46 protein-coding genes and 1 pseudogene (1 of these 47 running past the window's edge) are annotated in these 57,671 nt (G+C 73.0%); 26 read left to right on the top strand and 21 right to left on the bottom strand.

The annotated features are described in order from the left end of the window. Window positions 1-49 carry the start of a DUF397 domain-containing protein gene (locus KUM38_RS07420; protein WP_217128525.1) on the bottom strand. Its footprint begins 158 nt before the window's first position, so only the first 49 of its 207 coding nucleotides appear in the window; it begins with the start codon at window positions 47-49; its stop codon lies beyond the left edge, outside the window. Further along, window positions 49-876, bottom strand: coding sequence for a helix-turn-helix transcriptional regulator (locus KUM38_RS07415; RefSeq protein WP_217128472.1), 828 nt, complete (start codon window positions 874-876; stop codon window positions 49-51). Before KUM38_RS07415 ends, KUM38_RS07420 begins: the two co-directional genes overlap by 1 nt. Before the next feature lie 158 nt (window positions 877-1,034). Here KUM38_RS07415 and KUM38_RS07410 point away from each other — a divergent pair, with 158 nt between their 5' ends. Next, entirely contained in the window at window positions 1,035-1,457 is a 423-nt protein-coding gene (locus KUM38_RS07410) for an ATP-binding protein (protein ID WP_217128471.1), read from the top strand. A gap of 46 nt (window positions 1,458-1,503) precedes the next feature. On the opposite strand, the gene KUM38_RS07405 is transcribed toward KUM38_RS07410, so the two are convergent. Continuing rightward, a complete protein-coding gene (locus KUM38_RS07405) occupies window positions 1,504-2,397 on the bottom strand; it encodes an MBL fold metallo-hydrolase (RefSeq protein ID WP_217128524.1) in 894 nt (297 codons plus the stop codon). Window positions 2,398-2,677: 280 nt separating this feature from the next. On the opposite strand from KUM38_RS07405, the gene KUM38_RS07400 reads away from it, so the two are divergent. Continuing rightward, on the top strand, window positions 2,678-3,547 hold the full coding sequence (locus KUM38_RS07400; protein ID WP_217128470.1) for a helix-turn-helix domain-containing protein: 870 nt from the start codon (window positions 2,678-2,680) through the stop codon (window positions 3,545-3,547). A gap of 26 nt (window positions 3,548-3,573) precedes the next feature. On the opposite strand, the gene KUM38_RS07395 is transcribed toward KUM38_RS07400, so the two are convergent. After that, entirely contained in the window at window positions 3,574-7,095 is a 3,522-nt protein-coding gene (locus KUM38_RS07395; RefSeq protein ID WP_217128469.1) for a serine/threonine-protein kinase, read from the bottom strand. A gap of 46 nt (window positions 7,096-7,141) precedes the next feature. Continuing rightward, on the bottom strand, window positions 7,142-8,029 hold the full coding sequence (locus KUM38_RS07390) for a serine/threonine-protein kinase (RefSeq protein WP_217128468.1): 888 nt from the start codon (window positions 8,027-8,029) through the stop codon (window positions 7,142-7,144). A 158-nt stretch (window positions 8,030-8,187) separates the two neighbouring features. On the opposite strand from KUM38_RS07390, the gene KUM38_RS07385 reads away from it, so the two are divergent. Further along, window positions 8,188-8,514, top strand: coding sequence for a helix-turn-helix domain-containing protein (locus tag KUM38_RS07385; RefSeq protein WP_217128467.1), 327 nt, complete (start codon window positions 8,188-8,190; stop codon window positions 8,512-8,514). 44 nt (window positions 8,515-8,558) lie between these two features. Continuing rightward, a complete protein-coding gene (locus KUM38_RS07380; RefSeq protein WP_217128466.1) occupies window positions 8,559-9,260 on the top strand; it encodes a hypothetical protein in 702 nt (233 codons plus the stop codon). Between the two features lie 77 nt (window positions 9,261-9,337). On the opposite strand, the gene KUM38_RS07375 is transcribed toward KUM38_RS07380, so the two are convergent. Next, window positions 9,338-10,231, bottom strand: a complete 894-nt coding sequence (locus KUM38_RS07375; protein WP_217128465.1) for a helix-turn-helix transcriptional regulator — start codon at window positions 10,229-10,231, stop codon at window positions 9,338-9,340. Window positions 10,232-10,372: 141 nt separating this feature from the next. Between KUM38_RS07375 and KUM38_RS07370 the strand changes: the two genes are divergently transcribed. Next, the gene (locus KUM38_RS07370) at window positions 10,373-11,278 is read left to right on the top strand and encodes an oxidoreductase (protein ID WP_217128464.1); all 906 of its coding nucleotides are present in this window, start codon (window positions 10,373-10,375) and stop codon (window positions 11,276-11,278) included. An 85-nt stretch (window positions 11,279-11,363) separates the two neighbouring features. Here the strand turns inward: KUM38_RS07370 and KUM38_RS07365 are convergent. Both KUM38_RS07365 and KUM38_RS07360 read right to left on the bottom strand, forming a co-directional pair. Then, window positions 11,364-11,678 (bottom strand): annotated as a pseudogene (locus KUM38_RS07365) (hypothetical protein); the annotation flags it as partial. 43 nt (window positions 11,679-11,721) lie between these two features. Continuing rightward, complete coding sequence (locus KUM38_RS07360; protein WP_217128463.1) at window positions 11,722-12,930, bottom strand: pyridoxal phosphate-dependent aminotransferase; 1,209 nt, start codon at window positions 12,928-12,930, stop codon at window positions 11,722-11,724. A gap of 83 nt (window positions 12,931-13,013) precedes the next feature. On the opposite strand from KUM38_RS07360, the gene KUM38_RS07355 reads away from it, so the two are divergent. Beyond that, the gene (locus KUM38_RS07355) at window positions 13,014-13,640 is read left to right on the top strand and encodes a helix-turn-helix domain-containing protein (protein ID WP_217128462.1); all 627 of its coding nucleotides are present in this window, start codon (window positions 13,014-13,016) and stop codon (window positions 13,638-13,640) included. A 46-nt stretch (window positions 13,641-13,686) separates the two neighbouring features. Here the strand turns inward: KUM38_RS07355 and KUM38_RS07350 are convergent, their stop codons facing one another. From KUM38_RS07350 to KUM38_RS07340, 3 genes are read right to left on the bottom strand one after another with little or no spacing between them, the layout of a single operon-like run. Next, window positions 13,687-14,487 carry a hypothetical protein gene (locus KUM38_RS07350; RefSeq protein ID WP_217128461.1) on the bottom strand — a complete coding sequence of 267 codons (801 nt, stop codon included), beginning with the start codon at window positions 14,485-14,487 and terminating at the stop codon, window positions 13,687-13,689. Then, on the bottom strand, window positions 14,487-15,761 hold the full coding sequence (locus tag KUM38_RS07345; RefSeq protein WP_217128460.1) for a VWA domain-containing protein: 1,275 nt from the start codon (window positions 15,759-15,761) through the stop codon (window positions 14,487-14,489). Before KUM38_RS07345 ends, KUM38_RS07350 begins: the two co-directional genes overlap by 1 nt. Window positions 15,762-15,806: 45 nt before the next feature. Next, window positions 15,807-17,315, bottom strand: coding sequence for an IucA/IucC family protein (locus KUM38_RS07340; protein WP_217128459.1), 1,509 nt, complete (start codon window positions 17,313-17,315; stop codon window positions 15,807-15,809). Window positions 17,316-17,362: 47 nt separating this feature from the next. Between KUM38_RS07340 and KUM38_RS07335 the strand changes: the two genes are divergently transcribed. Further along, window positions 17,363-18,913 (top strand): IucA/IucC family protein, encoded by a 1,551-nt coding sequence (locus KUM38_RS07335; RefSeq protein WP_217128458.1) that lies wholly within the window; start codon window positions 17,363-17,365, stop codon window positions 18,911-18,913. A 1-nt stretch (window position 18,914) separates the two neighbouring features. Here KUM38_RS07335 and KUM38_RS07330 read toward each other — a convergent pair whose 3' ends face one another. After that, window positions 18,915-21,026, bottom strand: coding sequence for an MMPL family transporter (locus tag KUM38_RS07330; protein WP_217128457.1), 2,112 nt, complete (start codon window positions 21,024-21,026; stop codon window positions 18,915-18,917). Window positions 21,027-21,100: 74 nt separating this feature from the next. Between KUM38_RS07330 and KUM38_RS07325 the strand changes: the two genes are divergently transcribed. From KUM38_RS07325 to KUM38_RS07315, 3 genes are all read left to right on the top strand, one after another. After that, on the top strand, window positions 21,101-21,616 hold the full coding sequence (locus KUM38_RS07325; RefSeq protein WP_217128456.1) for a MarR family winged helix-turn-helix transcriptional regulator: 516 nt from the start codon (window positions 21,101-21,103) through the stop codon (window positions 21,614-21,616). A gap of 445 nt (window positions 21,617-22,061) precedes the next feature. Further along, on the top strand, window positions 22,062-22,802 hold the full coding sequence (locus KUM38_RS07320) for an SDR family oxidoreductase (protein WP_217128455.1): 741 nt from the start codon (window positions 22,062-22,064) through the stop codon (window positions 22,800-22,802). 321 nt (window positions 22,803-23,123) lie between these two features. After that, entirely contained in the window at window positions 23,124-24,050 is a 927-nt protein-coding gene (locus tag KUM38_RS07315) for a HipA family kinase (protein ID WP_217128454.1), read from the top strand. 4 nt (window positions 24,051-24,054) lie between these two features. Here KUM38_RS07315 and aceB read toward each other — a convergent pair whose 3' ends face one another. Beyond that, window positions 24,055-25,680, bottom strand: coding sequence for a malate synthase A (gene aceB, locus KUM38_RS07310; protein WP_217128453.1), 1,626 nt, complete (start codon window positions 25,678-25,680; stop codon window positions 24,055-24,057). 211 nt (window positions 25,681-25,891) lie between these two features. Then, the gene (locus tag KUM38_RS07305) at window positions 25,892-26,509 is read right to left on the bottom strand and encodes an NTP transferase domain-containing protein (RefSeq protein WP_217128452.1); all 618 of its coding nucleotides are present in this window, start codon (window positions 26,507-26,509) and stop codon (window positions 25,892-25,894) included. Window positions 26,510-26,726: 217 nt separating this feature from the next. On the opposite strand from KUM38_RS07305, the gene KUM38_RS07300 reads away from it, so the two are divergent. After that, complete coding sequence (locus KUM38_RS07300) at window positions 26,727-27,014, top strand: DUF5955 family protein (protein WP_308408918.1); 288 nt, start codon at window positions 26,727-26,729, stop codon at window positions 27,012-27,014. 12 nt (window positions 27,015-27,026) lie between these two features. Here the strand turns inward: KUM38_RS07300 and allR are convergent, their stop codons facing one another. Further along, the gene (gene allR, locus KUM38_RS07295) at window positions 27,027-27,833 is read right to left on the bottom strand and encodes an allantoin degradation transcriptional regulator AllR (RefSeq protein WP_217128450.1); all 807 of its coding nucleotides are present in this window, start codon (window positions 27,831-27,833) and stop codon (window positions 27,027-27,029) included. A 243-nt stretch (window positions 27,834-28,076) separates the two neighbouring features. On the opposite strand from allR, the gene allB reads away from it, so the two are divergent. Both allB and alc read left to right on the top strand, forming a co-directional pair. Further along, on the top strand, window positions 28,077-29,417 hold the full coding sequence (gene allB / locus KUM38_RS07290) for an allantoinase AllB (RefSeq protein ID WP_217128449.1): 1,341 nt from the start codon (window positions 28,077-28,079) through the stop codon (window positions 29,415-29,417). Window positions 29,418-29,449: 32 nt separating this feature from the next. Further along, window positions 29,450-30,541: an allantoicase gene (gene alc, locus KUM38_RS07285; RefSeq protein ID WP_217128448.1), complete on the top strand. Its 1,092-nt coding sequence runs from the start codon at window positions 29,450-29,452 to the stop codon at window positions 30,539-30,541. A gap of 118 nt (window positions 30,542-30,659) precedes the next feature. Here the strand turns inward: alc and KUM38_RS07280 are convergent, their stop codons facing one another. Next, window positions 30,660-31,424, bottom strand: coding sequence for an SDR family oxidoreductase (locus KUM38_RS07280; RefSeq protein ID WP_217128447.1), 765 nt, complete (start codon window positions 31,422-31,424; stop codon window positions 30,660-30,662). A gap of 146 nt (window positions 31,425-31,570) precedes the next feature. Here KUM38_RS07280 and KUM38_RS07275 point away from each other — a divergent pair, with 146 nt between their 5' ends. Next, a complete protein-coding gene (locus KUM38_RS07275) occupies window positions 31,571-32,197 on the top strand; it encodes a dihydrofolate reductase family protein (RefSeq protein ID WP_217128446.1) in 627 nt (208 codons plus the stop codon). 41 nt (window positions 32,198-32,238) lie between these two features. On the opposite strand, the gene KUM38_RS07270 is transcribed toward KUM38_RS07275, so the two are convergent. After that, window positions 32,239-32,439 carry a hypothetical protein gene (locus KUM38_RS07270; protein ID WP_217128445.1) on the bottom strand — a complete coding sequence of 67 codons (201 nt, stop codon included), beginning with the start codon at window positions 32,437-32,439 and terminating at the stop codon, window positions 32,239-32,241. A gap of 179 nt (window positions 32,440-32,618) precedes the next feature. Here KUM38_RS07270 and KUM38_RS07265 point away from each other — a divergent pair, with 179 nt between their 5' ends. Next, window positions 32,619-33,869, top strand: a complete 1,251-nt coding sequence (locus KUM38_RS07265) for a histidine kinase (RefSeq protein WP_217128444.1) — start codon at window positions 32,619-32,621, stop codon at window positions 33,867-33,869. Between the two features lie 58 nt (window positions 33,870-33,927). Continuing rightward, a complete protein-coding gene (locus tag KUM38_RS07260; protein ID WP_217128443.1) occupies window positions 33,928-34,602 on the top strand; it encodes a response regulator transcription factor in 675 nt (224 codons plus the stop codon). An 11-nt stretch (window positions 34,603-34,613) separates the two neighbouring features. Here the strand turns inward: KUM38_RS07260 and KUM38_RS07255 are convergent, their stop codons facing one another. Continuing rightward, window positions 34,614-35,636, bottom strand: coding sequence for a Gfo/Idh/MocA family oxidoreductase (locus KUM38_RS07255; protein WP_217128442.1), 1,023 nt, complete (start codon window positions 35,634-35,636; stop codon window positions 34,614-34,616). Window positions 35,637-35,752: 116 nt separating this feature from the next. Between KUM38_RS07255 and KUM38_RS07250 the strand changes: the two genes are divergently transcribed. From KUM38_RS07250 to KUM38_RS07205, 10 genes are all read left to right on the top strand, one after another. Next, window positions 35,753-36,502, top strand: coding sequence for a GntR family transcriptional regulator (locus KUM38_RS07250; RefSeq protein WP_217128523.1), 750 nt, complete (start codon window positions 35,753-35,755; stop codon window positions 36,500-36,502). Window positions 36,503-36,673: 171 nt separating this feature from the next. Next, window positions 36,674-37,678: a sugar ABC transporter substrate-binding protein gene (locus tag KUM38_RS07245; RefSeq protein ID WP_217128441.1), complete on the top strand. Its 1,005-nt coding sequence runs from the start codon at window positions 36,674-36,676 to the stop codon at window positions 37,676-37,678. Beyond that, window positions 37,675-38,730: an ABC transporter permease gene (locus KUM38_RS07240; RefSeq protein ID WP_217128440.1), complete on the top strand. Its 1,056-nt coding sequence runs from the start codon at window positions 37,675-37,677 to the stop codon at window positions 38,728-38,730. The genes KUM38_RS07245 and KUM38_RS07240 overlap by 4 nt, the downstream gene beginning before the upstream one ends. After that, entirely contained in the window at window positions 38,727-39,518 is a 792-nt protein-coding gene (locus KUM38_RS07235) for an ATP-binding cassette domain-containing protein (RefSeq protein ID WP_217128439.1), read from the top strand. The genes KUM38_RS07240 and KUM38_RS07235 overlap by 4 nt, the downstream gene beginning before the upstream one ends. Before the next feature lie 115 nt (window positions 39,519-39,633). Then, entirely contained in the window at window positions 39,634-40,782 is a 1,149-nt protein-coding gene (locus tag KUM38_RS07230; protein WP_217128438.1) for an ROK family glucokinase, read from the top strand. 65 nt (window positions 40,783-40,847) lie between these two features. After that, window positions 40,848-41,357: a sugar kinase gene (locus KUM38_RS07225; RefSeq protein WP_254396819.1), complete on the top strand. Its 510-nt coding sequence runs from the start codon at window positions 40,848-40,850 to the stop codon at window positions 41,355-41,357. Window positions 41,358-41,455: 98 nt separating this feature from the next. Beyond that, window positions 41,456-44,359: a DEAD/DEAH box helicase gene (locus KUM38_RS07220; RefSeq protein ID WP_217128436.1), complete on the top strand. Its 2,904-nt coding sequence runs from the start codon at window positions 41,456-41,458 to the stop codon at window positions 44,357-44,359. Then, on the top strand, window positions 44,356-46,452 hold the full coding sequence (locus tag KUM38_RS07215) for an SWIM zinc finger family protein (RefSeq protein WP_217128435.1): 2,097 nt from the start codon (window positions 44,356-44,358) through the stop codon (window positions 46,450-46,452). The genes KUM38_RS07220 and KUM38_RS07215 overlap by 4 nt, the downstream gene beginning before the upstream one ends. 335 nt (window positions 46,453-46,787) lie before the next feature. Continuing rightward, window positions 46,788-47,342, top strand: a complete 555-nt coding sequence (locus tag KUM38_RS07210) for a hypothetical protein (protein WP_217128434.1) — start codon at window positions 46,788-46,790, stop codon at window positions 47,340-47,342. A gap of 211 nt (window positions 47,343-47,553) precedes the next feature. Continuing rightward, the gene (locus KUM38_RS07205; protein WP_217128433.1) at window positions 47,554-49,230 is read left to right on the top strand and encodes a long-chain fatty acid--CoA ligase; all 1,677 of its coding nucleotides are present in this window, start codon (window positions 47,554-47,556) and stop codon (window positions 49,228-49,230) included. A gap of 49 nt (window positions 49,231-49,279) precedes the next feature. On the opposite strand, the gene KUM38_RS07200 is transcribed toward KUM38_RS07205, so the two are convergent. From KUM38_RS07200 to KUM38_RS07190, 3 genes are all read right to left on the bottom strand, one after another. Beyond that, entirely contained in the window at window positions 49,280-49,714 is a 435-nt protein-coding gene (locus KUM38_RS07200; RefSeq protein ID WP_217128432.1) for a hypothetical protein, read from the bottom strand. Further along, entirely contained in the window at window positions 49,711-50,793 is a 1,083-nt protein-coding gene (locus KUM38_RS07195; RefSeq protein WP_217128431.1) for an NAD(P)/FAD-dependent oxidoreductase, read from the bottom strand. Before KUM38_RS07195 ends, KUM38_RS07200 begins: the two co-directional genes overlap by 4 nt. Window positions 50,794-50,991: 198 nt before the next feature. Then, on the bottom strand, window positions 50,992-57,671 hold a 6,680-nt coding region (locus KUM38_RS07190), incomplete at its 5' end, for a non-ribosomal peptide synthetase (RefSeq protein WP_217128430.1).

Below are 57,671 nucleotides of genomic sequence, written 5' to 3'. Positions count from 1 at the left end.
TCTTGAACCACTCCAGTGGGCGGCCGTGCTCCGTGGAGGGGTTGGTCATCATGTCTCTCCCAACAGTTTCTCGATGAAGGCGAGCGACTCACGAGGGGTGAGAGCTTGGGCTCGGATAACGCCGTAGCGGACCTCGCAGATCTGAATCTCCTTGACGTGCGAGATCAACCGACTCGTGAGCTGCACTTCGTTGTGAGCCACCGTAACCCCCTCCTTGAGCCGTAGAAGTTGGAATGATCCGTCGATACCGGCGTGGTCCTCGCGGTCGGTGGGCATCACTTGGATCTCCACGTTCCGTCGGTGACCGACCTCCAACAGGTGTTCGAGCTGCTTGCGCATCACCATTCTGCCCCCGAGCGGACGGCGCAACGTCACCTCGTCCTGGACGAAGTTGAAGACCGGCGCGGGCTGCTGGTCGAAGATCTTCTGGCGTGCCAGGCGTCCCTCGACGAGCTCGTCCACCTGCTCCTCGGAGAACGGGGGTCGCCGCATGACGTAGAGAGCTCTCGCGTACTCCTCCGTCTGGAGCAGGCCGTGTACGACCGAGTTGGCGTAGGCGCACAGCTCGACCGCCTCCGACTCCAGTTTCGCGTGGTCCCGCACCTTCTTGGGGAACCGCGCCTTCGCCACATCGTTCTTCAGCCCCGAGATCAGCCCACCTGCCTCAAGCACCCGATCCGCCGCCTCGAGGAACTCCTCCATCGGTGCCCTGCGTCCGCGTTCCACGGAGGACACCTGCTCCTCGCTGTACCCGATGTGCGATCCGAGACCGGCCTGGGTCATGCCCTCCCGTTCCCGGCACATCTTGATGACCCGTCCCACGGTCCGCAGAACGGCCGCCGACTCCTCGTCCGCGCCGTAGGGTTCCACGCTCATGCCCCCACCACCTCCATGTGTCGCCCATGCTCAACCCGCCGTGGGTGCGGGGCGTCACGCGTCGCGACCCGGACAGAGCCGGACAACGGCCGTACGGTGACGCCGCGTACCGCTGACGCCGCTACCCGGAGTGCGTCCGACCGGCCACGCTCAGTGACATGAACGTCGATTTCACCATCCGGCTCTCGGCCACCCCCAGGGGCGCACGCCTCGCCCGTCACCTCGCGGCCGAACAACTCGCCACGTGGGGCTGGCCGTACGACACCGACGTCAACCGGACGGCGGCTCTGCTGGTGGCCGAACTGGCCGCGAACGCGGCGGTGCACGGACACGTGCGCGGCCGTGACTTCCAGCTCGGCCTGATCTTGCGCCCGGCGGACGCCACGCTCCGTATCGAGCTCACGGACGCCCGCCCGGACCGGCGGCCACCGGCACCCGGCACGCTCGACCCAGCCGCGCCCGAGCAGGAGTCCGGCCGCGGTCTGCTCCTCGTCGAGGCCCTGTCGACGCACTGGGGAACCACCGGTGGCGACCCGTACCGCAAAACGGTCTGGTGCGAAGTCGCCCTGGGCTCAGCGTGAGGACGTCGAGAGTCGTGCTGGACATGGGGTTCCGTCGAGCCGGTGGTCAGGTGCGGGAGAAGGGCGCCCAGCCGGAGATCTCGAACCCGGCGCCCTCGCGCCGGATCTCGAAGGCGCCGTGGCCGGGCAGGTGGGCGGGCAGCACGAGGGCGTTGTGGTCGGCCGCGTAGGCGTACATCCGTGCCCGACTGGCGCGGGCGGCGTCCTCGTCCTCCTCGAAGCAGCTGTTGAGGTGGGGCTCGTGGACCTGGATCGCGCCGTGCATCAGGTCGCCGGCGAAGACCGCGCGGTCGCCTCCGGACTCGAGGTGGATGATCGAGGAACCCGGAGTGTGCCCGGGGGCCGGTTCGAGCCGGAGGTTGGCGTCGATGACGTAGGAGTCGTCCCAGGTCCTGACGAGCCCGGCGTCGATCACCGGGTCGACGCTGTCCTCGTAGACGTTCTGGTTCCCCCGGCCGAACACGGTGTTGTGCAGGTTCTCCGGACGCCAGTACTCGACGTCGGGCCGCGGCATGAGGTACGTCGCGTTGGGGAAGGTGGGCACCCAGTCGCGTCCGTCGAGCCGGGTGTTCCAGCCGACGTGGTCGTCGTGCAGATGGGTGTTGACGACGAGGTCGACGTCCTCCGGCTCGATGCCGGCCGCGGCGAGGTTCTCCAGGTAGTTCGTGTTCAGGTACGACCAGATCGGCTGCAGCGGACGGTACTTGCCGTTGCCCGCACCGGTGTCGATCAGGATGACCCTGCCTTCGCTGCGCAGCGCCCAGGACTGGGTGGCGACGCGCGTCAGGTCGGTGCGGGCGTCCCAGTGGTCCGGGTCCAGCAGTGCGGCGTGGCGCTGCCATTCCTCCGGCTTGCTGCCGGGGAAGAACACGTCGGTCGTCATCGGCGAGATGTCCGAGAACTCGATGACGCGGGTGATCTCGACGTCCCCCAGTTTCATCGTGGTGACGTGGGACGCCGTGGAGACGGTCGCCTCCGTGGGCGAAAGCGGCGCGGGCGGGGTGGTGGGCATGTGTCTACCTCGTTCGGGTGTGACGCGCAGGGCCGGTCCGCGATGCGTTCGGCGGCGTCGTGGACGGCGGGTGGGACGGATGCGGAAGGCTTGCGCCGTGATCCGTGCGATCGACTCTGAAGGCCCCGGGCCCAGGTGACCAGACCCGCTCCTGCCTACCCCTGACAGGTTCAGGCGACGGACACGGCCGCCGCGCATACTTGCCGCCATGGACCGCAGATCACCGCTCGGTGAGTTCCTGATGGCGCGGCGGGCACGACTGGGCCCGGACGACGTCGGCCTGCCCCGGTACGGGGACCGGCGCCGGGTGCCCGGGCTGCGCCGGGAGGAACTCGCGATGCTCGCGGGGGTCAGCGCCGGCTACTACACCCGGCTCGAACAGGGCCAGTCGCTCAACGCCTCGGCCGAGGCCCTCGACGCGATCGCGACCGCCCTGCGACTGACCACGGCCGAGCGGGAACACCTGCACGTCCTGTCGACGACGGCGAGTCACCGGACCGGACCGGTGACGCCTCCCGAGGAGCACGCCTCCGCCGATCTGCGTACGCTGCTGGCCGCCATGGGCCACGTGCCCGCACTCGTCGTGGGCCGCCACAACGACGTGCTGGCCTGGAACAGGGCCGGGCACGCCCTGCTCGCCGGGCACCTGGAACCCGCCTCGCCCGACGACCCGGACACCCGGCCCAACCTGTCCCGGCTGGTCTTCCTGGACGCGCACACCCGCGCCCTCTACCGTGACTGGCCCGCCAAGGCCCGTGCCGTGGTCGGCAACCTGCGCGTCCTGACGGCCCGCAACCCCGATGACGGCTGCCTCGCCGCGCTGGTCGGCGAACTGGCGATCCACAGCACCGAGTTCGCCTCGCTGTGGGCCGAACACACCGTCGAGCCCTGCGGTCGCGACGTCTACGACCTGGCCCATCCGGTCGTCGGGGACCTGACCGTCACGCAACAGACGTTCCACGTCCCGCAGGAACCGCACCAGTCCCTCGTCACCTTCACCGTGGAGCCCGGATCCGCCTCCTCCGCGGCGCTGACGGTGCTGCAACAGGCATGCGGCATCGGCAAGGGGAGCGGGTGAGACGAACTCGGCGGGAGCCGCGCGACCTACCCGCGCCGGAACGCGGCGAGAGCCTGCCGGGCGCGCGCGGACCAGGCCGGCACCAGCGCCGGCACCAGGACGGCCAGATGGGCCTCCATCTCACGAATCGTGCGTTCGGCCCCATCGTCGTCGCCCCGGAACGTCTGCCAGGACGCCAGTGCCACATGCGCGTGGGACCAGCGCTCCAGATGTCCCGTCCGCCCCCGGTCCAGCACGAGGACCCGCCCATGGGCCACGGCCAGCCGGAACCCGCGCTCGGCCGCACCGTCACGGGCACACCGCATCGCGGTGACGCCCGACACGAGCGCCGTCTCCACGCACGTCTCGTACACCGCGTCCCGCGGATGCCTCTCCGCCAGCCACAGGAGACTGCCGCACAGGTCCTCCAGGGCCTGCGACACCTGGTCCGGCTCCATGAAGGCCGACGAGCCCGACGCCAGCTCGTCACGCTCCCGTGCCAGATCGGCGAGCAGCCGGTCCAGGTGCCGCGGCTTCACGTCCCGTACCCTCGCCAGGTCGGCGAGCCGGGCGTCCAGGCCCTCGAGCAGCATCGTGTGGGGGTCGGCGCCCAGCGAGGCCGCCGTGTCCGCGGCCTGCCGGGGGAGCAGCCGCAGCCACGGATACGTGGTCCGCTCGGCGAAGTGCCGGCGCATCGTCTCCATCTCGCGGACCGCGCCGTCCAGGTCCCCGGACCGCTGGAGCGCCACGGACAGGGCTCCCCGCAGCCGGGCCGCCTCGTCCACGAGGTCGGCGCGTCCGGCGTCGATCAGGCTCCGGTACTCCCGCAGCGCCTGGTGCGCGGGGGCCTGGGCCTCGGTGACACGGCCGAGCCGGAGCAGCGCGTTGACCCGGCGCTGACGGGCGTCCACGACATCGTGCAGGGACACCTCGCCGCGTTCGAACAGGGACTCCACCGCCGTGGTGATCTCGTCGACCGCCGCCAGCGCCTCCTCGTGCCGGTTCAGGTTGCCCAGCGCGGCGTTGAGGGTCTGCAGACACTGCACACGGACCTGCTCCTCCCGCGGCTCGGCCGGAGTGCCCAGCGCCTCGAGCGCGAGCCGTACTTCGCGGCACGCCGCCTCGGGCTCTCCCGACCTGCGCAGCAGCACGGCCCGCCCGTTGTGGATCAGCACCGTGACCAGCCGACTGTCCGAGCCCGTGGCGGACTTCGCCCCCAGCGCGCGCTCGGCCTCGTCGAACTCCCGGGCCGCGGCCGCCCCGTCACCCGCGTCGATGAGGGCTTCGGCGAGTTTGCGCCGGGCGTCGGCCCGTTCGGCGGCCCAGGCGCCCCGGCCGTCCGTGTCACCGAGCCGGTCCCACACCTCGACGGCCCGCCGGGCGAGGGTGACGGCGGTGGCCGGGTCCTCGAGCGCCCGTACGAGGGTCGACTCGTGGTCATGGGCCTGCGCCAGGTAACGGACGTACTCCAGCCGGCCGTCGCGCAGCACGGCGTCCTCCAGCAGGGAGCGGGCCGACCGGTACGCGGCGAGCGCCTCCTGCGGCCGTCCGGCGTGCTCGTCGCCCAGGGCGGACAGCAGCAGGGCCCGGCCCATGTCCCCGGCGACATCGTGCCGGCCCCGCTCGTTCACCAGTGGCTCGTACAGCTCGACCGCCGCGCGGGCGTGGGCGGCGGCGTCCCGTCTGCCGTGCGCGGTGACCGCCCGGTTGAGGCGCAGCCCGGCCCGGACGGCGTCGAGATCGGCGCGGCCCGGCGCGGCGGCGGCCTCGAGCAGTGCGTCGGCCCGCTCCCACGCGGCGGCGGCCTCGTCGGCCCGCCCCGTCTTCTCCAGCGCCGCGGCCCGGCCGGCCAGCGCCAGGGCCAGCCCTTCGTCCTTGCCGGCGACGGTCATGGCGTCGATGGTCTGTTCGAGGAGTGGGAGTCGCTCGTGCGGGTCGTCGATGGCGTTGGCCTTCGTCCCGAGAGCCATACCCCGGACGCGGGCCGCCTCGGCCGGGTCCGACAGCGCGGCCGCCTCGTCGAGGACCTGGTCGCAGATCACCACCGATTCGCCGGCGGAGCCCGACAGCCGCAGCACGATGGATAGCGAGTGCAGGACCGCGAGCCGCAGTGACAGACCGTACTCCTGGTCCGGTCCCGTCAGCCCCTCCAGCGCCCGGGCGCTCGACCGGTACGCGTCGACGGCTCCGGGCAGGTCGTTGAGGCTGTGCCGGACCCGTCCCGACTCGGCGGTGACCCGCGCCCGCAGCAGCCGCACCGACTCGTCGGGGTCCCGCACCGTGTCGAGGGTCCGGGCCGCCTCGGTGAGCGCCCGCAGGTCCTCCATGGCCTGCGAGGCCCGGCTGCCGTGGCCGCTCGGCCAGAACCGCACCGCTTCCCCCGGGTCCCGGCCGGCGGCCTCGTAGGCGGCGCCGAGAAGTTCCCGGGGGTCCTGCCACGCGGCCCCGCCGAGCAGCCGGCGCTCGAAACCACCCTTGAGGGAGGGCCGCGGCAGGGCGGGTGGCGGGTCACCGGGCAGCGGGATCCCGCACTCCCGGACGGCGGTCCGCACCAGGCTGTCCGCCGCCTCCCGCAGGGACTCGGGGCGCTCCCGCGGATCCGTCCGGAAGCAGGCCCGCAGCAGCGCCGCCACCCCGTCCGGCATGGCGACCGGCCCGGTCGCGCCGTCCCGCTGCTCCTCCAGATACGCCTCCAGCGCGGCACCGGCGAGCGTCCCCGAGGGCCAGGTGCGGCCGCCGGTGAACATCTCCAGCACGGTGACGGCCCAGCTCCACAGGTCGGCCGGCCGTCCCAGCGGGCGGCCCTCGGCCTGCTCCGGGGAGGCGTAACCGGGAGTGATCCCCTCCGCCACCGCGCTCGGCGGCGGCGCCTCCTCCGCCCGGGCCTCCGCCAGTGTCTGCCGCAGCACGGTCCTGAGCATCTCGCTGGTCTCGGCGTCGATGCCGTCGCCCTCCCGGGTCAGGAAGCCGAGGGCGAACTCCTGGCCGATGACGTCCTTGGCGTCCCGCTCACCGCCCGTCGCCAGCCCGAAGTCGGTGATGCGCGCGCCGCCGCCCTCGGTGAGCAGGACGTTGCCGGGTTTGATGTCGAGATGGAGCAGCCCGTGGGCATGCGCGGCGTCCAGCCCCCAGGCCGCCTCCACGGCGATGCGCAGCACGGTGTGCAGGCGTTCCCGAGCGGTGCCGGCGTACAGCCGTCCGTCCGCGATCCAGTCCGCCAGGGAACCTCCGGCGACGTACTCGCTGAACACCGCCAACTGGGTGCCGACGGTACGGGTGAAGTGGCAGGGGGTGATGTGCGGATGGGGCGGCAGTCCGATCCAGCGCTGCGCCTCGGTGAGGAACCGCCCCTGCTCCACGGGGTCGTCCCGGTGCACCCGCTTCACCGCGTACCGGTCTCCGGTGCGCCGGCTCACCGCGAGGACGACCTCGCCGAAACCGCCGTGACCGAGGGCGCGTTCGACGACGAACTCGCCCAGCACCGTCGATCCGGCCGGCCAGAAAGCGCCGTCCCCCGTCCGATCCGGATCTCCGGACGACGGCCAGGAGCGAGAGCTGTGCGCCGGCATGTGGGGGTCCTTCCGGGAGGAGAGCGGGGGAGGTGAGGGGAGCGCGTTACACCGCCTCCAGCGCCGACCGGAGTGCGGTCGCCGTGGGGAAGCGGATGCGCGGGGTGTCGGTCAGGGCCTCGTCGACCAGGCGGGCCAGGCGCGGCGGCACGTCCGGCGCCCGCTCGGACAGGGGCACGGGCGCGCTGTGCCAGGCGGTCAGCCAGGGGTCGCGGTCCGGCGGGAAGTCGCGCGGGGTGCGGCCGCCGCTCAGCACGAAGTACAGGGACGCCGCGACCGCCCAGACGTCCACGTCGGGCTGCGCGTACTTGAAGTTGACGACCTGCTGCCGGGGCATGAAGGCCGGTGTCCCCGCCGACGCGCCCGTACGGGTCAGTCCGCTCGCCCCGGCCAGCTCGTACGACTTGGCCAGACCGAAGTCCGCGATCTTCACCCGGGGTGCCGAGGGATCACCCGTCAGCAGCAGGTTGTGCGGCTTGATGTCACGGTGGACCACGCCCGTGACCCGGACCGGCCCGCCCCCGGCGTCCACGGTCTCCAGGGGTGCCGTGTGCGCGTGGTGCAGACCGTCGAGCACGTCGAGGAACAGGGCGACGGCCGCGTCCGGACCGAGCGGTCGCCCGTGACGCACCCGCTGCTCCAGGCTGCCGCCCTCGCACAGCTCCATCACCAGGAAGTACCGCCCGTCCGCGTATCCGCAGGCATGGGTGCGCACCACATGGGGGTGGACCAGGGCCTCGGCCGTGCGCAGTTCCCGCAGGACCCGCGGATCCCCGCCGGGATGCGAGGAGGCGTCCCCGCGCAGCACCTTCACGGCACACCGCTCGCCGCTCTCCCGGTCCACGGCGCCGTACACGGTGCCCATTCCGCCCCGGCCCAGCCGTGGGCCGATCACCCAACGGCCCAGGACCGGCGGTCGGCTTCGGGTGTCCATCGGCGCTCTCCCCGTGTCCGCGCGGATCGGAACCGGCAATGTGATCCACGTCGCTCTCGTATAGTAGGGGGACACACCTGAACCGGGACGGTTTGTGCGGAAGGCCGACCAACAGGGTGATGCGGTCGGGTAGTTGCACCGCTCCAAGGAGGATCGAAATGCCCAGTGACCACTCCGCGGATCCGTTCAGCACGTTCCTCAACGCGACGAACCGTCAGGTCTCCGTCGGGCACCGGTCGGCCGGACCCGGCCGCTCCACGGACGCCCTGCCGCCCCTCGCGACCCTGGTGCTCCGCGCCCTGCACGGCAGGCCGCGCACACCGGTCGGGGAGCTGCGGGCCGAACTCGGGCTCACCACGCTCCAGATCGCGGAGGCGGTGGCGGTGCTCCAGCGGCTGGAACTGGTCGAGGTGACTCCCACCGACGCCGACGAGGCGGTACAACTCAGCGATGCCGGGCGGGACTTCCTCGAAGGGGCTCGCTAGACCGGAACGGGTGTGCGGGGAAGCGACAGTCGGGAGGGCACCAGGTGCAGGGATTCGTCGCGGCGGGCGTGCTGGGAGCGCTGGTGGGCACGGCCGAACTGATGTCGCGCTACCGCGACCGTCCGTCGGCCCTGCTGGGCGTCGCCAGCGCGTGGTTCTACGTCCTGCTCAACGTGGCGGCGAGCACCGGCGTGCTGTGGCTCATCCGGGCGTTCGACTGGCGCTTCGGGTCCACGTCCCCCGACCAGACGGCGGCCCTCCAGGTGCTCGTCGCCGGACTGGCCGCGCTGGCCCTGTTCCGCAGCTCGCTCTTCAACGTCCGCATCGGTGACCAGGAGGTCGGCGTCGGTCCCAACCTCATCCTCGCGATGCTGCTGGGCGTGGCCGACCGGGGTGTGGACCGGGTGCGCGCCAAGGACCGCTCCCAGCAGGTCACCCGCATCATGCGCGGGGTGCGGTTCGAGCGCGCCCGGATCGCCCTGCCCGCCTTCTGCCTGGCCCTGCTGCAGAACCTGCCCGAGCAGGAACAGCGGGATCTCGCGACCGCCGTGGAGTCGCTGGCCGCGAGCGAGATGACGGACACGCAGAAGTCGTACGCGCTCGGCCTGCTGCTGATCAACATCGTCGGCCCGGATGTCCTGGAGGGCGCGGTGACGGCGCTGGGGGAGGAGATCGGGGCACCGGTCCCGTCCCCCGGACGGCAGCAGGCACCGGGCCGCCCCGACGCGGATCCGCTCACCGTCTGACGGCGCCGTTCAGCCGCCGGTGACGTACGGCGGAAAGGCGGCCCATCGCTTGGGGCCGAAGGCCGGACGGGAGCCGTTCATGTGCTTCGAGTCCCGTATGCGGACGGTGTCGCCCTCGCGTTCGCGCGGGTCGCGTGCAGCGACGCCAGGAGCCGCAGCCGGTCCGCGTCGGCGCTGCCCGGCTCGGCGGTGAAGACCAGCATGAACGGGCCGGGGCGGCCGGGCAGCGGATAGGTGTCCCAGTCCAGGACGACGTCGCCGACCTCGGGGAGCCGGAAGGTCTTGGTTCCGCTGACCGACGCGCGTACGTCGTGCCGGGCCCACAGCCGCCGGAACTCGGCGCTGCGGATGCTCAGCTCGCCGATGATCGCCGTGGCGCGCGGGTGGGTGGGGTCGGTGGCGACGGCGGCGCGCATCATGCCGATGTACTCCAGGGCCTGCCGCTCCCAGTCCGGGCAGGTCCGCTCGCCGGTCCGCGTGTCGTCGAACAGCAGCAGGAGCATGTTGAGCCGGTCGGGCGGGTAGCTGTCCGGGCTGCCGAGCAGCGCCTCCGCCATCGGGTTCCAGGCGAGCAGGTCGAGGTGCCGGCCGAGCACGACCGCCGGGGTGTCCATCACCCGCAGCAGCCGTCGGGTGCTGTCCGGCACCCTCTCCGGACCACGGTCCGCCCGGGCGGGCACCGGCCGGCGGGCGGCGCGGGCCAGGGTGAACAGGTGCCGGCGTTCCTCGTCGTCGAGGCCGAGCGCGCCGGCGAGCGCGTCCAGGACGTCGTCGGACGGGCGTACCTCCCGGCCCTGCTCCATCCGCTGGTAGTAGTCGGTGCTCAGCCCGGCCAGCAGGGCCAGCTCCTCGCGCCGCAGTCCGGTGACCTTGCGCCGGCCACCCGGCTCCAGGCCGACGTCACGGGGGTGCAGCCGGTCGCGCCGGGCGCGCAGGAAGTCACCGAGCTCACGGGCGTACGGATGGGTCATGCCCCAAGTGTGTCTCCTCGCCGTGCGCCCAAGGTAGGTCCCGCAGACCTAGGGAACCGGGAACGACCGAACCGCCCCGCACCGCTCCTAGCGTCGGCGGTCCACCCCACCGACACCCGTCGACACCCCCAGGAGCAGCAGATGGCCGGATGGACCGCCGACCGCATTCCCGACCAGACCGGCCGGACCGCCGTCGTGACCGGCGCGAACTCGGGCCTCGGCCTGGTCACCGCCACCGAGCTGGCCCGCCACGGCGCCCATGTCGTGCTCGCCGTCCGCAACACCGCCGCCGGTGAGGAGGCCGCCCGCCGCATCGGCGGTGATGTGGAGGTGCGCGAGCTGGACCTGGCCTCCCTCGACTCCGTCCGCGCGTTCGCCGCGAAGCTGGCCGCCGACCACCCGGCGCTCGACCTGCTGGTCAACAACGCCGGTCTGGTGCTGCTCGGCCCGCGCCGCACCACCGCCGACGGCTTCGAACTGCACCTCGGCACCAACCTGCTGGGGCACTTCGCGCTGACCGGCCTGCTGCTGGACCGGCTGGCAGCGGCGAGTGAACCCCGGGTGGTCAACCTCAGCTCGATCACCCACAAGAACGCGCACCTCGACTTCGACGACCTGATGTCCGAGCGTGACTACCGGGCCGCCTCCGCCTACGGCCGGTCCAAGCTCGCCACCACGGTCTTCGGCGTCGAGCTGGACCGCCGGCTGCGCGCCGCCGGATCACCGGTCGTCAGCGCGCTGGCCCACCCCGGCCTCACCCGCACCAACCTCACCCCGCGCGCCTGGGAGCACCGTGGCCGGTCCGGGCAGCTGATCGCGCGGCTCGGCCTGCTGGTCACCCAGTCGGTGGAGCAGGGCACGCTGCCGCAGTTGCGCGCCGCGACCGACCCCGGTGTGCGGGGCGGCCAGTTCTTCGGGCCGTCCGGGTTCTTCGAGACGCGTGGCCGGGTCACCGAGGCCCGGCTCAGCCGCGAGGCGGCCGATCCGGCCGTCGGCGAGCGGCTCTGGGCGGCGGCCGAAGAACTGACGGGCGTCAGCTACCTGTGAGCCGTTGCCGGCCGGGGAGGGCCGCGAGCCGGTGACCCGCCTCGACATCCGCCAGGTGTCCCGCGGACGACCCCACCGCGTACGGCTCCGGCGGCTCGTGGGGCGCCCACCAGCTGAGCAGGCCCCAGATGCCGAGCGCGAGCGCACCTGCCGCGATCAGGGCCGCGAGCCACGGGCGGCGCAGGGTGCGCAGGACGAGCAGCCAGGCGGCGAGCGGGACGAGCGCGCCGCCGGCGGCGATGAGCGGGAGGTCGACGTAGAGGACGCTCAGGTCCCGGTACATGCCCTCGAAGCCGCCGTGGATGCTGCCCCGCGCCTTCGGCGCCCAGGCGAGCACCGCCGCGACGGCCCCCACGGCCGCCAGGAGGATGCCCGCACAGCCCTGTTTCTCTTCTCGCATGCCTTGATCCGACGTGATCATCCCGTCGGTGGTTCCTGGTCCTTTACTGCCGGTATCCGCTCAGGAACCGCCCGATCCGTCCGATCGCCGTCTCCAGGACGTCCGCGTGGGGGAGGGTGAGGACACGGAAGTGGTCGGGGGACGGCCAGTTGAAGCCCGTGCCCTGGACCACCTGGATCTTCTCCCTCAGGAGCAGGTCCAGGACGAACTTCTCGTCGTCGTGGATCTTGTGCACGGACGGATCGATGCGCGGGAACGCGTACAGCGCGCCCTTCGGCTTCACGCAGCTCACGCCGGGGATCTCGTTCAGCTTCTCCCAGGCCACGTCCCGCTGTTCGCGCAGCCGTCCGCCCGGCGCGGTGAGCTCGCGGATGGACTGCCGGCCGCCGAGCGCGGCCTGGATGGCGTACTGGGCGGGCGCGTTGGCGCACAGCCGCATGGAGGCCAGCATGGTCAGGCCTTCCAGGTAGTTCTTCGCGTGCTGCTTCGGGCCGGTGACCACCAGCCAGCCGGAGCGGAAGCCGGCCACGCGGTAGGTCTTGGACAGGCCGCAGAAGGTGAGGACGACCAGGTCGGGGGCGAGCGCGGCGGCCGAGTGGTGCACGGCGTCGTCGTAGAGGATCTGGTCGTAGATCTCGTCGGCGAGCACCATCAGGCCGTGGCGGCGGGCGAGGTCGAGGATGCCCTCGACGATCTCCTTCGGGTAGACCGCGCCGGTCGGGTTGTTGGGGTTGATGATGACCACGGCCTTGGTGCGGTCCGTGATCTTCGCCGCCATGTCGTCCAGGTCCGGGTACCACTCGGCCTGTTCGTCGCACAGGTAGTGGACCGCCTTGCCGCCGGCGAGGGTGGTCACCGCCGTCCACAGGGGGAAGTCCGGCGCCGGGATGAGGATCTCGTCGCCGTCCTCCAGCAGGGCCTGTACGGCCATCGACACCAGCTCGGAGACGCCGTTGCCGAGGAAGACGTCGTCCACGTCGACCTCCAGGCCCAGGGTCTGGTAGCGCTGGGCGACCGCGCGGCGGGCGGAGAGGACGCCCCGGGAGTCGGTGTAGCCGTGCGCCCGGGGGAGCATCCGGATCATGTCCTGGAGGATCTCCTCCGGCGCCTCGAAACCGAACAGGGCCGGGTTGCCGGTGTTCAGGCGCAGCACGCTGTGCCCCGCCTCCTCCAGCGCGTTGGCGTGCTCGATCACCGGACCGCGGATCTCGTAACAGACCTCACTGAGCTTGCTCGACTGCCGGAACTCCATGCGCCGCTTCCCCTCACGTCGTGTTGCTTGGTTTTACCAAGTAGGAGCTTGGAAAGTCCAACAACATGTCTAGACTGCGTCGCATGTCACCACGCCGAAGCTACGACCAGTACTGTTCCGCAGCCCGCGCGCTCGACGTCGTCGGCGACCGCTGGACCCTGCTGATCGTCCGGGAACTCCTCGCGGGACCGCGCCGCTACACCGACCTGCACGCGGACCTGCCCGGCGTCAGCACGGACGTACTGGCCTCCCGGCTCAAGGACATGGAGCGCGACGGCCTCACCACCCGGCGGCGACTGCCCCCGCCCGGCGCGGCGTACGTGTACGAACTCACCCCGCGGGGGAGCGCGTTGCTGCCCGTGCTCCAGTCCCTCGGTGCCTGGGGCGAGGCCGAACTGGGCGAGCGGCGCCCCACGGACGCGGTACGGGCCCACTGGTTCGCGCTGCCCCTGCTGCGCGCCCTGGAGGGCGCGGGCCTCGTCGAGGTCCGCCTGGAGGAGGGCCCGTTCCACCTGCACGTCGGCGCCGAGGACGGTCCCGTGTACGGCGACGGCCCCGCCCCCGGGGAGCCCGACGCGCTGCTCTCCCTGGACACCGCCACCTGCACGGCGATCAGCCGCGGCGAGCTGACCCTGGCCGACGCGGTCCGTGCCGGGCGGGCCGGGGTCTCCGGCGAGAGCCCGCTCGCCAAGGCCCTGCGGGAGATGTGACACGAAAGGCGGAAGGCCCGCACGGGGCGGGCCTTCCGAGAGGACGTCACGCGGTCGGCGGCACCCCGGGCGGGCGCCCGGACCCCCGCGTCAGCCGGTAGCCGGCGACGCCCGCCAGGGCGGCCAGCGCGCCGCCCGCCGCGGTCCACACCCAGCGGTCGGACCACCAGCCGGAGGTCCAGCCGTCCTCGGGCTCCAGGTCGGCCAGCACCGCCGGGTCGTCGTTCTCCTCGTCCGACCCGTCACGCGTCGCGATGCCCGGCACCAGCGGCTCGGCCAGCGCGCCGTCCACCGCCGCCGCGCCGCCCATGTCCTTGGAGTCGACGCGCAGTTCGGCGTCCACCGCCTGGCCCAGGTCGGCCGTCGTCACCCGCAGCGCCGTGAGCCGGACGTAGTACGTGCCCGGCAGCGGGTCGTTCGCCCACGGCTCCGACCAGGCGCGGACCGTGCGCAGCACGCACTCCAGCTCCACGGAGGGCGTGTCCGCCCCGGCGGTGCGGGTCTGCGCGCCGTACTGGCAGGCCTGGCGGCGGCGCAGACCGTCGTACACGTCGATCTGCCAGGTCTCGGCCGCGTGGCTCTCCGGCAGCTTCACCGTCGCGTGGACGGTGGGGCGCTGCCCGGCGTCCGCCGGGAACGACCAGTACAGGTAGTCGCCCGTGGAGGCGCGCGCGGTGGCCGTCTGCCCCTGCTCGACCTCCGTCGCCGTGCGGAACGAGGTGCCGGCGCGGGTGGGCGCCCCGTCGTCGTCGGACGCGCTCGGGGAAGGGGAGGAGTCGGCCGCGGCGGGGGCCGCGGCCAGCCCGAGCGTCAGCAGGGCGGCACTCAGTACACGTACGGCGCGCATCAGTTGGTCCTCCAGACGGCGACCCGCCAGCGTGACAGCCAGCCCCAGACGAGACCGGCGAGGAAGCCGGTGAGGATCAGCGCGCTGAGCAGCCACCAGCCCCGGCCCAGACCGAAGGAGGCCACGTCGTCCGCCCCGTCCGGGCCGTCCACGACGTCGACCGTCAGTTCCAGCGGGAGACCGGGCGTGGTCTTCACCCCGGAGTCCGCCGAGAAGGAGTGGGTGACCCCCAGGCACACGACCTCGGCGGCCGGCTTGTCGGTGTCGTCGTCGTCCCGCTCGGGCTTGGGGTACCGCAGCCCGGTGGACAGCACGTCCGTACGGCCGTTGCCGGTCGCCTCGCCGCGCACGATCTCCCGGTCGTGCACGGTGACGGCCCGCAGCAGCACGCCGTGGTCCGGGCGCACGGCCCGGTCCGCCGCCACGCTCACCGAGGCGCGCAGCTCCTGCCCCGCCAGCAGCTCCACGCGGTACCAGCGCTGCTGCCCGAACTCCTCACGGTCGGTGTAGAGACCGGACGTCAGAGTCGGAGCCTTGTCGCACGAACCGGCACCCTCCGTGGCCACCGGCGTCACCACCGGTTCGGCCGCGCGGTCCACCAGCTCGTTCACCCGGTCGGTGAGTTCGTCCTGGTGCTCGACCGAGGTGTACGTCCCGCCGGTCGCCTCGGCGATGCAGCTGAGCTGCCGGCTCATCTTGACGTTCGGCACCAGGCCCAGGGTGTCGATGGTCAGGCCGATGCCCTTGGCCGCGATCTCCCGGGCCACCTCGCACGGGTCGAGCGGGGCGCAGGTGTCCTCGCCGTCGCTGATCAGCACGATCCGCTTGGAGCCGTTGCCGCCCTCGAGGTCGTCGGCCGCCTTCAGCAGGGCGGGGCCGATCGGGGTCCAGCCCGTCGGGACGAGGGTGGCCACCGCCGTCTTGGCCTCCGTGCGGTCCAGCGGGCCGACCGGGTAGAGCCGCGCGGTGTCCTTGCAGCCCTCCTTGCGGTCGTCGCCGGGGTAGTTCGCGCCCAGGGTGCGGATGCCGAGCTCGACCTCCTCCGGCGTCGCGTCCAGCACCTCGTTGAACGCCTGCTTCGCCGCCGCCATCCGGGACTGGCCGTCGATGTCCTTGGCCCGCATCGAGCCGCTCACATCGAGGACCAGGTTCACCTTGGGGGCGTCCTGGCCCGTGGGTTCACCGGCGGCCGCCCCGGCCGGGAGGACGAGCCCGGCCGTCAGTGCGGCGAGCAGGGCACAGGCGCCTGCCACCGGCCGTTTTCTTCTGATCATCGGCGGATCCTATTGATCAGAGGTGTCGTGCTCCAAAACGGGGCGTCACCTGGACCCGTACCGCAGCGGATTGGGCAGTTCCGCCCATTGGTCCCCCGCCGTCCGCGGCGACAGCCGCATCAGCGTCAGCGCCTTCGCCGGCAGCGGCTCGTCGAGCAGCGCGGCCAGGTCCGGGGTGCGCGGCAGATGCGGTACGGCACTCTCCAGGGCCGCCCGCAGCGCCGGCCCCGATCCCGCCGTGCCCGCCAGCGCACCGCCCACCAGCGAGCCGAACAGCTTGCGCCGCAGGGTGCGTTCGTCGTCCGTGACCATGCGCGCGGGCAACCGCCCGGGGAGCGGGATGCCGTGCCGGGCCAGGCGCGCGGGGCCGATCCGCAGATCGGCCAGGTCGCGGTAGACCAGCCGCACCGGATCCCCGCCCGGCGACAGCACCACGAGCAGGTTCTGGCCGTGCGCCTCCAGGGCCACCCCCAGCTCCAGCAGCCGCAGCCCGACCGTGAGCGCGAGCCGCGCGAACCGGCCCGACCAGGCGGGGGAGCCGGGCAGTCCGGTGGTCGCCAGCGCCGCCACCGGGACGACCCGCTCCCCGGGCGCCGCGTACTCCTCGGGGGACTCGCGCAGCACCGCCGCCAGATCGGGCGACCCGGCCGCCACCGCGCCCAGCGTGCGGGTGATGCGCAGCAGCCCGTCCGTGTGCGCCGCCACCGCCTCACCGAAGTCCGACAGCACCGCCGACGCGGCCACCGAACCGAGCGAGATGTCCCGCACCGAGGACGTCAGCCGGGCGCTCAGCGCCGTCTTGACGTGCGGTCCCTCCGGCAGCGCGAGGGTGCGCAGCGACATCAGCGGATGCGCCGGGAGCCGCTCCCCGCCCGTCCGCTTCAGCACGTGTGCGGCTTGCCACGGATGCACCGGGACCACCAGCCGTCCCGGCTCCCGCAGCCACCGCGGCCAGCTCCCCGACACCACGCACCCGGCCTCCGGCACGGGCACCAGCCCCAGCTCCACGACCGGCCCGTGCTCGGGCCCGTAGGCGAGCTGCTCGGCCACCGAGAAACCGGGCCGGGAACGGCAGTTGGGGTGGAACGGATGCCCGTCCACCACCCGCTGCTCCCACTCCCAGTCCCGCGCGGGCCACTCCTCCGGGTGATCCCCCCGACCCGCCCGGGACAGCGCCAACGACGCCACGCTCTGCCCGAGTTCGGCGGCGAACACCGCCGAGTGCGGTACGGCCAGCTCCGTCATCAGCCGCGCCGGATCGTCGTACACCACCTCGTCCAGCCGTACGGCGGTGACGTACGCGCCGGTCGCGTACGGGTCCGCGCGCGGGCCGCGCAGCCGCCGGCCGTCCGCCAGCCGCAGGGTGAGCCCCTCGCGGCCCGTTTCCCGGCGGGCGATCCACGGCAGCGGCTCGTGCGCGAGGCCGCGCCACAGCCGGGTCAGCACGGCCGCGCGGGCGCCGGGCAGTTCGCCGGCGTACCGGGGCACGAGGCCGGGCCGTACGACGGCCAACTCGTCGGCGACCTCGGCCTCGGCGGTGGGGGGACGGTGCACGGGCGGGCTCCTCGGTGACGCGCGGGACGGAACGCGGGGGACGGACGATGACAGACATACTGATCGTCTCCGTCCGGACAGACCGTAAAGAACCAGAGGAACGCGTGGACCTCATCACCCCGCCCGCGGACGACGACGCGGCCCGCCGCGCCGACGCGTACGCGGCGGTGCCGCTGCTGAACTGCCTGCTGCGCGAAGTGGCACAGCCCGTACCGGAACCGGCGGCGCACCCGACGTACCGCCTGCCCGGCACGGACCGCCTGCTGCGGGTGCGCGGCACCCGGCGCCCCCGCGAACCCGAGGTCCACGCGGCGGGCGCCTGGCACCGCCTCGGCCACACGGAGCTGGTGAAACTCGTCGCCGAGGAGCTGCGCCGGCACACCGGGCTGCCCAACCACGAACTGCCCGCCGAGATGCTCGACAGCCGGGAGGCGGTGGCCGCGCTGCTCACCGCCCGCGCCCGGGCCACGCCGCCCGACGACCCGTACCTGCGCTCCGAGCAGGCCCTCGTCACCGGCCACACCCACCACCCCGCCCCCAAGGCGCGGGGCGGCGGCCCCGCGGCGGCCTGGCTGCCGTACGCGCCCGAGGCGCACGCCCGCTTCCCGCTGGCGCTGCTGGGGCTGCGCGAGGACACGGTGGTGGAGGAGGGCGACACCGCGGCCCTCGACGGCCTGGGCACCGCACCGCCCGGCTACCGCCTGCTGCCCGCGCACCCCTGGCAGCTGGACCTCGCGGCCCGGGACCTCGCCCCCGCCTTCGCCGACGGCCGCCTGATCCGCCTGGGCACGACCTCCTTCCCGGTGTGGCCCACGGCGGCGATCCGCACCGTGTACGCGCCCGGGCGCGACCTGTTCCTGAAGTTCAGCCTGGACGTGCGCATCACCAACGACATCCGCCGGCTGTGGCGCCACGACCTGCTGAGGCTCCGGGCGACCGACACGGCCGTGCGCGACGCCTTCGCCGGGCTGGACGCGGCCTGGCAGAGCGACCGCGGGCACCGCACCGCCGACTTCGCATACGAACAACTGGCCGTGGTCGTGCGCGACGGCCTGCGCGGCCACGTCCCGCCCGGCGCGACCCCGTACCTGGCCGCCGCCCTGGTGGAGGGCTTCGACGGCAACCCGCTGGCCGCCACCGCGCGGCCGGCGGCCTGGTGGGAGGCCTACCTGTCGCGGGTGGTCCCCCCGGCCCTGGCGGCCTTCCACGGACACGGCGTCGTCCTGGAGGCCCACCTGCAGAACACGCTCGTCGCCGTGGACCCCGACGGCATGCCGGTGCGGGTCCTGTACCGGGACGCGGAGGGCGTGAAACTGCTGTCCGCGGTCTCCCGGGAGGCGGGCTGGGAACGCCTGGTCTACTGCCTGGTCGTCAACCACCTCATGGAGGTCGCCGCCGCCCTCGCCGACCACCACCCCGGCCTGGACCCCTGGCCCGCTCTCCGCCGCGAACTGGCCCGGCACGACCTCCCCGAGATCCCCGCCCTCCTCACCGCCCCCACCCTCCCGGCCAAGACCAACCTCCTCCTGCGCTGGACCGGGGCGGACGGCGCGGACGCCCGCTACCGCCCGCTGCCCAGTCCACTGGCCGGCGGGTGAGTCAGCTCCGCCCCGCCTCCTTCGGCGCACGTCCCGCGCCGTCGCGGGCCAGGGCCCCGGGCCACCACGCCCGGGGCCCGATGTCGATCACCAGCGCGGGGACCAGCAGCGAGCGGACCACGAGCGTGTCGAGCAGCACGCCGAACGCCACGATGAAGGCGATCTGCACCAGGAAGGCCAGCGGGATGACCATCAGCGCGGCGAACGTCGCGGCGAGCACCACACCGGCCGAGGTGATCACTCCGCCGGTCGTGGTCAGCCCGCGCAGCACGCCCCGCCGGGTGCCGTGCGCGAGCGCCTCCTCCCGCACCCGGGACATCAGGAAGATGTTGTAGTCGACGCCGAGGGCCACCAGGAACACGAACCCGTACAGGGGGACGGAGGCGTCCGTGCCGCTGAACCCGAGGAGGTGCTCGAAGACGAGCGTCGAGACGCCGAGGGTCGCCAGGAAGTTGAGCGCCACGGTCGCGACCAGCAGCACGGGCACGAGCAGGGAGCGCAGCAGCAGGACGAGGATCAGCAGGATGACGGCCAGCACGACCGGGACGATCAGGGTGCGGTCGTGGGCGGCGGTCCGCTGGGTGTCGTACTGCTGGGCCGTGTGGCCGCCGACCAGCGCGTCGGCCCCGGAGACCGCGTGCACGTTCTCGCGCAGCCGCTCGACGGTCTCCTTCGCGGCGTCGCTGTCCGCCGCGTCCTCGAGGGTGGCGTCGATGCGGACGCGCCCGTCGACGACCAGCGGCTCACCGGCCCCCGGCCGTCCCGAGGCGGAGACGGCGCCGGCCGAGGCCACGCCCTCCGTCTTCCGCGCCGCGGCCGTCACCTCGGTGCCGCGGCCGGCGTCGGCGATGATGACGGCCGGGTTCCCGGACCCGCCGGGGAAGTGCTCGCCGAGCGTTTCCTGGGCGGCGACCGAGGGCGCGTCGTTCACGAAGATCTCGTCGAGCGGCACCCCCTTGGCGGACAGGGAGGGGGCGAAGGCCGCGAGGACGGCGAGGACCAGCGCGGTCAGCAGCCACACCCGGCGCGGCCGGCGGTCCACGGCCGCGGCGACCCGGCGCCACACGCCGTGCCCCTCCACGGACGCGTCCGACGCCTTCGGCCGGGCGGGCCAGTACGCGGCCCGGCCCAGCAGGGCCAGCACGGCCGGCAGGAAGGTGAGCGTGGAGAGCACCGCGCACACGATGCCGATGGCGCCGACCGGTCCGAGGGCGCGGTTGTTCGTGAGGTCACTGGCGAGCAGGGCCAGCAGACCGAGCGCCACGGTGGCGGCGCTCGCCGTGATGGCGCCGAAGGACCTGCGCACGGCCGCCACCGCGGCCGCGTACCGGTCGCCGCGCTCGGCGAGTTCCTCGCGGAAACGGGCCGCGAGCAGCAGGGCGTAGTCGGTGGCCGCGCCGATCACGAGGATCGAGAGGATGCCCTGCACCTGGCCGTCGACCCGCACCACGTCCCGGTCCGCCAGCGCGTAGACGACGGCACAGGCGAGCCCGAGGGCGAAGACGGAGCCGAGGATGATCAGGAACGGCAGCAGAACGCTCCGGTAGACCAGCAGCAGGATCAGCAGCACGGCGCCGAGCGCCACGCCCAGCAGCAGTCCGTCGATGCCCGCGAACGCGTCCGACAGGTCCGCCTGGGTCGCCGCCGGACCGGCGATCCGCGCCGTGGCCCCGGACACGCCGTCCGCCGCCCGGCGCACCTCGTCCAGCACCCCGGGCAGTTCCTCGCCGAGGTCGGGCTGGAGCTGTACGACGGCCTGCACGGCCTTCCGGTCCTCGGAGACCAGCGCCGGAGAGGGCCGGCCGACGACACCGGTGCTGCCGGCGAGGGCGCCGACCGCGTCCGAGGCGGCGGCCTGCTGGGCCTCGGTGATCCGGCCGCCGTCCGCCGTCCAGACCACGACGGCCGGCATGGTCTCGGACTGGTCGAACGCCTTTTGGGCATCGAGTACCCGAGTGGACTCGGCGCTCCGCGGGAGGAAGGCGGCCTGGTCGTTGGTGGCCACCTCGCCCAGCTTGCCCGCGTACGGCCCGAGCGTCCCGCCCACCCCCAGCCAGACGATCAACAGGACGAGGGGGACGAGCCACCGGGCCCGGTGCGGTGCGTTCTTCATGCGGATTCCCAGAGCCGAAGGGGTAAGTCAATGATCAAGTATCTCAATCATCGAGTGATCTTATACTGGCTTGTATGAGCGGCTCCGGTACCCCCTCGCCACCTCTTCCGGCGGACGACCCGACGGGGTTGCAGTCCTTCGCCGTCCAGCTGCGCCGGATGAACAGCGAGTTCAACCGCATCGCCCAGGAGTTCGCGCACGCGCAGGGCCTGCACCCCACCGACATGCAGGCCCTGATCGCGATCCTGGACGCGGACGCGGATACGGACGCCGACGCGCCGGGCGAGCCCATGACGCCCGGTCGCCTGCGCAAGCAGCTCAACCTCACGTCCGGAGCGGTGACCGCGTGCCTCGACCGGCTGGAGCGGGCGGGTCACATCCGGCGCGTCCGGGCGGCCGGCGACCGCCGCGTGGTGCACCTGGAGTACGCGGAGCGGGCCAGGGACCTGGCCAGGGAGTACTTCCGGCCACTGGCGCACAGCACCGACACGGCGCGCGGCCGCTTCACCCCCGACGAACTGACGGTGATCGTGCGGTTCCTCCGGGAGATGAACCGTGAACTCGCGCTCCTGCGGCGGCAGGCGAACTGAGGGAAGACCGCGGGTGGGGGTTCGGGACGTGCCGACCGCTCGACGACGCCGGCACGGTCGCGTACTACAGCGGGGCCATCGAGGCAGTCGACATCCCCGTCATCATCCATCACGCCAAGAGCCTGGCGAAGCAGCCGCTGAGCAGCGCCGCTCAAGGTGCGGCTGCCGGAGGAGTACGGCGAGGAGCGCGTCCTCTTCGAGCCGGAGGCGCGGTCCGCGCCGTCGCCCAGGAGGCGGCCCGGCTGCGCCCGGGTGTCCGGGTCGTGGCCGTCGACCCGGGTGGCGGCGCGGACACCGCGATGCCGGCGACCTGCCTGCCCGACGAGCACCACACCCACCCGACCGCCGACGAGCGGGCGGGGAACGCCGTCGACTGTCCACTCCACCGGTTGCCGACGCAGAGCGACGCGACCGGTCCCACCGTGAACCGAGGAGCACCACACCCATGAACAACACACGTGTCGTCGTCACCGGAGCTGCCCGCGACTTCGGCCGGACCCTGGCCATCCGGTTCGCCGAGCTGGGCGCCGAGGTCTACCTGTCCGCCCGCAGCCTGGAGGCGGCGCAGGCGACCCGCGACGAGATCGTCGCGCTCGGCCACGACAAGGTCCACGCCTTCTCCTGCGACCTGACCGACCCCGCCTCGATACGGGAGTTCGCCGAGCAGGTCGGCGCGCTCACCGACCGGGTGGACATCCTGCTCAACAACGGCGCCATGTGGCTGGAGGGCTTCGACCTCGCCGCCGCCACCGACGAGGACATCCTGGCGACCGTCACGTCCGGCGGCGCGGGCACCGTCCTCATGGTCAAGCACTTCCTGCCGCTGCTGCGCGCCTCGGAGCGCCCCGACATCGTCAACATGGTCTCGCTGGCCGCCTCCCGGCGCAGCGACTCCTGCTCCGGCAACCCGGCCTTCTACGCCGCCAAGGGAGCCCAGGCGAACTTCTCCGAGATCCTGTCCCAGCGGCTGCGCCCGGAGGGCGTACGAGTGATCTCGCTGTACCCGCCGGACTTCAAGAACGTCGACCCGCTGGGCCCGGAGTGGGAGACCACCGACCGCGGCGCCGGAGCGCCCCTCACCGCGCAGTCGCTGCTCGACTGCGTCCTGTTCGCCGTGAGCCAGCCGAGGGACTGCTTCATCCGCTCCTTCAACTTCGAGCCGACGTCCGACGCCACCAAGGAATAGCCGACGTGTGTGGAACAGCAGACCACGCGGACGCGGTGGCGCGGGCCCCGCGCCTGGCCGGGGAGACCGGACTCGACGCCCGGATGCGGACGCACCTGCACCTGCACCTCACCCGGTAGGCAGGGGGAGGCGGCGCCGAAGGACGGCTTCCACGTACTGCGGCACACCTGTGCCTCGATCATGCCGGAGGCGGGAGGAGCGGCATGGTGGCCGGACCCCCCCGGATTCCCCCAGGGGGCTGAGGACCGGCCGGTCCCGCTGTCGGGTAGCTTAGGAGGTCGCCGTGCAGGGCAAGGCCGACAGTGCTGACAGGCTGGGAAGATGCTGAGAAGAGTCACCGTCACCCGCTATGTCGAGCCCCTGCGTACCGGCGGGTCCGTCCCCGGCGTCTTCGAGGCCGACGACCTCGGCACGTACGTCGTCAAGTTCACCGGCTCCGCGCAGGGGCGCAAGGCGCTGGTCGCCGAGGTGATCGTGGGGGAGCTGGCCCGCGCCCTCGGGCTGCGGTTCCCGGAGCTGGTGCTGGTGCACTTCGATCCGGCGGTGGCGGCCGACGAGCCGCACCAGGAGGTGCGGGAGCTGCACGCCTCCAGCGCCGGCGTCAATCTCGGCATGGACTACCTGTCGGGCGCGCGGGACTTCACCCCCGAGGTCGCCCGGGCCTTCCCCGTCGATCCGCTGGAGGCCGGCCGGATCGTCTGGCTCGACGCCCTCACCGTGAACGTGGACCGCACCGTCCACAGTTCCAACCTGGTGGTGTGGCCGACACGGGGCGTCGCCCCGCCGCGGCTGTGGCTCATCGACCACGGGGCCGCGCTCGTCTTCCACCACCGCTGGGAGGGCTCCGACCCCGGCAAGGCGTACGACTTCCGCCACCACGCCCTCGGCCACTACGGCCCCGACGTCCGCGCGGCGGACGCCGAACTCGCGCCGAAGGTGACCGAGGAGCTGCTGCGGTCCATCACCGCGGAGGTCCCCGACGACTGGCTGGCCGACGACACCCACTTCGCCACGCCCGACGAGGTCCGCGAGGCGTACGTGGCGTACCTGCACGCGCGCGTGCGGGCGTCAGGGGCGTGGCTGCCCACCGACTTCCCCAGCCCGGACGAGCTCGCCGAGGAGAACGCCCGGCGGGCGGCGAGGACCCGGCGGGGCCGGCCGGACTGGCTGAAGCGGGTCCCCGACCTGCACGGCAAACCGGCGGCGGCCCAGGACTGGTCGGTGCACCTGGGCCACTCGGAGACGTAGCGGCTCAGCCCTTGAGCTGCTCGTACGCCGGCAGGGTGAGGAAGTCGGCGTAGTCCTCGTCGAGGGAGACCTTCAGCAGCAGGTCGTGCGCCTGCTGCCAGTTGCCCGCCGTGAACGCCTCCTCGCCGAGCTCCGCGCGGATGCCCGCCAGTTCCTCGGCCGCGACCTTGCGGGCCAGCTCGGCGGTGACCCGCTCGCCGTTGTCGAGGACGACCCCCGCGTTGATCCACTGCCAGATCTGGGAGCGCGAGATCTCGGCGGTGGCGGCGTCCTCCATCAGGTTGAAGATGGCCACCGCGCCGAGCCCGCGCAGCCACGCCTCGATGTAGCGGATGCCGACCTGCACGGCGTTGACCAGGCCCGCGTACGTCGGCTTGGCGTCCAGGGAGTCGATGGCGATGAGGTCCTCCGCCTTCACGTCCACGTCCTCGCGGAGGCGGTCCTTCTGGTTCGGCCTGTCGCCGAGCACCCGGTCGAAGGACTCCATGGCGATCGGGACCAGGTCGGGGTGGGCGACCCAGGAGCCGTCGAAACCGTCGTTCGCCTCACGGTCCTTGTCGGCGCGCACCTTCTCGAAGGCCACCTTGTTGACCTCCGCGTCCCGGCGGGACGGGATGAACGCCGCCATGCCGCCGATCGCGTGCGCGCCGCGCTTGTGGCAGGTGCGGACGAGGAGTTCGGTGTACGCGCGCATGAACGGGGCGGTCATCGTCACCGCGTTGCGGTCCGGGAGGACGAACCTCGCCCCGCCGTCACGGAAGTTCTTGACGATGGAGAAGAGGTAGTCCCAGCGCCCTGCGTTCAGACCGGAGGCGTGGTCGCGCAGCTCGTAGAGGATCTCCTCCATCTCGTACGCGGCCGTGATCGTCTCGATCAGGACGGTGGCGCGGACCGTGCCCTGCTCCACGCCCAGGTACTCCTGCGCGAAGACGAACACCTCGTTCCACAGCCGGGCCTCCAGGTGGGACTCCGTCTTGGGGAGGTAGAAGTACGGGCCCTTGCCGAGCTCGATCAGCCGCTTGGCGTTGTGGAAGAAGTACAGGCCGAAGTCGACCAGCGCGCCGGGCACCGGGGTGCCGTCGGCGTCGGTGAGGTGACGCTCGTTCAGGTGCCACCCGCGCGGGCGCATGACGACCGTCGCCAGCTCCGCGTCCGGGCGCAGGGCGTACGACTTGCCGGACACCGGGTCGGTGAAGTCGATGTTCCGCGTGTAGGCGTCGATCAGGTTGAGCTGGCCGGTGACCACGTTCTCCCAGGTGGGCGCCGAGGCGTCCTCGAAGTCCGCGAGCCAGACCCTCGCGCCGGAGTTGAGGGCGTTGACGGTCATCTTGCGGTCGGTGGGGCCGGTGATCTCGACGCGGCGGTCCTCGAGGGCCGCGGGTGCCGGTGCCACCTTCCAGGAGTCGTCCGCGCGGACGGCGGCCGTCTCCGGCAGGAAGTCGAGCGTGGAGGTGCGGGCGATCTCGGCGCGGCGCTCCGCGCGGCGGGCGAGGAGCTCGTCACGCCGGGGCGTGAACCGCCGGTGCAGCTCGGCCACGAAGGCGAGCGCCGCCTCGGTGAGGACCTCCTCCTGCCGGTGCAGGGGCTCGGCGTCGACGATGGCCAGCGGGGACGGCGCTGGTGCGGACATCGGCTGTCACTTCCTTCGGCGTGCGGGGCACCGGGTGCCGGTCGGCCCGGGTACGGCGGTGGACGCCCGTACGGAGGGCGGGCGCTTCTGACCAGTGGATAGTAGTTTCCTCATGGTGGAAGTTCAATGTTTTGTTGATGTCGAGATTCTCCGGGTCGAGGGAAGGTGGCGCTCGGTGCCTCCTCCACCGCTCACCCACCGCAACCCCGGCTCATTCAAGGTGCGCCAGATCCGCCTCGGTGTCGATGTCGTAGGCCTCGGCCACGTCGCCGCACTCGACGAGCGTGAGTCCCTCCGCGTGTTCCTCCAGATGGGCGCGTGCCCCCCGGTCGCCGGTCGCGGTCGCGGCGATCCCGGCCCAGTGCGCGGCGCCGAACAGCACCGGGTGGCCGCGCACGCCGGCGTAGGCGGCCGAGACGAGCGACTCGGGGGAGTCGTGGGCGCCGAGCACCCGGGCGACCGCCTCCGGGCCGATCCCGGGCTGGTCGACCAGCGAGACCAGCGCGGCCCGCGCGCCCGTCCCGGCCAGTGAGTCGAGACCGGCCCGCAGGGAGGTGCCCATGCCCTGCTCCCACCGCGGGTTGTCGACGAGGACGCAGTCCGGCAGGAGGGCGCGGGCGCGCACCTCGTCCGCCCGCGCGCCGAGCACCACGTGCACCCGCGCGCAGCCGCCCGCGCGGAGCACCCCCACCGCGTGCTCCACCAGCGGCCGCCCCCGGTGCGTGAGCAGCGCCTTGGGCCGCCCGCCGAGCCGCCGCCCGCCGCCCGCGGCCAGCAGCAGTCCCGCGACCTCCGCGGTGGTGTCCCCGCCCCTGTGATGTGTCGTCATGCCTCCTGCATACCGCACCCGTCGCGGGGTGCCGGGACGGGTGCCCGGGGCCACCATGTCACGCTGCGGAGCAACTCGATGACGCAGTGGACTGGCGCGAGGGGGCCGGGGTGGCGTTTACTGGCGCGACCGGCCGGCGGGTACCGCGGCCGGTCGGGGAGGCGCACAACGACGTGCCAGGGGGAGGACTGCGTTGCCCAGTGTGGAGCAGAGGCGTGTGCCCGGCAGTCAGGTGGACCCGCGGGTGAGGGAGCTGCGCTCCGTCGTGTCCCGGTTACGCCGTCAACTCGCCGCCCATCCCGGGGACTTCCGGGACCGGAGCATCGCGGAGGAGGAGCTCGCCGCGCTGGCCGGCATGGCCGCCGGCGGCGACCTTGAGATTCCCCGGCTGCGCCGCTCCCTGCTGCTGATCGCGGGCGCGATCGGCTCGGTGAGCGCGTTGGGGCAGGGCGTGCGCGAACTGCGCGAGGCGGTGGACCTGTTCGGCCCGTCACCGCGCGGCTGACGCGCGCCCTGATCAGGCGGTGGGGGTGGTGCCCGGTGTGGTGAGCGCCTCGGAGAGTTCCGCCGCGACCTGCTGGAGCACCGGCACGATCCGCTCCGTCGCCGACTCCGTGACCCGCCCCGCCGGGCCCGAGATGGAGATCGCCGCCGCCGTGGGGGAGTCCGGCACCGGTACGGCGAGGCAACGGACGCCGATCTCCTGCTCGTTGTCGTCCATCGCGTAGCCGAGGCGCCGTACGTCCTCCAGGGCCGCCAGGAAGCCCTCCGGTGTGGTGATGGTCCTGTCCGTCGCGGCGGGCATGCCGGTGCGGCCGAGCAGGGCCCGCACCTCCTCCGGCGGGAAACCGGCGAGCAGGGCCTTGCCCACGCCCGTGGAGTGCGGCAGGACGCGCCGGCCGACCTCGGTGAACATCCGCATGGAGTGCTTCGACGGCACCTGCGCCACGTACACGATCTCGTCCCCGTCGAGCAGTGCCATGTTCGCCGTCTCGCCGGTCTCCTCCACCAGGCGGGCCAGGTACGGGCGCGCCCAGGTGCCCAGCAGCCGGGAGGCGGACTCGCCGAGCCGGATCAGCCGCGGGCCCAGCGCGTAGCGGCGGTTGGGCTGCTGGCGTACGTAGCCGCAGGCGACCAGCGTGCGCATCAGGCGGTGGATGGTCGGCAGGGGCAGTCCGCTGCTCGCGGACAGCTCGCTCAGGCCGACCTCGCCGCCCGCGTCCGCCATCCGTTCGAGCAGGTCGAAGGCGCGCTCGAGGGACTGCACGCCGCCACTGGCGGCGGACCGGGCGGAGTCGGTGGTGCTGGCGCTGGACGTCGGCACGGCGCGTTCCTTTCGAGGCCTGGCAGGAAGGGCAGAAGCCTACCCGGCGGCCGGTCGGCCGCCCGCTTGTGCGTAGCCACGTTCTGCTGAGTGAAAGTCTAGTTCCACTTTGTGGAATCGTCCAGGGGTGGCCGTCGGGGCGGACCGTGCGGGGTGAGGGCCCTTGACGGGCCGGGGGCGCGGGTGAAGACTCCTTCAACAGAACGTTGAATTCCAACCCGGCGGAAGATCAGGAGGATCCGGGTGCCCGACGCCGAACACGTGCTGCGCTCCACGCGCGTCATCACTCCCGAGGGGACGCGCGCCGCGTCCGTCACGGTCGCCGACGGCACGATCACGGCCGTCCTGCCGTACGACGCGCCCGTCCCGGAAGGCGCCCGCCTGGAGGACCTCGGCGACGACGTCCTGCTGCCCGGCCTGGTCGACACCCACGTGCACGTCAACGACCCCGGACGCACCGAGTGGGAGGGCTTCTGGACCGCCACCCGCGCGGCGGCGGCCAGCGGCGTCACCACCCTGATCGACATGCCGCTCAACTCCCTCCCGCCCACCACCACCGTCGACCACCTGCGCACCAAGCGGCGCGTCGCCGCCGACAAGGCCCACGTCGACGTCGGCTTCTGGGGCGGCGCCCTGCCCGACAACGTCAAGGACCTGCGCCCGCTGCACGAGGCCGGCGTCTTCGGCTTCAAGGCCTTCCTGTCGCCGTCCGGCGTGGACGAGTTCCCGCACCTCGACCAGGACCGACTCGCCCGCTCCCTGGCGGAGATCGCCGCCTTCGACGGACTGCTGATCGTGCACGCCGAGGACCCGCACCACCTCGCCGCCGCCCCGCAGCACGGCGGCCCGAAGTACGCCGACTTCCTCGCCTCCCGCCCGCGTGACGCCGAGGACACCGCCATCGCGCACCTCGTGCGGCAGGCGAAACGTTTCGGCGCGCGGGTGCACGTGCTGCACCTCTCCTCCGGCGACGCGCTGCCCCTGATCGCCGCGGCCAAGGCGGACGGCGTACGCGTCACCGTCGAGACCTGCCCCCACTACCTCACCCTCACCGCGGAGGAGGTCCCGGACGGCGCCAGCGAGTTCAAGTGCTGCCCGCCCATCCGCGAGGCCGCCAACCAGGACCTGCTCTGGCAGGCCCTGGCGGACGGCACCATCGACTGCGTCGTCACCGACCACTCCCCGTCCACCGCCGACCTCAAGACGGACGACTTCTCGACCGCCTGGGGCGGCATCTCCGGCCTCCAGCTCAGCCTGCCGGCCGTCTGGACCGAGGCCCGCAGACGCGGCCACGGCCTGGAGGACGTCGTGCGGTGGATGGCGGCGCGCACGGCCCGGCTGGCCGGCCTCGACGCGCGCAAGGGCGCCATCGCGCCCGGCCACGACGCCGACTTCGCCGTCCTCGCCCCCGACGAGACCTTCACCGTCGACCCGGCGGCGCTCCAGCACCGCAACCGCGTGACGGCCTACGCGGGCAGGACCCTGTACGGCGTCGTGAGGTCCACCTGGCTGCGCGGCGAACGCATCCTCGCCGACGGCGAGTTCACCGAACCGAAGGGCCGACTGCTCACCCGCTCCCACTGACACCGACACCCGAGAGGCAGGACCAGATCACCGTGACGGCGATCGAGAGCTTCACCGGCGACGCACACCCCTACAGCGGCGGTGACCCGTACGCGGACTACCGCACCGCCGACTTCCCCTTCACGCACCACGCCGACCTCGCCGACCGCCGGCTCGGCGCCGGTGTCATCGCCGCCAACGACGAGTTCTTCGCCCAGCGCGAGAACCTGCTGCTGCCCGGGCGCGCCGAGTTCGACCCCGAGCACTTCGGGCACAAGGGCAAGATCATGGACGGCTGGGAGACCCGGCGCCGCCGCGGCACCTCCGCCGAGCATCCGTGGCCGGCGGACGAGGACCACGACTGGGCGCTGATCCGGCTCGGCGCGCCCGGCGTCGTCCGCGGGATCGTCGTGGACACCGCCCACTTCCGCGGCAACCACCCGCAGGCCGTGTCCCTCGAGGGCACCTCGGTGGCGGGCTCCCCGTCCCCGGAGGAGCTGCTCGCGGACGAGGTGAAGTGGACGACGCTGGTCCCGCGCACCCCGGTCGGCGGCCACGCGGCCAACGGTTTCGCCGTCACGTCCGAAGAGCGCTTCACCCACCTGCGCCTCAAGCAGCACCCCGACGGGGGCATCGCCCGGCTGCGCGTGTACGGCGAGGTCGTCCCGGACCCGGCGTGGCTGGCCGCGCTCGGCACCTTCGACGTCGTCGCCCTGGAGAACGGCGGCCGGGTCGAGGACGCCTCGGACCGCTTCTACTCACCGGCCACCAACACCATCCGGCCCGGCCGCTCCCACAAGATGGACGACGGCTGGGAGACCCGCCGCCGCCGCGACCGGGGCCACGACTGGATCCGCTACCGCCTGGTCGCCCAGTCGGAGATCCGCGCCCTGGAGATCGACACGGCGTACCTGAAGGGCAACAGCGCCGGCTGGGCGTCGGTGTCGGTGAAGGACGGGGACGACGGCGACTGGCGGGAGATCCTGCCCCGCACCCGCCTCCAGCCCGACACCAACCACCGCTTCGTCCTCCCGGCCCCGGCGACCGCCACCCACGCCCGCGTGGACATCCACCCGGACGGCGGCATCTCCCGCCTGAGGCTCTTCGGCTCGCTGACCGAGCAGGGCACGGCGGAACTGGGCTGACGCCACGGCCGGCAGTCGTGCCGCTGGGGCGGCACGGGTGGGCGCGGCGGCACCCGGCAACCGCCGGCAGCGCAACCCCCGCACGGCGGCCGTCACCCCGGCCGCCGTGCGCCGGCGATCACGCCGCATGCCCCCCGTCCACCGCGAACTCCGCCCCGGTGACGTACGCCGCCCCCGCCAGGTGGACGATCGTCTCCGCGACCTCCTCCGCCGTACCGAACCGCCCCACCGCCGTCATCGCCGCCTGCCCGTCCGCATACGGCCCGTCCGCCGGATTCATGTCCGTGTCGATCGGCCCCGGATGGACGATGTTCGCCGTGATCCCCCGCTCACCCAGCTCCCGCGCCAGCGCCTTCGTCAGCCCCACCAGCGCCGACTTGCTCATCGCGTACAGCGTCCCGCCCGGCCCGGGCACCCGCTGCGTCATGCACGTACCGACGGTGATGATCCGCCCCCCGCGCGGCATGAGGGCGACCGCCGCGCGGGAGGCGAGGAAGACTCCGCGCACATTCACCGCGAGCACCCGGTCGACATCGGCGAAGGACAGTGTCTCCACCGGCCCGAGCACGCCGACGCCCGCGTTGTTCACCAGGACGTCGAGCCGGCCCAGCTCCCGCGCGGCGGCGTTCACCGCCCCCACCGCCTCCTCCGGGTCACCGGCGTCCGCGCGCAGGGCCACCGCGCGGCGCCCCAGCGCCTCCACGGCCCGCACGACCTCCTCGGCCGCCTCCTTGCCGTTCACATAGGTCACCGCCACGTCCGCGCCCTCCCGCGCGAGCCGCAGCGCCGTCGCCGCGCCGATCCCGCGGCTGCCGCCGGTCACCAGCGCCACCTTGCCGAGCAGGGCCTTCTCAAGGGTCTTCACAGAAGTGTCTGTCGTCATGCGTCCATCCCAGCGCCCCCGCCGCCCGGTCGCTGGCGGCGAACGGACGTCGACCTGACGCCCCACCGATGAGTTGCGGACCCCACCGCGGTCTGAGCTGATGACGACATGTCCCCACCCGTGCACCAGGAAGGCAGGAACCCGTCATGGGCAAGCTCGTAGTCACCACCTTCGTCACCCTCGACGGTGTCTACCAGGCCCCCGGCGGCCCCCAGGAGGACACCAGGGACGGTTTCGAACAGGGCGGCTGGAGCGTCCCCTACGGCGACGAGGACTTCGGCCGGTTCGTCAACGGGGTCTTCTCCCGCGTGGGCGCCTTCCTCCTCGGCCGTCGTACGTACGACATCTTCGCCTCGTACTGGCCGAAGATGACCGACCCCGCCGACCCGGTCGCCGGCAAACTGAACGCGCTGCCGAAGTACGTCGCCTCCACCACCCTCACCGACCCCGAGTGGGCCGGCACCACCGTGCTCCGCGGCGACCTCGCCAAGGAGGTCATCGCCCTCAAGGAGCGCACCGACGGCGAGCTCCAGCTGCACGGCAGCGGAGCCCTCGCCCGGTCCCTGTTCGCGCTCGACCTCGTGGACACCCTGCACCTGCTGACCTTCCCGGTCGTCCTCGGCGCCGGGCGCCGCCTGTTCCCGGAGGGCTCGATGCCGAGCGCCTTCCGGCACACCGGCGGAGAGATCACCGCCGCGGGCGTGTCCATCCAGGCCTACGACTTCTCCGGCCGCCCCGAGTACGGCTCGTACGAGCTCCCGGAGGACGCCTGACACCGGCCGTACCGGTGGACGCCGCCGCCCGGACGGCGATGTCAGCCGGGCTTCCGGCTCTCCGCGGCGGCGAACAGGGCGCCGCTCAGCACCAGCAGGGCGATGCTCGCGAAGAGCTCGTAACCGTCGAGGAACGAGAACCGGTGGACGAGTCCCCAGTCCCAGCCGGCGAACTCGCTCACCAGGCCCGCCACCCCCTGCACCCCGGTGAGGAACCCCAGAACTTCCAGTAGTCGCTTCATGCCACCGACTCTCGCCCCGCGGACCCCCGGCCCGTATCGGCCGCGGGGCGAGCCCTTCCCGACGGAAGGCGGCGCTTCGCGCCGGCCGGAGCGCCGAAAGTCTGCGGTGCCGCGACTTTGGTCGGCGATCCCGCCCGCACGGCGGTGCCGGAGGCGTTCTCTGCATAGATTTGTCGACTGTGACTGGTGACAAGGCGGCGCAGACCGCCCCGGTGTTCACGGGGCGCCGATGGTTCTTCCCGTCCGCCCTCCTCCACGAACTCGACCCCGACGCGGCCCGTTCCGGGCGCCGGCCCCGGCGCACCGCGCGGGACTGGGTCGTCGACTTCTCCTGCTTCGTGCTGGCCGTCCTGGTGGGTCTCCTGGGCGCCGAGTCGCTCAACGACAACCACGCCGTCCCGCACGCGCTGGCCGTCGCCGACCAGGTGCTCGGCGCGCTGTCGTGCGCCGCGGTCTGGCTGCGCCGGCGGTGGCCGCTCGCCCTGGCCGCCGTGATGGCCCCGGTCAGCTTCGTCTCGGAGACCTCCGGGGGCGCGGCCATGATCGCCCTGTTCACGCTCGCCGTGCACCGGCCCTTCCGGTACGTGCTGTGGGTGGGCGGAGCCCACGCGGTGTCCGTCCCGCTGTACTTCTGGTGGCGGCCCGATCCCGACCTGCCGTACCTCGCCTCGCTGCTCCTCTTCGTGGTGCTGGTCGTCGCGATCGTCGGCTGGGGCATGTTCGTACGGTCCAAGCGGCAGCTCATGCTGAGCCTGCGGGACCGGGCGCGGCGGGCCGAGACCGAGGCGCGGCTGCGGGCCGAACAGGCGCAGCGGCTCGCGCGCGAGGCCATCGCGCGGGAGATGCACGACGTGCTCGCGCACCGGCTGACGCTGCTGAGCGTGCACGCGGGCGCCCTGGAGTTCCGGCCCGACGCCCCGCGCGAGGAGGTCGCGCGGGCGGCCGGCGTCATCCGGGAGAGCGCGCACGAGGCGCTGCAGGACCTGCGGGAGATCATCGGCGTGCTGCGGGCCGGTGACTCCGACGACACGGGCCGGCCGCAGCCGACGCTCGCGGCGCTCGACACCCTGGTCGCCGAGTCCCGGCAGGCCGGCATGAAGGTCACCCTGGACCAGCGGGTCACCGGCCCGGCCGGCGTCCCCGCCTCCGTGGGCCGCACCGCCTACCGGATCGCCCAGGAGGGCCTGACCAACGCCCGCAAGCACGCCCCCGGCACGGAGGTCACCGTGTCGGTCACCGGCGGCCCGGGGGAGGGCCTCACGGTGACCGTGCGCAACCCGGCGCCGGAGGGGGACGTACCGCGCGTGCCCGGCGCCGGGCAGGGCCTGATCGGTCTCACCGAACGGGCGGCCCTGGCGGGCGGCACCCTGGAGCACGGGCCCACGCCCGACGGCGGGTTCGCGGTACGGGCACGGCTGCCGTGGGCGTGAACGGGAACCGGCCGGTGCGTGTGTCCCCGCCCCGCCCGGCCGTGATTACGTACGGGTCATGACTGCGATCAGGGTGCTCCTCGTCGACGACGACCCGCTGGTGCGGGCCGGGCTGTCCTTCATGCTGGGCGGCGCGGACGACATCGAGATCGTCGGTGAGGCCGCGGACGGCGGCGAGGTCGAGGCGCTCGTCGACCGCACCCGCCCGGACGTCGTCCTCATGGACATCCGGATGCCGACGGTGGACGGTCTCACCGCCACCGAGTCGCTGCGCCGGCGCGAGGACGCCCCGCAGGTCGTGGTGCTCACCACCTTCCACGCCGACGAGCAGGTGCTGCGCGCGCTCCGCGCGGGCGCCGCCGGGTTCGTCCTCAAGGACACCCCGCCCGCCGAGATCGTCGCCGCGGTGCGCCGGGTCGCGGCCGGCGACCCGGTGCTGTCGCCCACGGTCACCCGGCAGTTGATGGCCCACGCGGCCGGCACCGCCGCCGACACGCGGCGCACGCGCGCGCGTGCGCGCGTCGCGGACCTCAACGACCGTGAACGCGAGGTCGCCGTCGCGGTCGGCCGGGGCCTGGCCAACGCCGACATCGCCGCGGAGCTCTACATGAGCGTGGCCACCGTCAAGACCCACGTCTCCCGCATCCTGGCCAAGCTCGGCCTCAACAACCGCGTGCAGATCGCCCTGCTCGCCCACGACGCCGGCCTCCTGGAGGAGACCGACGGCCGCTGAGCCCGCGCGGGTCAGGTGTACGCCGCCGTCGCCCCGCGCACCAGCTCCGTCGGCCGGACCGGTCTGCGCTCCCGCCGGGACAGCTCGCACGCCTCCGCGACCAGCAGTGCCTGAAGGGCCTCCCGCCCGTCGCACGGGTTGGCCCGCTCGCCCCGCACCACCTCGACGAACGCGATCAGCTCGGCCTCGTACGCGGGCCCGAACCGCTCCAGGAAACCGGTCCACGGCTTGTCCGCGGCCGGCGGCCCGGTCGGCTCGGTGGACGCGATCGGCGTACGGTCGTCCAGGCCGACGGCGATCTGGTCCCGCTCCCCGGCGAGCTCCATGCGCACGTCGTAGCCGGCGCCGTTCAGCCGGGTCGCCGTGACCGTGGCGAGCGTGCCGTCGTCGAGGGTGAGGAGCGCCGCGCCGGTGTCGACGTCGCCCGCGTCGCGGAACATCGCGGGCCCGGCGTCGGACCCGGCCGCGTAGACGTCCGTGACCTCCCGGCCGGTCACCCAGCGCAGGATGTCGAAGTCGTGGATCAGGGCGTCCCGGTACAGCCCGCCGGACTGCGGCAGGTACCCGGCCGGCGGCGGCTCCGCGTCGCCGCTCATCGCCCGTACGGTGTGCAGCCGCCCGAGCCTGCCCGAGCGCACCGCCTCCCGGGCGCCCGTGTAACCGGCGTCGAAACGGCGCTGGAACCCCATCTGCAGGACGGTCCCGGCGGTCTCGACCTCCGTGATCGCCTGTAACGTGCCCGTCAGGTCCAGGGCGACGGGCTTCTCGCAGAACACCGGCAGCCCCGCGCGTGCCGCCCGGCCGATCAGATCGGCGTGGGCGGACGTGGCCGCCGTGATCACCACGGCGTCCACTCCCCAGGTGTAGATCTCGTCCACCCCGGGTGCCGCCGTCTCGCCGAGCCGGTGGGCGAGGGCCTGGGCCCGCGCCGGATCGACGTCCGTGAGGATCAGGGAGCCGACGTCGCGGTGCCTGCTGAGTGTGTGGGCGTGAATGGTGCCGATGCGGCCCGTACCGATGACCCCTATGCGCATGGAAACAAAGTGGGGCTCGCGCCGCTCCCTGTCAATGCGTATGTCCGGACAACCGAACTACACGACTTCCCGTCAACAGCGCACGGGGCTACGCTCGGCCCGTGCCGAAACCAGAAGTGGACCCGACCGTACAGCTGGAGCTGAGCGTGGACCGCGGCTCCCCCGTGCCGTTGTACTTCCAGCTGTCCCGGCAGCTGGAGTCCGCCATCGAGCGCGGCGAGCTGACCCCCGGCACCCTGCTGGGCAACGAGATCGAGCTCGCCGCGCGGCTGGGCCTGTCCCGGCCGACCGTCCGCCAGGCCATCCAGTCCCTCGTCGACAAGGGGCTGCTGGTGCGCCGCCGCGGGGTCGGCACCCAGGTGGTGCACAGCCAGGTCAAGCGTCCCCTGGAGCTCAGCAGCCTCTACGACGACCTGGAGGCGGCCGGTCAGCGTCCCGGGACGAAGGTGCTGGTCAACACCGTCGTGGAGGCGTCCGCCGAGGTCGCGGCCGCGCTCGGCGTGGCCGAGGACAGCGAGGTCCACCGGATCGAACGGCTGCGGTTCACCCACGGGGAGCCGATGGCGTACCTGTGCAACTACCTGCCGCCGGGACTGCTCGACCTGGACACCGGCCGGCTGGAGGCCACCGGCCTGTACCGGCTGATGCGGGCCGCCGGGATCACCCTGCACAGCGCCCGCCAGACCATCGGCGCCCGTGCCGCCACCGCCGACGAGGCCGAGCGGCTGGGGGAGGCGACCGGCGCCCCGCTGCTCACCATGGAGCGCGTGACCTTCGACGACACCGGCCGCGCGGTGGAGTTCGGCACCCACACCTACCGGCCCTCCCGCTACTCGTTCGAGTTCCAGCTGCTTGTACGGTCCTGACAATCCGGCGCGACGCGCGCACTGTGCCGTCGTCATGTCAGGACAATGTGACCGACTTCCGGTCCCCGCGCGGGGACGCCCGATGCCCGTGTTCGACAATGGGGCGTTTGGGGCCGGTGTGGTCATCGGCCCCTTGCATACGCAAGAGCACAGCAAGAAGGGCAAGTCCTCGTGTCACGGTTTTCGACCTGGGTGGGCATCGCGGTGGCGGGGGCGCTGAGTCTCTCGCTCGCCGGATGCAGCGGTACCGGCGGCAAACGAGCGGAGGACGCCCGCGCGGCCGCGGCGGCCCAGGGCAGGGCGGCGGTGGACACCCCCCGCTGGACCTTCGCGATGATCACCCACGCGGGAGACGGCGACACCTTCTGGGACATCGTCCGGAGCGGCGCGGAGCAGGCCGCGGTGAAGGACAACGTCCGCTTCCTCTACTCGCACGACGACGAGGCCCAGCAGCAGGCGCAGCTCGTGGACGCGGCCGTCGACAAGAAGGTGGACGGCATCATCGTCACCCTCGCCAAGCCGGACGCGATGAAGGCGTCCCTCGCGCGCGCCCGCGAGGCCGGCATCCCGGTCGTCACCGTGAACAGCGGCTCGGCCGAGTCGAAGGAGTTCGGCGCGCTCACCCACATCGGCCAGGACGAGACGATCGCCGGTGAGGCGGTCGGCGAGGAGCTGAACGAGCGCGGCCGCGAGAAGGCCCTCTGCGTCCTGCACGAGCAGGGCAACGTCGGTCACGAGCAGCGCTGCGACGGGGTGGAGAAGACCTTCGACGGCACGGTGGTCCGCCTCCACGTCAACGGCACGAGCATGCCCGACGTGCAGTCGGCGATCGAGGCCCGGCTGCAGTCCGACGCCGCCGTGGACGCCGTCGTCACCCTGGGCGCCCCCTACGCCGACACCGCCGTCAAGGCGCGTGAGGGGGCGGGCAGCGACGCCGAGATCGACACCTTCGACCTCAACGCCAAGGTCGCCGCCGGCCTGAAGGACGGAAGCCTCGGCTTCGCCGTCGACCAGCAGCCCTACCTCCAGGGCTACGAGGCGGTCGACCTGCTGTGGCTGTACCGGTACAACGCCGACGTCCTCGGCGGCGGCCGGCCCGTGCTCACCGGGCCGCAGATCATCACCGAGGACGACGCCGCCGCGCTCGAGGACTACACGCAGCGGGGCACCCGATGAGCGCGACGACTCCCGACGTATCTCCCGACACATCTGGTGAAAGGTTTCTGCGCGGCTCTTCGCCGCTCCGGCGGCTGCTGACCAGACCCGAGCTCGGCTCCCTCGTCGGCGCGATCGCCGTCTTCTGCTGCTTCGCCCTCGCCGCCGACAGCTTCCTGCGCGCCTCCAGCCTCGGCACCGTGCTCTACGCGTCCTCCACCATCGGCATCATGGCCGTCCCGGTCGCGCTGCTGATGATCGGCGGCGAGTTCGACCTGTCGGCCGGTGTCCTGGTCACGTCGTCGGCACTGGTGTCGTCGATGTTCAGCTACCAGATGACCGCCAACGTCTGGGTCGGCGTCGGCGTGTCCCTGCTGGTCACGCTCGCCGTCGGCGCCTTCAACGGGATCATGCTGGCCCGCACGAGACTGCCGAGCTTCATCATCACGCTCGGCACCTTCCTGATGCTGACCGGCATGAACCTCGGCTTCACCAAGCTGATCGGCGGCACCGTCTCCACCAGGACCATCGCCGACATGGAGGGCTTCACCACCGCGCGGGCGCTCTTCGCGTCGACCTTCACCGTCGGCGGCGCGCACATCAAGGTCACCGTCCTGTGGTGGCTCGCCCTGGTCGCCCTCGGCAGCTGGATCCTGCTGCGCACCCGCGCCGGCAACTGGATCTTCGCGGTCGGCGGCAACGAACAGGCCGCCCGCGCGGTGGGCGTCCCCGTGACCCGCACCAAGACCGCCCTCTACATGGGCGTCGCCCTCGGCGCCTGGATCTGCGGCCAGCACCTGCTCTTCAGCTACGACGTCGTCCAGTCCGGCGAGGGCGTCGGCAACGAGCTGATCTACATCATCGCGGCCGTCATCGGCGGCTGTCTGATCACCGGCGGCCACGGCAGCGCCGTCGGCTCGGCGGTCGGCGCGCTGCTCTTCGGCATGACCAGCAAGGGCATCGTCTTCGCCGAGTGGAACCCCGACTGGTTCAAGTTCTTCCTCGGAGCGATGCTGCTCCTCGCCACCCTGCTCAACACCTGGGTGCGCCGCCGCGCGGAGGCCTCGACATGACCCGGACCGACTCCCGTACGGCCCTCGTGGAGCTGTCCGGCGTCAGCAAGCACTACGGCAACGTCCGCGCCCTCGAGGGCGTGTCGCTGGAGGTGCACGCGGGTGAGATCACCTGTGTGCTGGGTGACAACGGCGCCGGCAAGTCCACCCTGATCAAGATCATCGCGGGACTGCACCGGCACGACGGCGGCACGCTCGCCCTCGACGGCGAGGAGACCCACCTGGCCTCCCCGCGCGACGCCCTGGACCGGGGCATCGCCACCGTCCACCAGGACCTGGCCGTCGTCCCGCTGATGCCGGTGTGGCGGAACTTCTTCCTCGGTTCCGAGCCGCGCAAGGGCACCGGCCCCTTCAAGCGCATGGACGTCGACCGCATGCGCCGCACCACCCGCGCGGAACTCCTCCGCATGGGCATCGACCTCCGCGACGTCGACCAGCCCATCGGCACCCTCTCCGGCGGCGAACGCCAGTGCGTGGCCATCGCCCGCGCGGTGCACTTCGGCGCGAAGGTCCTGGTCCTGGACGAGCCGACGGCGGCGCTGGGTGTGAAGCAGTCGGGGGTGGTCCTGAAGTATGTGACAGCGGCACGCGACGAGGGCCTGGGCGTCGTCTTCATCACCCACAACCCGCACCACGCGTATCTGGTGGGGGACCGGTTCGTCCTGCTGAAGCGCGGCACGATGGTGGGAAGCCACACACGTGACTCCATCACGCTGGACGAGCTGACACGGCAGATGGCGGGAGGCAACGAGCTGGACGATCTACGCCACGAACTGCAACGTCCCTAGGGGCGCGGGGAACTGCGCGACCAGCCCCAACGCACCCGCACCCGGCGAAGAACGGTGTTGCCCCACCCCTGTCCCGTTCGGCACCCGGCGGAGCCGTGCGGCACAATCGCACACGATGAGCACCTACCGCGACTTCACCGCCCCCATCGGCTCCCGCCGCGCCCCGGTCCTGAGAACCGTCGGCACCCGGGAGCGCCGCTCCCACCTGACGGCGCCCCGTGTCCCGACGGTGGGCATCGACATCGGCGGCACCAAGGTCATGGCGGGCGTCGTCGACGCCGACGGCAACATCCTGGAGCGGCTGCGCACGGAGACCCCGGACAAGTCCAAGAGCCCCAAGGTCGTCGAGGACACCATCGTCGAACTGGTGCTGGACCTGTCCGACCGGCACGACGTGCACGCCGTCGGCATCGGCGCGGCCGGCTGGGTCGACGCCGACCGCAACCGCGTGCTGTTCGCCCCCCACCTGTCCTGGCGCAACGAACCGCTGCGCGACCGCATCGCCGGCCGCCTCGCCGTCCCCGTCCTGGTGGACAACGACGCCAACACCGCCGCCTGGGCCGAGTGGCGCTTCGGCGCCGGCCGCGGCGAGGACCACCTCGTCATGATCACGCTCGGCACCGGCATCGGCGGCGCGATCCTGGAGGACGGGCAGGTCAAGCGCGGCAAGTACGGGGTGGCCGGCGAGTTCGGCCACATGCAGGTCGTCCCCGGCGGCCACCGCTGCCCCTGCGGCAACCGCGGCTGCTGGGAGCAGTACAGCTCCGGCAACGCGCTGGTCCGCGAGGCCCGCGAGCTGGCCGCCGCCGACTCGCCGGTCGCCTACGGGATCATCGAGCACGTCAAGGGCAACATCGCCGACATCAGCGGCCCGATGATCACCGAGCTGGCCCGCGAGGGCGACGCCATGTGCATCGAACTGCTCCAGGACATCGGGCAGTGGCTCGGCGTCGGCATCGCCAACCTCGCCGCCGCCCTCGACCCCTCCTGCTTCGTCATCGGCGGTGGCGTCTCCGCCGCCGACGACCTGCTGATCGGCCCCGCGCGGGACGCCTTCAAGCGGCACCTGACCGGTCGCGGCTACCGCCCCGAGGCCCACATCGTCCGCGCCCAGCTCGGCCCCGAGGCCGGCATGGTCGGCGCCGCCGACCTCGCCCGGCTGGTCGCCCGCCGCTTCCGCCGCGCCAAGCGTCGCCGCGTCGAGCGGTACGAACGCTACGAGCGGTACGCGGAGGCCCGCCGCACCACCCAGGAGTCGCTGTGAGCGACGGGCTCCCCCAGCAGACGGCTCTCCCGGGCGCGCCCCGCCCGGCCGAGGACCGGTGGCACATGATCCGCCGCAGGACGCTCACCCTGCTGATCATCGTGCTGCTCATCGGCATCCCGGCCGGGTACCTGGTGATCTCCGCGAACCAGAGCCGGGCCAGCGGCAAGGACAAGGAGGCGAAGTACTCCGCGACCGGCCTCACCGAGGGCTGGCCGTCGAAGGTGCAGCGCCGCCTCTACCAGGTGCCCGTGCCGCACCCTGCCTGGTGGGTGGCCTCCTACGAGACCAACAACTGGAAGACCAGCCGCCTCTACGTCGAGTTCGAGACCACCGACGCGGGCCTGAGCGCCTTCCTCACCAGCATGGGCGTGCAGCGACACGACCTGAAGCAGGACGACATCACCATCGGCGAGCGCGACCGGGACGTCACCGGCTGGACGTTCGACGGGCCCGGCACCTGGTCCGGCCTCGTCCACGAGCAGAAGGACCCGGCGCCCACCCACGACGTCGTCGTCAACCACAACAAACCGGGCTACCCGAGGGTGTACGTCGTCTCCCGCACCGTGCCCTGACCCCGCCCGCCCCACCGCCCGCCGGGACCGGTTGTCAGACCCCGCCCGTAGAGTCGGAGACGACTGATCCGACAGACGGGCGGGAGGTGGCAGGACGTATGGGCGAGCGGACCGTGACGGCCGGGCGGGACACCGCCGTGCCCGGCGGCGCGGACGGCGCGGACGTCCCCGTCCGGCTCGCGGCCGTCTTCCTCCCGGCACCCCTCCCGCGCGAGGGGCGCGTCGCCTTCTACGACCCCGAGGGCGGCCCCGTCGGCGAAGGGCCGCCCGGACCACCCGACGCCTCCGTGTCCGCGCCGCGCACCGACCTCACCGTCGTCCGTCCGCACGGCACGGGAGTGCGGCGGCGGACGGCCCCGGCGCTCTTCCTCCCCGTCGACGAGGCACTGCCGCTGCTGGTCCGCGCCCGGTACGATCCCGCGGCCCATCCCGCCACCGCCTGCTGGGGCGCCGCCGCCCTGCACGCCCTGCGGCTCACGGCCCGCGGACGGCTGCTGCCCGGACTGACCGCCACCGGCCACGACGCCTGGCGCGCCGGTCCGCTCGACCCCGACGACGTGGCACACCTGCGCGCGGTGGCCGCCGCCCTGCCCCACGAGGGCCACGCCGTCCCACTGCCCGGCCCCGGCCCCCTCCGGCTGCCCCGGCCGGAGGCGCTGGTGCGCGCCTTCCTGGACGCGGTCGCCGACACCCTGCCCCGCACCCCGGCCGCGCCGTACGCCTCGGGGCTCCCGTTCGCCGCGCGGAAGGCGCAGCGGCTGCCCGACGCCCACGACTGGGCCGCCGAGGTCGCCGCCGGCATGGACGCCGGCGTACGGATCTCGCTCCGCCTGGACCTGTCCGCCTACGACCTCTTCGACACCGGTGAGGGAGCAGGCGGGGACGGGAGCGCCGCGCGGAGCGCGGGCGCCGCGATCGTGCAGGTGCACAGCCTCGCCGACCCGACCCTGATGGCCGACGCGGCGGCCCTGTGGGCGGGCACGGCGGACAGCGCCTTCGGCCCCCGCGCACGGGTGGACGCCGCCCTCGCGGTGCGCCGCGCGGCCCGGGTCTGGCCGCCGCTGGACCGGCTCTCCGACCAGGACGTGCCCGATGTGCTGGCCCTCTCCGAGGAGGAGCTGAACGACCTGCTGGGCATGGCGGCCACCCGGCTCGCCGCGGCCGGGGTCGCCGTGCACTGGCCCCGGGACCTCGCCCAGGACCTGACCGTCACGGCGGTGGTCCGCCCGGCCCCCGGCTCGGCGACCGACGGCACCGGCTTCTTCGAGAGCGAGGACCTGCTGCGGTTCGGCTGGCAGCTCGCCCTCGGCGGCGACCCGCTCACCGAGGCCGAGATGGACGCCCTGGCCGAGGCCCACCGTCCCGTCGTACGGCTGCGCGACCAGTGGGTGCTGGTCGACCCCGCCCTCGTCCGCAAGGCCCGCAAACGGGACCTGGGGCTGCTCGACCCGGTCGACGCGCTGGCCGTCGCCCTCACCGGCCACGCGGAGGTCGACGGGGAGACGGTCGAGGCGGTGCCGGCCGGCGCCCTCGCCACCCTCCGCGACCGCCTGACCGCCGGTGTACGGCCCGCCGAGCCGCCGCCCGGCCTCGACGCCACCCTGCGCGACTACCAGCTGCGGGGCCTGGCCTGGCTGGACCTCATGACCTCCCTCGGCCTCGGCGGCTGCCTCGCCGACGACATGGGCCTGGGCAAGACCATCACCCTCATCGCGCTGCATCTGAAGCGGGCCCGCACCGAGCCGACCCTGGTGGTCTGCCCGGCCTCGCTGCTCGGCAACTGGCAGCGGGAGATCACCCGGTTCGCGCCCGGCGTCCCCGTGCGCCGCTTCCACGGCCCCGACCGCACCCTGGACGGCCTCGACGGCGGCTTCGTCCTCACCACCTACGGCACCATGCGCTCCACCGCCCCGGAGCTGGCCGGGCGGATGTGGGGCATGGTCGTCGCCGACGAGGCACAGCACGTCAAGAACCCCCACTCCGCGACCGCGAAGGCACTGCGCACGATCCCGGCGCCCGCCCGGGTGGCGCTCACCGGCACCCCCGTGGAGAACAACCTCTCCGAGCTGTGGGCCCTCCTCGACTGGACGACCCCCGGACTCCTCGGCCCGCTGAAGTCCTTCCGCGCCCGGCACGCGCGCGCCGTGGAGACCGGCGAGGACGAGGAGGCCGCCGAGCGCCTCGCCCGCCTGGTCCGCCCCTTCCTCCTGCGGCGCAAGAAGTCCGACCCCGGCATCGTCCCCGAACTGCCGCCCAAGACCGAGACGGACCACCCCGTACCGCTCACCCGCGAACAGGCCGCGCTGTACGAGGCCGTGGTGCGCGAGTCGATGCACGCCATCGAGAGCGCGCAGGGCATGGGCCGGCGCGGACTGGTGCTGAAACTGCTGACCTCGCTCAAGCAGATCTGCGACCACCCGGCGCTCTACCTGAAGGAGGAGCACGCGCGCGCCGGAGACGACCGGCTCGCGGCCCGTTCCGGCAAACTGGCCCTGCTGGACGAGCTGTTGGACACCCTGCTCGCCGAGGACGGCTCCGCCCTGGTCTTCACGCAGTACGTCGGGATGGCCCGGCTGATCACCGCGCACCTCGCCGGGCGCGCGGTCCCCGTCGACCTCCTCCACGGCGGTACGCCGGTGGCGGAGCGGGAGCGCATGGTGGACCGCTTCCAGAGCGGCGCGACCCCGGTCCTGGTGCTCTCCCTCAAGGCCGCCGGCACCGGCCTGAACCTCACCCGCGCGGGCCACGTCGTCCACTTCGACCGCTGGTGGAACCCCGCGGTGGAGGAGCAGGCCACCGACCGCGCGTACCGCATCGGCCAGACCCAGCCCGTCCAGGTCCACCGTCTCGTCACCGAGGGCACGGTCGAGGACCGCATCGCCGAGATGCTGGAGTCCAAGCGCGCCCTCGCCGACGCGATCCTCGGCTCCGGCGAGTCGGCCCTCACGGAGCTGTCCGACCGTGACCTGTCCGACCTGGTGTCCCTGCGGAGGCCGGCATGACCTCCCGCCCCTCCGACGAGGCCCGCGAGGCCCTGCGCGCGGCCCGCGCACGGGCGACCCGCGAGCCGACGGCCACGGACACGCCGGAGCACCGGCCCACTCAGAAGCAGCCGGCTGCCCTGGCCGTCCCGGCCCCCGGACAGCCCGACGGTCCCGGTCGCCCCGGCCGTGAAACCCGCCCGGGCGACGTGGCCCGCGAGGCGCTGCGGCAGGCGGTACGGGCCCGGCGCGGTACGGCGGAGCCCGCCGACGCCACAGCCCCGGACCGCGAGGACACCGGCACACCGGCGGCGGAGGGCGAGGCACGCTCCGGAGAGGGGCCCCACGGTGACGGGCCGCCCCACGGTGACGGGCCGCCCCCCGCCGACACGTCGTCCGGGGACACGGAGGCCGCTGCCGACGGTGATGCCGGACACCGCGCGCCCCCACGCCCCGGGGACATCGCGCGGGAGGCGCTGCGCTCCGCGCGCGAGGAGGCGCTGCGGGCGCGTCCGGCACCCGGCGGCCGTGCGACGGACGCCGAGCCCCGTGAACGACGCGCCCCGTCCCCCCGCGTCCCGCGCACGACCCGCGGCGACCGGGCCGCCGACGCCCGGGCCCATGAGGTACGGGAGTCGCTCACGGACGCCTTCCGCATGCCCGAACCGGTGACCGAACCGGATCCGGACACCGACGTCACCCCCGGCCCGAGCGCCCCCGCGTCCTCCGGCAGCTCGCGCTCGCACGGCGGCCCCTCGGCCAGGGAGGCCCGGGACGGAGCCCTCGGAAGCGCCGAGCCGCTCGGTACTCCGCGGGACACCGCACCGCCCGCACCCGCCACCCCCCGCTCCATGGCCGACCCCGCCCGCGACGGTGACCTGCGCCGCACCTTCCCGGCGTTCCCGCCCCGAGCCTCGGACAGTGAGGGCTTCGCCGAGACCTGGTGGGGCGACGCATGGGTCACCGCGCTGGAGGAGGGGGCGCTGGACGCGGCCCGGCTCGCCCGCGGGCGCGGGTACGCCGGACAGGGGCACGTCGACGCCATCACCGTCACGCCGGGACTCGTACTCGCGTACGTGCGGGGCAGCCGCCCGCGGCCGTACCGCGTGCAGGTGCGGCTGCGGACGTTCACGGACGCCGACTGGGAGCGGTTCCTGGACGCCGCCGCCGACCGTCCCGGCCACATCGCGGCGCTGCTGGACAAGGAGATGCCCCAGTCCCTCGCCGACTGCGGGGTCCCGCTGCTGCCCGGCCCCGGTGACCTCTCCCCGCGGTGCAGCTGCCCCGATTCCGGCCATCCCTGCAAACACGCCGCCGCCCTCTGCTACCAGACGGCCCGGCTGCTCGACGCCGACCCGTTCGTGCTGCTCCTGCTGCGCGGACGCGGCGAGCGCGAGGTGATCGACGCGCTGTCCCGGCTCAGCGCCACCCGCGCGGCCCGCGCCGCCCAGGACCGCGGACCGGCCTCCCTGCCCGGCGTCCGAGCGGGCGAGGCCCTGACCGCGCGCGCCCTGCCGCCTCTCCCGGCGCCGCTGCCCGCGCCCCCGCATCCCGAACAGCCCCCGGCCTACCCGGCGGCACCGGGCGGCCCCGACCCCTTCGCCCTGGACCAGCTGGCCACCGACGCCGCCGCCCGAGCCCACACCCTGCTCACCACGGGCCGGGACCCGGTCGGCGGGCTGACGCTGTGGCAGGACGCCGTCCGCCTGGCCGCGGCCCGCCCCGGCTCCGGCCTCACCGCCGGCACCCGGGCGCTCTACGCGTCCCTCGCCAAGGCCGCCGGCCGCGGTACGGCGGAACTGGCGCGCGCCGTGGCCGCCTGGCGGCAGGGCGGTCCGGAAGGACTCCACGTCCTGGAGGAGCCCTGGGACCCGCCGGCCGGCCGCTTCGACCGGGCCCGCCCGCTGCTGCTCGCCGCCGACCTTCCGGCCTTCCGTCCCTGGCGCAACCGCCTCACCCACCCTCGGGGCCATGTCCAGCTCAGGCTCGGCCGGACGGGGCTCTGGTACGCCTACGAGTCGGAACCCGGCCGCGACGACTGGTGGCCGCGCGGCACCCCCGACCTCGATCCGGTCGGCGCCCTGACGGGCCTTGGTACGCCGGGCGACGTCTGATCGGCGGACCACCGCCGCGGAGCCCGGGGTCGCGGGAGGCCCTCACCGGCGGCCGTGTCCAGGAGCGGGTGGCGGACGTGTGCGGCCGCCCGTTCACGATCGCGTGACGCGGCAGACAGGCACCGGACTCCTCGGCCACCGCTTCCAGCAGCGATCTCCCAGTTACGAACATAAGAGGAGTCTTCGCGTGAGCGAATACTAAATCGTAGTACCCAACTTAAAGTATGAAAATAAGCTGAATGCCTGGACGGAAGAGGGCCCGGTGGCAGAAACTATCCCCAACGGGCCTTAACTCAGGCCCCGTTGGACAACACCTGCATACGTACGGGGGAAACATGGCAGGACTTGCCCACCGCTGGCTGACGCGCACGGCAGGCGCAGCGACCGCAGCGGTGATGATCGTCGGCGGTACAGCCGGCGTCACATTTGCAGCCGAGACCGACCGGACGGACGCTCGCGCCGAGGCATGGCTTCCGACGTTCGAGATGACCGCGAACTACGCGGTGGTCGCCAGCACGCACCCGGACACCGAGAACTGTGCTGGTTTCGAGGTGATCGGGACGGGGACCGCCACCGGCAAACCGATCACCAACGCCACCTGGACGCAGGACGAGGTGGCCTGTACGGCGATCGTCCCCGGCAAGTACGACATCATCGGGACGGCGACGATCACGGAAAGCGACGGTGACAAGCTCAACCTCAGCTACCGCCTCGCCGCTCCACTGACGGAGGACAACCTCGTCTACCCGACCGGCTCGTTCGTGATCACCGGCGGCACCGGTGAGTACCAGTACGCGACCGGCAACGGAAAGATGGACGCACGGGTCAACCTGCTGGACCACTCCAATGTCAGTTGCTCACTGGTGGGGAAGATCGAGTACCTGGGCTGACCCCGACCAGTGGCCGGGCAACGGCGGGTGACGGCGTGGTGCCGTCACCCGCCATCGGGGCCGGCTCCGCCATCGGGGCCGGCTCCGCGCGTGGGCGCGCCCGCTCCTCCTCGCCCCGGCGCTCCCACCCTCATGGGACCGGGTGGGGAAACGGGGGAGTGAGTACGACGCCGGGGTACCTTCTGACTGCGCACCTCTAAGGGGCCGCACCATGAAGAGCACGATGCAGGACCGTGCACTGCTGGTCCGGGACATTCTCGCGCACGGACAACGCGTCTACGGGGACAGTCGGGTGGTGCGATGCGCCGACGGGCCGGCCGCACGCTCCTCGCAGTCCTTCGCCGACGTCGCCGGCCAGGCCGAGCGACTGGCCGCGGCGCTGACCCGGCTGGGCGCGCGTCCCGGTGAGCGGGTCGCCACGCTGGCCTGGAACACTCCCGAGCACCTGGTGGCATACCTCGCGGTACCGAGCATGGGCGCGGTACTGCACACCCTCAACCTGCGGCTCCACCACGACCAGTTGGGTTACATCGTCGAGCACGCCGAGGACGCCTTCCTCCTGGTCGACGCCACCTTGCTGGACATGCTCGCCCCCCTGCGGGACCGGCTGGGCAGCGTACGGCACGTGGTGGTCATCGGCGGCGCGCCGGAGGTGGACCTGCCCGGGCACATCGCCGTGCACCACTGGGACGAGTTGCTGGCCGCCGAGCAGCCCGGCTTCGTCTGGCCCGACCTGGACGAGCGGGAAGCGGCGGCACTCTGCTACACGACCGGCACCACCGGCAACCCCAAGGGCGTGGCCTACAGCCACCGCTCGATCTCCCTGCACACGCTCGGCGTCTCGGCCTGCGCCGGTTTCGCGATGCACGACGGCGACCGCGTCCTGCCGATCGTGCCGATGTTCCACGCCAACGCCTGGGGCTGGCCGTACGCCGCCTGGCTGGCGGGCTCCGACCTGATCATGAACGGGCGGCTGCTGCACACCCCGGACCTGGCCCGCGTCATCAACGAGGAGCGGCCCACCGCGGTGGCGGCGATCTGCACGATCTGGAACAGCCTGGTGCACCACGGCGAGCAGCACCCGCTGGACCTGAGCGGCGTACGGCTCGCGGGCTGCGGTGGCGCGACCCCGCCGCGCGCCCTGCTCCAGCAGCTCAAGGACCGCTACGGGGTCCGCCTGAAGCAGGGCTGGGGCCTGACCGAGACCAGCCCTCTGGCCACCTTCGCGGTCCCCCCGCACGGCACGCCGGACGAGGACGAGGTCGACTGGCTGGCGAAGAGCGGCCGGGTGATGCCCTACGTCGAGGTCCGGCTGATCGCGGAGGACGGCAGCGAGCAGCCGTGGGACGGAACCTCCGTGGGCGAACTGGAGCTGCGCGGACCCTGGGTCACCGGGTCGTACTTCAACACCGAGGACGCCCCGGAGAAGTTCCACGACGGCTGGCTGCGCACCGGCGACCTGGGAGTGATCGAGCCCGGTGGCTGGGTGGTCGTCAGTGACCGGCTCAAGGACGGCATCAAGAGCGGTGGCGAGTGGATCTCCACCATCGAGCTGGAGAACGCGATCATCGAGCACCCCGCGGTGCTGGAGGCGGTCGTGATCGGTGTGCCCGATCCACGCTGGGAGGAACGCCCGCTGGCCTGCGTGTCGTTGGTGCCGGGCGCCGGGATCGGCGCGGACGAGCTGCGGGAGTTCCTGGCCGGGCGGGTGGCGCGCTGGTGGATACCGGAGCGGTGGTCGTTCGTGGACGCGGTGCCCAAGACCAGCGTCGGGAAGTACGACAAGCGGTCGGTGCGGACGCTGTACGCGGAAGGGGCGCTGGACGTCCGGCTCCCGCGCGACCCCGGCACACAGGTACCCACGGAGCCCGGGCCGCCTCGGGAGTGAACGGCGGTGCGGCGCCACGGACCGCCCGGAGCGCCGCCTCCCGTACGCCTCAGACGGCCACCCGGTGTGCCGCCTCGGCCAGCAACTCCCGCTGCTGGTCGGGGCCGAGGCTCAGCTCCCGGACGAGCCGGAGAGTCAGTACCAGGCGGGCCTGGATCGTCGTCTCGGGGTCGAGGCGCTCACCGTCGGGTTCCGTGTCCCCGCTCAGACCGTCGGCGACCAGACGTTCGAGGAACGCCGGGTCGAAGTCCTCCGCGCCGGCGTCCAGCGAGCCGAGGACGTCCGCGACGTAACCGCTGACCTCCCGCGGTGTCGCACCCCGCGGGAAGCGGCGACGGACCGCGATCCCGAAGGCGGCGCCGACCGCCTGCCCGTAGTGCGGGTCGGCGGGATCGAGGGCGGCGGATTTCTGTGCGAACCCGATGAAGTCGAACGCCAACAGCGCGCCCAGCAGCTCGAGTTCCTTGGACGTGACGCTGGTCATGACGGCTCGCCTTCTGCCGTGGGAGAAGCGGTGGTGGTGTCGTGTGCGGCGGTGGCTATCGCCGCCACGACGCGTTCGGCGTCCCGGCCGACGAAGCCGATGAGCGCCGAGCCGCGGGTGCGCATCCGGTACAGCCCCAGGTAGTAGCTGCCGGGCAGCGCCCCGGTGCCTTCCGTGTGCCGGGGCTGCCCGGCGTCGTCGAGCATCTCCGGGTCGAGCCAGCTCCAGTCGGTGCGGTAGCCGGTCGCCCAGATCACCGCGGACGGTTTGACGCGCTCGCCGTCCGCGACCAGCAGTTCGGAGCCCTCGGCCGCGGTGACGCGGCCCACCGCCTGGATCCGGCCCTCCGCGACGAGCTCGGGCACCCGGTCACCGACGATCGGGTCGGGTGCTTGCATGTTCACCGGCAGGTTCATCACACCGAGGACGCTCATCCACCAGAACATGTCCCGTCCGAGGACGGTCTGCGGCAGGGGCGGTGAGACGGTGCCGCCGCAACTGAGCACCACACTGTGGGTCCCGGCCAGCTCCACGGCTATCTGCCGGCCGGAGTTGCCGTCGCCGACGATCAGCACAGTGCCCGGCGGCACCTGTGCGGGGCCCTGGTAGTCGCTGGTGTGCAGGGCGGTCACGTCCGGACTCAGCCCGGCGGCGAACTCCGGGACCCGGGGGGTGCCGAACGCACCGGTCGCGATCACGACCTGGTCGGCCCGGCACTCGCCGTGCGCGGTGGTCAGCAGGTAGCCGTCACCGTCCCTGCGCAGCGACAGCACCCGGTGGTCGGCCAGCACGGGGAGGCCGAACCGCTCGGCGTAGTCGCGCAGATACGCCACGACCTCGTCCTTGCCGGGGTAGCGCGCACCGTGGCCGGGGAAGGGCAGCCCCGGCAGACCGGAGAACTGCGCGGACGTGAACAGGGTCAGCGAGTCCCAGCGCCGCTGCCAGGTCTCACCGACCTCGCTCCCCGCGTCGAGCAGCACACACCGTATGCCGGCCTGCCGCAGGTAGTACCCGGCGGCGAGTCCGGACTGGCCCGCCCCGATGACGGCGACCGGCACGGTGGCCGGCAACGCGCTCATCGGTTCGCTCCGGCGCCGCCGATGGTGCTGGGCCGCTCCCCGGCGGGGATGACGCCGGTCGGCCGCCGCTTCGGGTCGGCCTGATCAATTCGCATACCGGATGTCCTCACTTCTCGGTCCTGGTACCCGCCGGCCCCGCGGGACGGGGCCGACGGGCACCGGCCGGGCCGCCCGGAGAGGCGACCCGGCCGGTTCGGTTCAGTTGGCGTCGAGGGCCCGGCGCAGCTCACCGGCCAGGACGCGCAGCCGCTCGCCGCGCATCACCGTGTAGTGGTCGCCGGGTACGTCGACGAGGGCGGCGTCGCCGGGGAAGTACTCCATCCAGCGGGACGCGGTCTCGACCGTCGCGCCGCCGTCCGCTGCCCGCAGTGACACCACCCGCCCGGCGAAGCTGCTGGGCGCGTACCGCAGGAGGGCCCGGTAGTTGGCGCGGAACCGGTCGACGATACGGCTCAGCGTGTCGAGGTCGATGTCGTCGGACAACGCTCCCGCGGCCCGGGCCTCGGCGTGCAGCACCCGCACCGGCGGTCGGCCGTCGAACGCCTCGGGCGGCAGCTCCCAGTCGACTCCGGCCAGACCCGCCAGGTCCCGGGCGAACCAGGACAGCAGCACCTCGTCGGAGACGGGCGCGCCCGTGGCCGGCCCGGGCTGCTCCATCAGATCGATCACGGCCAGCAGGTCCACCTCAGCACCCGCCGCGGTGAGCTGGGCCGCCATCTCCAGGGCGATCACCCCGCCCATCGACCAGCCGCCGAGCCGGTAGGGGCCGTCGGGCAGCGCCTCGCGGACCGCCGCGGCGTAGTGGGCGGCCATGTCCTCGACGCTGAGCAGTTCCGTGTCCGGCAGCTGAAGCGCGTAGAACGGCTGGTCGTCGCCGAGAAGCTGAGCGAGTTCGGCGTAGCAGAGCACGTCACCGCCGACCGGGTGCACGAACACCAGCGGAGTCCGCGAGCCGGTGGTGCGGATCGGCACCAGCGCCCTGCGGCGGTCCTCGCCGCTGCCGGCCTCCCGGACCGCCTGGGCGAGCAGCTCGATGGTCGGCCGGGCGAAGAGGCTGGACAGGGGCAGGCTGCGGCCCAGACCGCGGGCGATCCTGGCCATCAGCCGCACCGCGAGCAGCGAGTCCCCGCCGAGGTCGAAGAAGTTCGCGGTCACCCCGATCCCGGTCACGCCGAAGAACTCCGCCCATATCTCCGCGAGCCGGCGTTCCACGTCGTCGCGGGGCGCGACGTGGCCCGCGCCTTCGACGGCGACCTCCTCGGGTGCGGGCAGTGCCGCCCGGTTGACCTTCCCGTTGTCGCTGAGCGGCAGTTCGTCCAGGACCAGGACGCGCTGCGGCACCAGGTGCTGCGGGACCACCTGGCGCAGCGCCTGGGTGATCTGCTGCTCGGTGTCGTCGCGCCCGTCGTCGAGGACGACGTAGGCGATCAGCCGCTTCGGCCCGTGCTGTTCGCCCGCCGCGACGACCGCGGCGGCCCGTACCCCCTCGCACTGGGTGAGAGAGGATTCCACCTCGCCCAGTTCGATGCGGTAGCCCTGGATCTTGACCTGGGAATCCTGCCGGCCGAGGAACTCGATGGTGCCGTCCGGCAGGAAGCGTCCCAGGTCGCCGGTGCGGTAGAGGCGTTCTCCGGTGACCGGGTGGTGCAGGAAGGCGGCGCGGGTCTTGACTTCGTCGTTCAGGTAGCCGCGGGCCAGACCTGTTCCGGCGATGTAGAGGTCGCCCGGGACCCACACGGGGCAGGGCCGCATCGCGCTGTCGAGCACATAGAAGCGCTGGTTCCGCATCGCCTTGCCGTAGGGAATGCTCACCTGGTCCTCCTGGACCTCCCCGATGGGGTGCAGGATCGACCAGATCGACGCCTCGGTGGCGCCGCCGAGGCTCCACAGTTCGGCGTCCGGCAGCAGCAGCCGGATCCGGCCGGGCAGCGTCACCGGGATCCAGTCCCCGCTCATCATGACCAGCCGCAGCGGCAGCCCGGTGAGCCGGTTCGCGAGGGCGTGCTCGGTGAACATCTCCATCAGCGCGGGCACGCTGTTCCAGATGGTCACCCCGTGCTCGGCGACGAGTTCCGCCCAGCGGGCGGGTTCGCGGTGCGCGGCCGGTTCGGGCAGGACCAGGGCGCCGCCCACCGACAGCGGTCCGAAGACGTCGTAGACCGACAGGTCGAAGTTCATCGCGGACAGTCCGAGAGCCCGGTCCGCCGCGGTGACGCGGTAGCGCTCGTTGACATCGACGACCGTGTTCAGGGCCGCCCCGTGCTCGATCATCACGCCCTTGGGCAGCCCGGTGGAGCCGGAGGTGAAGATCACGTAGGCGAGGTCGGTGGGCTTGGCGCCGGACGGGCCGAGCGGGCGCTCCTCGCCCGCCGAGCCCTCTTCGTCCGCCCGCACCACGGTCCTGACCACGCTCTGCGGCCAGTCGGCCGTGTCGTCCACCCACGGCTGGGTGACGACACGGCTGATCCCGGCGCTGTCCAGCAGCACGTGCAACCGCTCGGCGGGCACCTGGGCGTCGATCGGGACGTACGCCGCTCCGGCCCGCAGGATGCCGAGGGCGGCGACGATCTGCTCCCAGCCCTTGTCCATGACGATCGCCACCAGGTCGCCGGGGCCGGCTCCTTGAGCGAGCAGCCGGTGCCCCACCCGGTTGGACCTGCGGTCGAGGTCCGCGTACGTCAGGGTCAGCGCCTGCGAGATGACCGCGGGAGCGTCGGGCGTGGCCGCTGCCCGGGCGAGGACCGCGTCGTGCAGCAGCCCGTCGGGTACCGGCCCGTCGGTGGCGTTGGCCGCAGCCCGTACGTCCAGGTCGGCGGCGGGTGTGAGGACGGGCCTGGGCCGCTGCCAGGCCGCCGGGTCGCGGGACAGATCGTGCAGCATCCGCAGGTAGGCGGCGAACATGGCGTCGACGCAGCCCGCCGGGAACAGTTCCTCGATCACGTCCCAGTTCAGGACGAGTTCACCGGCCTCCTCGACCGCCTGGTGGTCCAGCCATACCTGCGGGGTGCGGACCGAGCTGCTCACCTGACGGCCGTTCTCACCGATCCCGGCCAGGTACTGCACGACTCCGCGCTGCTCGGTGTCCTGCTGACCCGTGAAGTTCACCAGACTGGTGAAGACGACCGGCGCGGCGGCCCGCACCGACGCGCCGCGGGCCCGGTTCAGTTCCCTGAGCACCTGCACACCGCTGACCTGGCTGTGCTCCATGTCGCTCCACAGCTGACGCTGGACGTCGGCGGCGCGGACGGCGAACGCGTCGTCGGCCGAGTCGTGGATCTCCAGCATCAGGGTCGTGGAGAAGTTGCCGATGACGTCGCCGACCTGCGGATGCAGCGGCAGCCGGTTGAAGAACAGCAGGTTCAGCGAGAAGTCGTCGGTGGCGCTCCACTCCGCGATCACCTGCGAGTACGCGGTGCACAGGGCCGCGGATGCGCTGACCCCGGCGCTCGCCGCGTGCTCCTTGAACCGGGCCCAGTCCTCCTTCGTCAGGGTCGCGCCACGGTGGGTGAACACCGGCCGGTCCAGACTCGACGGGCTGACGGCCAACGGCAGTTGGGGAGCGGGCGGCAGGGTGTCGAGGCGGTCCCGCCAGTAGGCGAGCGCCCGGTCGTACTCGGGCCCGTTCTCCAGAGCGCGGGCCTGTTGGACATAGTCCCGGTAGCGCAGCCGCAGTTCGGGCAGCGTCTCACCGCGGTAGTGCGCGGCCCACTCCCTGAACAGGATCGACGTGCTGAAACCGTCGATGATCAGGGCGTCGAAGCCGGCGTGCAGCCGGATCGACCGGTCGTCGATCCGGGTCACCCGCACGTCGAACAGCGGCCAGCGGGTGGTGTCGAAGACCTGGTGCCGCATCTCCTCGTGGACGGCGGTCAGCGCGGCTTCGCGCTCGGCCGGGTCCAGGGCGGAGACGTCGGTCTCACGGATCACGTAGGCCGGGACGTCGCGCTGTACGCGCTGATCGCCCTCGGCGGTGAAGACCGCCCGCAGCATGTCGTGGCGTTCGATCATCGCCCGGAAGGACGTGCCGAGCCGGTCCAGGTCCACGTTCTCCAGGTCGATCTCGGTCTGGAAGTAGGTGGAGGTGTTGCCGAGTTCGAAGGCGTCGCCGCGGCCCACGAGGTACGCCTGCTGGAGGTCGGTCAGGCCGAACGGCTCGTAGCGCTCCGCGTCGTCACCGGCTGCCGCGTTGGCTCCGCTGTCGGCCTGAGGGGTGTCCGCCTCGGTTCCGGCGCCGAGGGCGGCGAGTACGTCCTCGGCGATGTCGTCGGTGCTGCGGCCGTTGAGGAAGGCGGTCATCGGCAGCGGAACGTCGAACTCCCGGTTCAGCGTGGTCCGGATCCTCATCGCGATCAGTGAGTCCAGGCCGAGCGCCTGCAACGACTGCCGGGCGTCGAGCCGGGCCGGCGTGGTGCCCAGCGCCTGGGCGACGGTCCGGGTCACGAGGGCCCGTGTCGCCTCGGGTGTCATGGCGGGTGTCGCCTCGGGCGCGTCGGCCGGGGCCGTGGGGACCTGTACGGCCGCGGGGTCCGCCGCGGGCCGGGTCAGGGCGGGGGCGAGGCGTACACCGTCGGCCTCGGCGACCAGCCGGCCGTGCGCGCCGACGAGCCGGATGCGCGCCCGGGTGCCGCCGTCGAACAGTTCGGCGTGACATCGCAGCCCGTCCTGGGGGCCGCCGCGGTGGTAGTGGACGAAGCGGTCGAGGCCGACCGGCACGAGGGCCGGGCCGTCCGTGGGGAAGCAGGCCAGCGCGGTCTGGAACATCGCGTCGACCAGCCCGGGGTGTATCAGGTAGGGCTCCGCCTCGCCGGGCGCGGCGGGCCGGATCTCGGCGGTGGCCTCACCCCGGTTGATCATGATCCGCTCCACCCAGCGGGCGGCGGAGCCCAGATAGAGGGCACGCTGCCACAGCGACCGGTACAGCTCGTCGCCGGTCAGCTCGCGCCCCGATCCGACCGGTGCGAGCGTCACCGTGGGGGCGGCCGACGCGCCCGACCGGGCCCGACCCTGCGCGTGCAGCTGCCAACCGCCGGCCCGGTCCTGCGCGTAGTAGCGGAACCGCTCGTCGTCCACGACGAGTTGGGCGGCGCGTTCGGCAACCGTCGGCGATCGGTCCTCGCCGACCGGTTCGAGCACCAGGTCGACGGGCAGCTCCAGGTCCTCCACGGACACCGGTCCCGGCCCGGAGAGCTCGATGACCGCCTCGATCAGCGACTCCACGAACACCCCGGCGCTGACCACCGGCCGCCCGCCCACCACGAAGTCGCCGAGGCTGGGATGTGCCACGGGGTCGAGCCGCGGGGCGAACTGCGCCTGCGCGAGCGGCGTCGACGGCAGGCGTACGCCTAACAGGCCTACCGGCTCGGCAGGTTGCTCCACCGGACGCGGCGCGGTCCGCGGGGCAACGGGTTCGGGTGTGAGCCAGTAGTGGCGGTGTCGGAAGGGGTAGGGGGGGAGTTCGACGGTGCGGGCGTGGTAGGGCTTGAGGAGGGTGGTCCAGTCGATGGTGACGCCGTGGGTCCAGGCTTCGGCGGCGGACTGGACGAAGCGGTCGAGGTTGCCGGTGTTGCGGTGGAGGGTTCCGATGACGGTGCCGGTGTCGCCGAGGGCGTCCAGGGTTTCGGTGATGCCGGAGGCGAGTACGGGGTGGGCGCTGACCTCGATGAAGACGGTGTCGGGTGTGGCGAGCTGCTGGACGGTCTCGGCCAGGCGGACTTTGCTGCGCAGGTTGCGGAACCAGTAGGTGCCGTCGAGTTCGGTGGTGTCGAGGAGGCCGCCGGTGACGGTGGAGTGGAAGGCGATGCGGCCCGGGCGCGGGGTGATGTCCTTGAGCTGGTGTGTGAGGGTGTCGTGGATCTCGTCGACGTGGGGGGAGTGGGAGGCGTAGTCGACGGGGATGCGGCGGGCCCATATGTCGGTGGCCTCGCACCGGGCCAGTAGTTCGTCCAGGGCTTCGGGCTGTCCGGCGACGACCGTGGAGGAGGGTCCGTTGACGGCGGCGATGGAGATGCGTCCGGGCCATGTGGCGAGGAGTTCTTCTGCTTGTTGTTCGGGGATGCCGAGTGAGGCCATGCCGCCGCCGCCGGACAGGGCGCGCAGCGCCTTGGAGCGCAGGGCGATGATGCGGGCGCCGTCCTGGAGGGAGAGGCCGTCGGCGACGACGGCGGCGGCGATCTCGCCCTGGGAGTGTCCGATCACGGCGGTGGGGTTGACGCCGTTGGCGCGCCAGAGGGCGGCGAGGGCGAGCATCATGGCCCAGGAGGCGGGCTGGACCACGTCGACGCGGTCCAGGCCGGGTGCGCCCTCCTCGCCGCGCAGGACGGCGGTGAGTGACCAGTCGACGAAGGGTGTCAGGGCTGTTTCGCAGTCGGCGATCACGCGGGCGAACTCCGGTGAGGAGTCCAGCAGCCCGGCTGCCATGCCGGTCCACTGCGAGCCCTGCCCCGGAAACACGAATACGACCGGAGCTCCTGAGATGCGGCCCGGCTTCGCACCCGAGACAGCCGCAGTCACGCCGTCGGTTTCGTGGGTGGCCAGCGCGTCGAGGCCGGCGAGCAGTCCGTCGCGTCCGTCGGTGCCGGGGATCACGGCCCTGGTCTCGAAGGCGGACCGTCCGGTGGCCAGGGAGTAGGCCACGTCGGCGGGGTTGAGGTCGGGGTGTGTCCGCACGTGTTCGGCCAGCCGGCCGGCGGCGTGTGCCAGTGCGTCGGCCGAGCGGGCCGACACCAGCCACGGCAGCATCGTCCCGTCCAGCGGGTCCGCGTCGTCCGGCGCCGTGTCATCGGTGGGGGGTTCGGTGAGGATGATGTGGGCGTTGGTGCCGCTGATGCCGAATGAGGAGATGCCGGCGCGTCGGGTGTGGTTTTGGGTGGGGGGCCAGG

Origin of the sequence: Streptomyces sp. AC558_RSS880 (assembly GCF_019049255.1) — a bacterium.
GTDB lineage: Bacteria > Actinomycetota > Actinomycetes > Streptomycetales > Streptomycetaceae > Streptomyces.
This window is presented reverse-complemented; position numbering and strand designations above follow the sequence as displayed.

Bases quoted from the DNA above. Each gene is read 5' to 3' on its own strand.
- KUM38_RS07415 (WP_217128472.1), bottom strand. From the start codon at position 876: ATGAGCGTGGAACCCTACGGCGCGGACGAGGAGTCGGCGGCCGTTCTG.
- KUM38_RS07410 (WP_217128471.1), top strand. From the start codon at position 1,035: ATGAACGTCGATTTCACCATCCGGCTCTCGGCCACCCCCAGGGGCGCA.
- KUM38_RS07405 (WP_217128524.1), bottom strand. From the start codon at position 2,397: ATGAAACTGGGGGACGTCGAGATCACCCGCGTCATCGAGTTCTCGGAC.
- KUM38_RS07400 (WP_217128470.1), top strand. From the start codon at position 2,678: ATGGACCGCAGATCACCGCTCGGTGAGTTCCTGATGGCGCGGCGGGCA.
- KUM38_RS07395 (WP_217128469.1), bottom strand. From the start codon at position 7,095: ATGCCGGCGCACAGCTCTCGCTCCTGGCCGTCGTCCGGAGATCCGGAT.
- KUM38_RS07390 (WP_217128468.1), bottom strand. From the start codon at position 8,029: ATGGACACCCGAAGCCGACCGCCGGTCCTGGGCCGTTGGGTGATCGGC.
- KUM38_RS07385 (WP_217128467.1), top strand. From the start codon at position 8,188: ATGCCCAGTGACCACTCCGCGGATCCGTTCAGCACGTTCCTCAACGCG.
- KUM38_RS07375 (WP_217128465.1), bottom strand. From the start codon at position 10,231: ATGACCCATCCGTACGCCCGTGAGCTCGGTGACTTCCTGCGCGCCCGG.
- KUM38_RS07370 (WP_217128464.1), top strand. From the start codon at position 10,373: ATGGCCGGATGGACCGCCGACCGCATTCCCGACCAGACCGGCCGGACC.
- KUM38_RS07360 (WP_217128463.1), bottom strand. From the start codon at position 12,930: ATGGAGTTCCGGCAGTCGAGCAAGCTCAGTGAGGTCTGTTACGAGATC.
- KUM38_RS07355 (WP_217128462.1), top strand. From the start codon at position 13,014: ATGTCACCACGCCGAAGCTACGACCAGTACTGTTCCGCAGCCCGCGCG.
- KUM38_RS07350 (WP_217128461.1), bottom strand. From the start codon at position 14,487: ATGCGCGCCGTACGTGTACTGAGTGCCGCCCTGCTGACGCTCGGGCTG.
- KUM38_RS07345 (WP_217128460.1), bottom strand. From the start codon at position 15,761: ATGATCAGAAGAAAACGGCCGGTGGCAGGCGCCTGTGCCCTGCTCGCC.
- KUM38_RS07335 (WP_217128458.1), top strand. From the start codon at position 17,363: ATGACAGACATACTGATCGTCTCCGTCCGGACAGACCGTAAAGAACCA.
- KUM38_RS07330 (WP_217128457.1), bottom strand. From the start codon at position 21,026: ATGAAGAACGCACCGCACCGGGCCCGGTGGCTCGTCCCCCTCGTCCTG.
- KUM38_RS07325 (WP_217128456.1), top strand. From the start codon at position 21,101: ATGAGCGGCTCCGGTACCCCCTCGCCACCTCTTCCGGCGGACGACCCG.
- KUM38_RS07320 (WP_217128455.1), top strand. From the start codon at position 22,062: ATGAACAACACACGTGTCGTCGTCACCGGAGCTGCCCGCGACTTCGGC.
- KUM38_RS07315 (WP_217128454.1), top strand. From the start codon at position 23,124: ATGCTGAGAAGAGTCACCGTCACCCGCTATGTCGAGCCCCTGCGTACC.
- aceB (WP_217128453.1), bottom strand. From the start codon at position 25,680: ATGTCCGCACCAGCGCCGTCCCCGCTGGCCATCGTCGACGCCGAGCCC.
- KUM38_RS07305 (WP_217128452.1), bottom strand. From the start codon at position 26,509: ATGACGACACATCACAGGGGCGGGGACACCACCGCGGAGGTCGCGGGA.
- KUM38_RS07280 (WP_217128447.1), bottom strand. From the start codon at position 31,424: ATGACGACAGACACTTCTGTGAAGACCCTTGAGAAGGCCCTGCTCGGC.
- KUM38_RS07275 (WP_217128446.1), top strand. From the start codon at position 31,571: ATGGGCAAGCTCGTAGTCACCACCTTCGTCACCCTCGACGGTGTCTAC.
- KUM38_RS07270 (WP_217128445.1), bottom strand. From the start codon at position 32,439: ATGAAGCGACTACTGGAAGTTCTGGGGTTCCTCACCGGGGTGCAGGGG.
- KUM38_RS07260 (WP_217128443.1), top strand. From the start codon at position 33,928: ATGACTGCGATCAGGGTGCTCCTCGTCGACGACGACCCGCTGGTGCGG.
- KUM38_RS07255 (WP_217128442.1), bottom strand. From the start codon at position 35,636: ATGCGCATAGGGGTCATCGGTACGGGCCGCATCGGCACCATTCACGCC.
- KUM38_RS07240 (WP_217128440.1), top strand. From the start codon at position 37,675: ATGAGCGCGACGACTCCCGACGTATCTCCCGACACATCTGGTGAAAGG.
- KUM38_RS07235 (WP_217128439.1), top strand. From the start codon at position 38,727: ATGACCCGGACCGACTCCCGTACGGCCCTCGTGGAGCTGTCCGGCGTC.
- KUM38_RS07230 (WP_217128438.1), top strand. From the start codon at position 39,634: ATGAGCACCTACCGCGACTTCACCGCCCCCATCGGCTCCCGCCGCGCC.
- KUM38_RS07225 (WP_254396819.1), top strand. From the start codon at position 40,848: ATGATCCGCCGCAGGACGCTCACCCTGCTGATCATCGTGCTGCTCATC.
- KUM38_RS07220 (WP_217128436.1), top strand. From the start codon at position 41,456: ATGGGCGAGCGGACCGTGACGGCCGGGCGGGACACCGCCGTGCCCGGC.
- KUM38_RS07215 (WP_217128435.1), top strand. From the start codon at position 44,356: ATGACCTCCCGCCCCTCCGACGAGGCCCGCGAGGCCCTGCGCGCGGCC.
- KUM38_RS07210 (WP_217128434.1), top strand. From the start codon at position 46,788: ATGGCAGGACTTGCCCACCGCTGGCTGACGCGCACGGCAGGCGCAGCG.
- KUM38_RS07205 (WP_217128433.1), top strand. From the start codon at position 47,554: ATGAAGAGCACGATGCAGGACCGTGCACTGCTGGTCCGGGACATTCTC.
- KUM38_RS07200 (WP_217128432.1), bottom strand. From the start codon at position 49,714: ATGACCAGCGTCACGTCCAAGGAACTCGAGCTGCTGGGCGCGCTGTTG.
- KUM38_RS07195 (WP_217128431.1), bottom strand. From the start codon at position 50,793: ATGAGCGCGTTGCCGGCCACCGTGCCGGTCGCCGTCATCGGGGCGGGC.